Genomic DNA, 47,101 nt, shown 5'->3' with positions numbered 1-47,101 from the left:
TGCCGAGCCCGTGGTGTCCGCGCGGTGCTAGAGGATCCGGTTGTAGGTGTTCCAGCCGCTGCTGCCGATGCGCGTGCGGGCGGCGAAGGGCGCGGTGGCCTTCCCCGTCCCCTTGTAGAACCACAGCCCGCCGGTGGAGTCGGATCCCACCAGGTCGGCCTTGCCGTCGCTGTTGAGGTCACCGACCACGGAGATCTGCTTGTAGGTGTTCCAGCCGGTGCCGATGCGCGTACGGGCGGCGAAGGGCGCGGTCGCGCTCCCCGTCCCCTTGTAGAGCCACAGCACGCCGGACTTGTCGCGCGCGACAAGATCGGCCTTGCCGTCACCGGTGAGGTCGGCGGACCCGGCCAACTGGCTGTAGGTGTTCCAGCCTGTGCCGATGCGCGTACGCGCGGCGAAGGGCGCGGTCGCGCTCCCCGTCCCCTTGTAGAGCCACAGCACGCCGGACTTGTCGCGCGCGACGAGATCGGCCTTGCCGTCACGGTTGAGGTCGCCGCCACCGGTGAAGGTGGTGTAGATGTTCCAGCCCGTACCGGCCTTGGTGCGGGCGGCGAAAGGACCGTTGCCGTCGAACTGGCGCTTGTAGTACCAGAGGTTGCCGGCGGAGTCGCGGGCCACCAGGTCGCCGCGGCCCTGAAGGGTGGCGGCCGGGGGCTTCGCAGCCCCGAACTGGAGATCCTCGGTGACGGGGGAGAGTTTGGTCAGCGCGTTGTAGGTCTGCCAGCCCGTTGCGATCTGACTGCGCGAGTAGAAGGGCTTCGGGACGTTCCCGGTACCGAGGTACTCGAACAGCCGACCGGAACCATCGCGCGCGACAAGTCGGTGGCGGAGGTTGAGAGGGCCGCCCTTGAGGGTGAAGCCGGCGTGGGAGTAGACCTTCGGGTCGAGGGTCACGCCGTCGTACCCACCGGTGTAGATGTCGTACATCGTGTGCGATTCCAGACGCCAGGTTTCCAGGCCGGCCGGCGCCGTCAGCGTGTACTCGATGGTCTGTTCACCGGGGGTCAGATCACAGTTGAGGTTGGTCGTGCCGTCGACGATCTTGGACCAATGGACGGTGCAGGCGGCTCCGGCGCTGGTCTTGACGTTGTCGATCCGGATGTCGGCGCGCCGCCAGCGGGGTTGGCCTTGGGCGGTGCGGAAGTACGTCGTCAGCTCGCCCGGATCGACCACGTGCAGGCGCAGCGTGTGTCGGACCGATCCGCCTGACGGCAGATCGGGGGTGTCGAAGGCGACGGTGTTCTGCGCGGCGTGCGCGGGGGTCAGGAAGGTCGCCTTGGCCGTCCCGTACGTGTCGCCGGCCGGGAGGGAACCGGCGCTCTGCGCGGTCCGGATGCCGGCGGCCAGGTCACCACCGGTGGGGACGTACGCGTATCCGAAGTAGGCGGCCGTCATGTCGGCCGTGGTGCCGGCTGTCGTGAAGGCCGGCCCCGTCGCGCGGCCGTCGACGGGACAGGTGAGGACCGCTGTGTAGCCGGGGACGGGTTTGCACCCGTCGTAGATCGGTGTGAAGCCTGCCGGCAGCCCGGCTCCGTCACCCGCCTGCCCGGTCAACGGCTTGGTCGCGAAGGCGAAGACGACGTCGCCCTTGGCGTATGCCGTCGTGTCGTACACGTGGGCGATCCAGGTTCCGCCCACCGGCAGCACCTGGTCGGAGGTCGCGAACTTCGACGGTGGGGCGGCGCCGGCCGGCGAAGAGATGCCTATGAGCCCGGCGGTGAGAATCGTCGTCGCGCCGCCGATGGCTGCGGCGCGGAGAAAGCGTCTGCGCAAAAGGGTCTCCGTTGCGATGAGGCAGGTGCTGCGGCTCTGCCCGGCAGGTCCGCCCTGGATGGCGGGACCGGACCCGGCGAGGCGTACGTGTGGTGATGCACAGGTCGTGACGGGCCGGCTGTGACGCACCTGGTCAGGCCGTCAGAGTAGAAGATCGGGCAATCAGGTGGAACGGCTGGGTGGCACGGGATCCTCTTCCTCGTGAACAGCAGCCTCTGCCATTCGATCCGCGTGCCTGAGAGCCACGGAGAAGTCGCAGGGAGCCGTGGTCCTGATCCGCGCATGGGGCAGGGCCCCTTGGCGCTTCGGGAGGTCTTGAGTCCCACCGGGCGCCAGGAGGCCCTGCGTGTCGCAGTGTGGCTTGGCCCGGGAGACGGGCCGGAGTTCAGGCAGCGGGGTCGCGGCGGCGGCGGGCGACGGAGGCCGTGATCGCGGCGCCGGCGCCGACGAGGACGGCGGCCAGACCGACGAGGAGGCTTCCGTTGTCGGAACCGGTCGCCGCCAGCTCGTCGGTGCCGGGGGCGTTGGCGGCGTTGGCGGCCGGGGTGTTACCCGCCGGGGACGGTACGGGCGCCGCGGAGGCCGATGCGGTGGGTGACGGGGTCGGGGTGCTGACGGCCGCCTGCTTCGGGTCGTAGTGGAGGGTGCCCTCCATGTCCACGATGGGCGTCCTGTTGCCCTCGGCCAGGTTGGTCAGGATCTGCACGCCGAAGTCGCGGGCCTTGCCCGTGCCCGGGGTGGACGGGACGGTGAACCGCAGGTCGTAGCGGTACTTCTGGCCGTGGGAGAAGCCCTTGGGGATCTCGGGAAGGGTCCACTCCCGGCTTCCGGCGACCTGGGCCTTCACCCAGTGCCCGTTGCTGAGGACGTCCACGCCGAGGCCGGGTACCGGGTCGGCCACCGAGAGCAGCGTCCGCAACGGGACGTCGAACTTCCCCCCGGCGCCGTTGTCGACCTCGTACCAGGTCCGGCCGGGCTTTCCGGGCGCGACGGTGGCCTTGCCGCCGAACACGCCGGTGACCTTGCCGTCGGCCTGCGCGGGCGGCACGTCGAATTCCACGGACTCGGAGCCCCTGCCGGTGTCGAAGGCGAGCGTGATGCCGTCGTCGTTGAGCGGGTAGTCCTTGCCGAAGCCGAAGGTGATCTTCCAGCTGATGCTGCCCTTCGCCGGCACGGAGAAGTCGTCGCCGGCCTTGCCGCCGTGCGGGAAGAACCCGATCAACGCCGACTGGTCCTCCTGGCCCACCTTCACGTCCGTGGCGGGCGCGGTGACCGGAGCCGCCTCGAAGAGGATCTGACTCCCGAGGATGGGGCTCGGCCCGCTGGGGATGCCGAACACCAGGCCGGTGTAGTCCTGCGCGGCGTCGGACGGGTTGGTGACGGTCAGGGTGAGCGTCTGGACGTTCTGGCCACGGACGACGTCGTTGTGGCTGACGTCGCTGAGCGCCAGCTTCAGCGTGCTGTCGATGGGCGTCGCCTGTGCGGCGACCGGCGCGAGCAGGGTGAAGGCGACAGCGGCGGTGGCGGTGGCGGTGGCGGTGGCCAAAGTGACACGTCGCACGGACATGGTGATTCCCCCCCGGGAACGGTGAACTGATGAAAACGCGCTGCCTGCCCAAGAGCCCCGTTGCCGAGCTCGGCGAGCGGCGATGGACAAATGTTCGCAGTTGAACCATCACCGGAGTGTGGTCACAGTGTCACCACTGTGCAACTGTTCAACTGGAGTTCACTCAAGGGCTGTTGACGCCCCGCGGTGCCCGTCCGGCTCTCCGGGTCGCCTTGACCGCGGACGCAGTCGCACGGCGTCCTCAGCGGGCGTCCGGGGCGTCGGGGTTCGGTACGGCCGTAGGCTCGAAGAGCTCGATGGAGGCGCCTTCGATCGCGAGCGCCGTGAAGCCGACGTCGGTACCCGAGGTGTGGTCCTCCCCCTGCTCCCATCGAACTCCCTGGCCGGCAGCGATGCGTACGCGGTTCCCATCGGGGCCGGCGATCCAGCCCTCGCCCGCGATGACGAGGAACATCTGGGGCACGGGCGCCGGGTGCGTGCCGATGACGCCGCCTGGCTCAACGCTCAGGCAGGTGAGGTGCAACGGTCCTTCGCCGGTGGCGAGGCGCGTCGCGTGGAGCCCCGTGCTGCCGTGCCCGGTGACAGCCCATTCGCCGCGCTCGAAACGGAAGACCTTCATGCCGCCCCTCGTCCTGGACCCTTCGACGGTTCGCGCCCGGCGGGCCCCTCCGGCACGTCGGCCCCGCGTCGTACGGCCCGAACCTGGGGGCACGGGTCACGGTGGCCGCGCAACCTTACTCCCGCCTCACGGGTCTCCACGCTGTACGTGACGGGGGCCGGAGCACCGCGCCGAGGGCGGCGCCGCCGGCTGTGGCCGTCGTCCAGATCACGAGCATGCCGAGGAGGAACTCCGGTCGGAGCACGTCACGGACCGCGGACTGCCAGTTCGGCGGGACGGCGTCGCCGGTGCTCAGGTACCCGGCCTGCTGGTTCGCCCAGAACACCGCTTCGGGAACGCCGACGGCGAGCACCGCCACCAGGGCGGCGAACCCGGCCAGGGCTCCGGCGCGCAGCCCTGAGCCGAACGAGCGGGTGCGCCAGGCGGTGGTGAGCGCGACGGCGAGCAGCAGGACGCTCGGGACGGCCGCCCAGAAGTCGAGGACACCCGCCCGGTCGTGTGCGAGCGACCAGCGCGACGCGGCGTACGAACCGCCCGCCACGACGAGGGCCACCCCGCCGGCCCGCGCCCATGCGCCGTGCGGCCGTCCGGAGCGCAGCGCCGTCCACACCCCGCCGAGGGCGAACCTGCGGCGCTCGGCGGGCGGTTCGACGGCGGCGAGTTCGGACCGCAGCGCCGCGCCCCACGCGGCCCGGTGCTCGGGGAGGTCGGCGGTGGCCAGGTCGAGCAGGAGCTGCCAGACGTCGCGTGCCGCGTGCCGGCGATCCGTGGTCCCGGCGCGGGCCCCGAGCGCCGCTCCGAGGACGGGCCACGGCAGGGCCCAGATCAGCGCGGCGAGGAAGACCTCGAACGGCGCCAGCAGGTCACCGTCGGCGAGGTTCGCGACGACGGGGAACCCGCCGGGCTCCGCCATGTACGCGGCGCGCAGCGGGAGATGGGCGGACGCGGTCCCGGCGGCGACCGCGACGAGGACGAGCAGCCCGGCGACGGTGCCGGCCCCGAACCCGCGGGCACGGGTCACGGCGGCCGCGGCGAGGCAGGCGAGCGCGGCGCACCCGACCGCCGCGAGGAGTCCGAGCACCATGGTCAGCAGGACCACGTCGAAGCCCCAGCCCGGGCCCTTGGTGACCGCGGTGAGGTACGCGCGCTCCAGGCCGGCGGTGAGCGCCGCGGCGGCGGCGGCGACGGCGATCAGCCCCGGCAGGACAGGGCGCCCGGTGCCACCCCGCCACGCGACCCGGATCCGGGCGGTGGGCTTGCCGCCCGCGCCCAGCCGGCCCGCGAGCACCACCAGCGCGAGCAGGGGTGCGGGAACGAGCACCACCACGAAGAGGAGGAATCCGAGCATCAGGGCCTCCGGAGGCAGAGCGGGCCGGGGACGGAGCGGGCCGGGGTCAGGCGGTCCCGGGCGCGAGGCGGCCCCCGCCCGGAGCGGGCGCGGCGGCGCCGGCACGCCCCGGCGCGGTGACGGTGCGCGCGAGCTCGGCGCCCGCGGCGGTGAGCCGGTACAGGTGCCGGGCCGGCCGCCCGCGGGGCGGGTCGGTCTCCCAGGACGTCTCCACGTGCCCGCGCTCGGCGAGGCGGATGAGGATCGGGTAGACCGTGCCCGCCTTCAGGCCGAGGGCGCGGCACAGGTCGTAGCCGTACGACCAGCCCGCACCTGCCTCGGCAAGGGCGACGAGCACGGCCGCGGTCTGCGGTGAGGGATGTCGCGCGCGCACCATGGCGCCAATATCTACCTAGATAGAGTTATGACGCAAGACCCGCGCCCCAACGCTCTTCGGCGACCTGTCCGGCAGTCCTCGGACACGGGGTGTCCCCTCAGGTCGCAATGCCGACCGCCGGCGACGCACCGGCCACGGTCATCGGCTACTCGGCCGCCGTACGGGGTGTGGTGGGACGCGCTGCAGGGTCTCACCGAGAACGCGTACAACCCTTGCGCCCCGCGAGAGGTCTCCTGTTCGCCGACCGGCGCGTGCACCGGGTACCTGGTCCCGGTGAACGCGGCGTTCCGGCATCGCAGAACCGGCAAGGGCCCGCGCGGCGGGTCCTGCCCCAGCACCTCCCGGAGCCCGACTTGCACCAGCGCACCCTGCTGGCGACCGCCGCCCTCGCCGGCAGCCTGCTCGCCACTCTGCCCGCCACCCCGGCCGGCGCCGCCCCCTCGGGGCTGTCCGGCGACTTCAACGGCGACGGATACCGGGACCTCGCCATCGGCGCGTGGGGCGCCGACGTCGGATCGGTGCACAGCGCCGGCGCCGTGGTCGTCCTGTACGGCTCGTCCTCCGGGGTCTCGGCGGCCAGGAAGACCGTCATCACGCAGAATTCGGCCGGTGTCCCGGGCGCGGCCGAGACCGGCGACCGTTTCGGCGCCAGTCTGGCCACCGCCGACCTGAACGGCGACCGGTACGCGGACCTGGTGGTCGGCTCGCCCTACGAGGGCATCGGCGACCACGTGGGGGTCGGCTCCGTCACCGTCCTCTGGGGCGGCGCCTCGGGCCTGTCCGGCGGCGCCGTCCTGCCGCAGCCGCCCGAGACCCTGCTGGACGATTGGGTCGGCTACTCCTTCGACGTCGCCACCGGCGACTTCGACGGGGACGGCAAGACGGACGTGACCGCCACCGGTCCGAGCCACACCCACCTCTACCGGGGACCGTTCACCCGCACGGGCTCCCCGTCGGGCCACGGCATCGTCTGGGAGGCGGGCGGAACGAGCGGTGTCGCGGCGGGCGACCTGGACGGCGACCGCCTTGCCGAGCGCGTCTACCCGGCCATCACCGACAGCGACCCCGGCGGACTGATCCGGTACATCCGGCACGACCCCGGCAACAAGGCCCACCCCGTGTCGGACTACGTCGCCGTCGAACTGCCGCGGGCCGACGGCCAGGTCGCCGCGATCGCCGACGTCAACGGGGACCACTTCGGGGACCTGATCCTGGGCGACCCGGAGGATCCCCGCGCCGGCAAGCGGGGCGGCCACAAGGGCGGTCAGATCACCGTCTGGTACGGCGGCCCGAAGGGCCCCGACCCCGCGCGGACACCGACCGTGATCCACCAGGACACCGCGGGCGTCCCCGGCACGGGTGAGGCCGGCGACCGGTTCGGTTCGGCGATCGACGCCGGCGACGTCAACGGCGACGGCTACGCCGACGTGGCCGTGGGCACCCCGAGCAAGGACCTCGGCAAGGCGAAGGAGGCCGGTGCCGTGACCATCCTGTTCGGCTCGGCCTCCGGGCTGAGCGGCAAGGGTGCCGCGGCCTATTCCCAGGACACCGCCGGGGTCCCCGGCACCTCCGAGTGGTCCGACTCCTTCGGCCTGACCGTCCGGCTGGTCGATCTCACCAAGGACGGCAAGGCAGAGCTGATCACGGGTGTCGGCTACGAGAACGGATACGGCGCCGTGACCATCCTGCGCGGCACCGCCTCCGGTCTGACGGCCACGAACGCGAAGTCCTTCACCGCCCGCGACGTCTCCCTCAAGGGGGACGCCAACTTCGGCTGGGCGTTCGGCCGCTGACACCGACGGCGCGACCCCGGGTGACGCTCGGCGCGTCCACCCGGGGTCGTGTCGTCGCGGCCCGACGGCGTCAGGTCAGACGACGCGCTTGCGGCCCCAGAGGAAGACGAAGGCCGTGATGGCGGCGGCCAGGGCGAACAGGATCGAGGCGCCGAGCCACTGCATGCCGCTCATCTGGGACATGGGGATGTAGTCCAGCGCCCAGCCCACGACGCCCTTCTGCTTCAGGCAGGCGTCGACCGCCTGTTCCGACCCCGCGTCCGTGCAGGTGCTCCAGCCGAGGGTCTGCCCGGACGAGGTGATGAACGACTGGTCGACCTCGTAGGCGGCGGTGGGGAGACGGGGGCTGCTGCCGGAGGTCACCCCCGAGTCGGTGGTGAGCCTGATGACGTTGCCGAGGTCGAGCCGGCTGTACGCCCAGACCACCTGGACGGCGGCCGCGAAGAAGAAGGTCACGACCATCGCGAGCAGGGTGCGGCGCAGGAGCATGCCGATCGCGATGCCGCCCACGACGGTGAAGAGCGTGAGCGCGACGGGCACGGGCCCGGTGTTGTCGAACGCCTGGCCGGAGGTCCAGTCCATGACCGTGTTCTCCTTGCTGACCGGTGCCCACCACCGGCCGAAGGTGAAGGAGAGGGCCACGGTGCTGACCACGACCACCAGCGCGCTGATGCCGAGCTTGGCGGCGAGCCAGCGGGCGGGGCCGGCGGCCTGGGAGGTGACGAGCTTGGCGGTGCCGCTCTCCAGGTCGCCGGCGAGCAGCGGGGCGCCGAGGAAGACACCGAGGAGTATGGGGACGAAGCCGAGGCCGAAGGCGGCCTTCAGGAGCGGGGCGCTGTGCGGGTTGATGTCCTCCGTCCACTTGTCGGAGCTCGCCTCGGGCCAGCCGTGGGCGGTGAGGTAGTCCAGCAGGCCGGCGCGCTGGTAGAGCATCCACCCCACGGACAGGGCCGTCGCGGCCAGGATGGTCCAGTAGGCGGCGCGGTGCTGGCGCCATATGAGCCAGGTCATGCCGCTGAGCCGGGGGCGGCGGACTCCGCTGTCGGCGACCGGGGCCGCGGACGGGGCGGACGGGTTCACGGTCAGGTTGCTCATGCCGCCGCCCCCCGCGGGCCGTTCGCGCCGTACGGCCGCCCCGGGACCTGGGCCACGGGACTGATCAGTGGTGGCGCTTCGGGGGAGCGCAGGTAGGCGAGCAGGAGTTCCTCCAGTTGCGGGGTGTGGGACTGCCACTGGCCGCTCACCGGGCCGTCGGGGCGGATCAGGGCGGTGGCCTGGCGCCCGCTGGTGCGGTACTCGACGACGGTGTGGCGGGCGAGGTCCGCGGGGACGCCCGGGCCCTCGTCGCCGGCCACGCCCTGCAGCAGCACGTGGGCGCTGCGGATCTCGTCCACGTCACCGGCGATGCGCAGACCGCCCGTGGAGATGACCAGGAGGAAGTCGCAGACGCTCTCCAGCTCGCTGAGCATGTGGGAGGACATCAGCACCGTGGTGCCGTGCTCGGCGGCCTCGGCCAGCAGGGTGCCCATGAGCTCGTGGCGCACCAGCGGGTCGAGGTCGGACATCGGCTCGTCGAGCAGCAGCAGGTCGGGCCGCTTGCCGAAGGCGAGGGCGAAGGCGACGCGGGTGCGCTGTCCGCCGGAGAGGGTGCCGACCTTCGCGTGCAGGGGCACGTTGCCCGCGCGGACGATCTGCTCGGCGGCCTTCTGGTCCCAGCCGGGGTTGAGCTCGCGGCCCATCCGCAGCGTCTCGGCCACGGTGAAGCGGCGGAACAGCGGCTTCTCCTGGGCGAGGAACGCCGTACGGCGTCCCGCCTCCGCGGACTGGGGCACCGCGCCGAACACCGTGAGGGTGCCCTCCGACGGCTCCAGCAGGTTGGCGGCGATCGACATCAGCGTCGTCTTGCCCGCGCCGTTGGGGCCCACCAGCCCGCAGATCCGGCCGGCCGGCAGGCGGAACGAGCAGTCCCGCAGGGCCCAGCCCCGGCGGTACTTCCGGCCGACCCCGTGGGCCTCCATCGCCGACTCCTCCGCCGGGCCCCCCATGTCCATGGCATCCATGGCCTCACGCACTGGTCATCCTCATTTCCCCGTCCTCCGGTGTTCCGTCGGCCGCCGTGGTCCCGGCGTACCGCTCCTCCAGGACCGCCGCGACCAGCGCGGTCACGTCCTCGCGCTCCAGGCCCGCCTCGTGGGCCCGGGTCATCCACGCCTCCAGCTCCCCGCGCAACGGGGAGTCGGCACCCGCCTGGGGGCGGGCCAGTGAGCGGCGGATGAAGGTGCCGAGGCCGGGCCTCGGCTCGACCAGCCCCTCGCGTTCCAGCTCGCGGTAGGCCTTGAGCGTGGTGTTCGGGTTGACGGCGCTGGTCTCCGCGACCTCCTTGGCGGTGGGCAGCCGGTCCCCCGGCATCAGGACACCCAGCCGCAGGGCCTGCTTGGTCTGCTGCACGATCTGCTGGTAGGCGGCGATCCCGCTCCGCCGGTCGATGCGGAAGTCCACGTGCTTCAACACCCTTTAGCTACTCGATTAGTGGAATGATGATGAGAGGGGGACGTGAGCGGTGTCAAACGAAGCGGCCTCCCCGGCACCCCTCGGGACAGAACCGTGACATTCGTGAGGGTGGGGAAGCGCGGGGCCGGCACAGCACGAAGGCCCCGGGCGGGCGGTCCGGGGCCTTCGTGCGGATGGGGGGAGGACGTCAAGGACCGGGCTGACGGGGCGCGTGCCCCGGTGTCATGACCGGGCCGCGGTCGCCGGGTCGGCCTTCCAGGCGCTGACGCCGAGCTTCCCCGTGGTGCCGAGGTCGAGTTCCGGGGTCACCGTCACCGCAGGGGCGCCGGGTGCCGCCCGCACCCTCGCGTAGGGCGCGTTGACGGACGTGCCGTCGGTGACGGTCTTGCGCCACATCAGGCCCGCGGTCGCGCTCTCGCCCGGCTCCAGGGTGACCGGGCGGGGCGGGTCGTCGAAGCCGGGCACGAGGGCGACGCCGCCGCTGCCCCGGAAGACCTCGACCTCCGTGACGGGCTCGCGCTGCTCGTCGAGGAGCTGGACCAGCGGATAGCCCTCGACGCGCCGGACGCGGGAGGAGCAGTTCTCCAGGCGGAGTCCCACCACACGCAGCCCCATGGCGGCGTCCCCGTCGTCGGCGGTGAGGCGGAGGCCGGAGGGCGGGCAGGCGCCTCCCGCGGCGGGCACCTCGTCCGCCGGGACGCTCCTGACCTTGACGATGCGCACCCGTTCCGCGGCGTACCGCGGCGCGAGGGATGCGCCCAGGTCGGCCTCACCCTTCACGGTGCGGCCGGGCGGGACCGCGGACACGGTGTGCGGCACGTTCGCCAGGGCCTCCCCGGCACCGGAGGTGAGTCCGAAGGTGACGGTGTAGGTGAGGGGTTCGTCGGCGTGGTTGGTGACGCGGAACGCGACGTGGAACGCGGCGGGGCCGGGGCAGTGGGCGGGCCGTGCGCTCACGGCGGTGATCTCGACGTCGCCGTCCCCCTCGGCACCGGCGGCACCGCCCGCGGGCGCCGGGGCGACCGGGACGGTCGAGGCGGCGCAGGAGGCACGGTCGTCCCGGTGCGCGGCGTCGCAGGCCGTGACCAGCAGCAGGGGACCGGCGAGCACGGCCGGGAGGAGGAGGGCGGGGGTGCGCATCCGGCGACCCCATCAGGACCCTGCCGCTCCCGGCCATGGCGCAGGCCACAATTCGCGTCACACGACCGTCACGAAGCGCGGTGCCCGGGCCGGGCTCAGCGGGAGGCGGCGCTGTCGATCCAGGCGACGACGGCGCTGACCGTGGCGTCGTCGAGCTGCCGGGCGAGGGTGTGCACCGCGTCGCTGTCCCCCGGGAGCGGGGGCACCCCGGCCGCGATGAGCGCGGCGTGGAGCTCGACCCAGCGCGCGTCGACGGCGGCCAGATGGGCCCCCACCGGGACGCCACCCAGTGACTGCTGCGGAGTATCGAGAAGGTTCATGGTGTTTCCTCTCGGATCTCGGACGGTGTCGACCGGACTCGCCGTGCAGGACAGCCCCGCTCCGCCCGCCGGTTGCGCCGTGCCCCCGACTTCACCCGTCCGGCCCTCACCGCGGCCGCCGGGACCTGTGCCATGGGGATGACATTTGACGGTCCGGCGACGCGGACGGCGGCGCACGGGGCATGGGCTACCTCAGTGCCCGCGCCCGCATCCCACGGAAGGCCTCGGATGATCGACAGGCGGACCTTCGGCACGATCGTCGGCACGGGAGCGGTCGCGGCCACACTGGCCGGGCTCGCCTCGGGGTGCGCGACGACCGGACCGGACGAGAACAAGCCGGCGCCGCCCAGGGCCCCCGGCAAGGAACGGCCCGGCGACGCCCCGGCGTTCGGCCCGCTGAAGCAGGTGGAGGCCGGGGTGCTGGACGTCGGCTACGCCGAGGCGGGACCGGCCGACGGTCCCGCCGTGATCCTGCTCCACGGCTGGCCGTACGACATCCACAGCTACGTCGCCGTCGCACCGCTGCTGGCGGCGAAGGGCTACCGGGTGGTCGTCCCCTACCTGCGCGGCCACGGGACGACCCGCTTCCTGTCCCGCTCGACCCCGCGCGACGCACAGCAGGCGGTGTTCGCCCTGGACATCGTGGCGCTCATGGACGCGCTGGGGATCAAGAAGGCGGTCCTCGCCGGCTTCGACTGGGGGTCGCGGACCGCGGACATCATCGCGGCGCTGTGGCCGGAGCGGGTCAAGGGGCTGGTCTCGGTGACCGGCTACCTGATCACCAACCGCGAGGCGAACAAGCAGCCGCTGCCGCCGAAGTCGGAATGGGCCTGGTGGTACCAGTACTACTTCGCCACGGAGCGGGGCCGTAAGGGGCTGGAGCGCTACCGGCACGACCTGGGCCGGCTCGTCTGGAAGTTCAACTCCCCGACCTGGGGCTTCGACGACGCCACGTTCGACCGCACCGCGGCGGCCTTCGACAACCCGGACTACGTCCCCATCGTCATCGGCAACTACCGCTGGCGGCTCGGCCTGACCGAGGGCGACCCGCGGTACGACGACATCGAGGCGCGGCTCGCCCGCGGGCCCGTCGTCACCGTGCCCACGATCACCCTCGACGGGGCGGTCGATCCGTTCACGCCGCCGGGTAACGGCTCGTCCTACCGGGCCAAGTTCACCGGGAAGTACGCGCACCGCACGCTGCAGGGCATCGGGCACAACGTGCCGCAGGAGGCACCCGCGGCCTTCGCCCAGGCCGTGGTGGACGTCGGGCGGCTCTGAGGGTCCAGGGGGCGGCGGGAAGCAGGCGGGGCGGCGCCCGTGGCCGGGCGCGGGGGGCCCGGCCACGCGGGGGACGTCAGTGGTCGTCGCCGCCGCGGCCGCGGCCCCGGCCGTGGCCCCCGCCGTGGTCGTCACCGGAGCGGTCGTCGTCCCGCACGCGGTCGCCGCCGTGGTCGTCTCCCGGGGGGTCGTCGCTGCCGGCGCGGTCGCCGCCGTGGTCGTCGTATCGGGGCCGCGTCGTCGCCGGTGCGGGCGAGGCGGTGCGGGATCCGTCATCGGAGCGTGTGCGGCCGCGGTGCCGGTCGTCCTCGGTGACCCGGCCCGTCCGCGCGTCCACGTGCAGCTCGTGCACGACCCCGGCCGTGTCCGTCACGTACACCTCCCAGTAGCCGCGGTGACGGTCGTCCGGCTCGATCTTCGTGACGGTGCCCGGCGTGTGCGCGACCGCGGCGGCCGCGGCCTGACTCGCCGTGATGCCCGGGGAGCCGTGGTCGTCGCCCGCGTCGCGCCCCGGGGTCGCCCCGGGCGTGGCGGTCGAGGAGACCGCGCCGCGCGCGTCGTCGCGCCCGCCGTCGTGGCCGCCCGTGGCGAACGCCGTGTAGCCCCCGGCGACGAGGACCGCGGCCGCGATGGCCGCGACGGTCGTGTTGCGCTTCATGAGGAGCCCTTCCGACCGGGCCGTACCCGGTCTGTGTCAGGTCTGTTCCGTGACCTCAATGTCGGCGGTACAGGCTGAAGGCAGCCTGAAACCACCTGAAGATCTCTTCAGGTTCGATTTGGGAGGCTGGACCCCATGCGTGTGCTCATCGTGGAGGACGAGAGACGGCTCGCGGTCTCGCTGGCCAGGGGGCTGACGGCCGAGGGCTTCTCCGTGGACGTGGTCCACGACGGGCTCGAGGGGCTGCACCGGGCGGGGGAGGGTGTCCACGACCTCGTCGTGCTCGACATCATGCTGCCCGGCATGAACGGCTACCGCGTCTGCGCCGCGCTGCGCGAGGCGGGCAACGAGGTCCCCATCCTGATGCTCACGGCCAAGGACGGCGAGTACGACGAGGCGGAGGGCCTCGACACCGGCGCCGACGACTACCTGACCAAGCCGTTCTCGTACGTCGTGCTGGTGGCCCGGGTCAAGGCGCTGCTGCGGCGCAGGGGTTCGGCGGGGGCCTCGCCCGTACTGCGGCTGGGCACCCTCGTGCTGGACACCGCCGCCCGCCGGGTCTTCCGCAACGACAGCGAAGTGACGCTGACCGCGAAGGAGTTCGCCGTGCTGGAGCAGCTCGCGGTGCGGGCCGGGCAGGTGGTCGGCAAGTCCCGCATCCTGGAGCACGTCTGGGACTTCGCGTACGACGGCGACCCCAACATCGTCGAGGTGTACATCAGCACCCTGCGCCGCAAGCTCGGCGCGGACCTCATCCAGACGGTGCGCGGCGCCGGTTACCGGCTGGCCTCGGCATGAGACGCCCCCGCCCCCTCGGCACCGTCCAGGCCAAGATGTCGCTCGGCGCCACGCTCGTGGTCGCGGTCGCCCTGGTGGCCGCCGGGGTGGCCGTGCTGCTCTCGCTGCGCGCCAACCTCACGGGCCAGGCGCAGAGCCAGGCCGACGACACGGCCCGCAGGATCGCCCTCGACGTCGCCAGCCGCGGGGAGGAGACGGACCGCTACGCCCGGCTCCGGCTCCCCGAGGACGCGCCGGTGCAGGTGACCGCCGAGGACGGGCGGCTGTTGGCGGTGAGCAGGGGCCTGGAGCGGATCAGCGGCACCGGGGTCGGCGCCGTCAGGGCCGTCCGCCGGCCCGCCGCCACACCCACACCTTCGCCCACCCCTTCCGCGGTGCCGAACCGCACCGCGGGGAGCGGCGACGACCACGGCGGCGGCGAGGACGACGGCGGCCACGGGCGCGGCCGGGGCCGGGGCGGCCGGGACGACGCGACGCGCGGCGGCGAGGACGGCGACCGGCACGGCGGCAGCGCCACACCCCCGCCCACCGCGGGCGACGACCCGGTGGTCGGCGACATCGGCCGGACGGTCGTGCACGGCGCGGGACGGGCCACGCTGGACGGCCGGACCGCGGACTACCGGTTCGCGACGATCAAGGCCACCGACCTCGCCGGGCAGACCGTCCTCATCCACGCGGGCACCTCGCTGGCGGCCCGCGAGAGCGCCGTGAACACCGCGGCGGCGGCCATGCTGGCGGGACTGCCCCTGCTGCTGCTGGTGGTCGGCGGCGCGACCTGGCGGGTCACCCGCCGCGCGCTCGCTCCGGTGGAGGGCATCCGGCGCGAGATGGCCGCGATCACGGCCTCCGAGGACCTCTCCCGGCGTGTGCCGGAGCCGGCCGCCCGCGACGAGGTGGCCCGGCTGGCGCGCACCACCAACGAGACCCTCACCGCGCTGGAGGCCGCGGTCGAGCGGCAGCGCCGCTTCGTCGCCGACGCCTCGCACGAACTGCGCAGCCCGATCGCCTCGTTGCGCACGCAGCTGGAGGTCGGCTCGGCCCATCCGCACCTGCTCGACGTGCCGGGCGCCGTCAAGGACACCGAGCGGCTGCAGCAACTGGCGGGGGACCTGCTGCTGCTCGCCCGGCTCGACGCGGGCGAACGGCCCGCGCGGCGGCGGGTCGACCTGGGCGAACTCGTCGGCGAGGAGGTCCGCAGGCGGCCCTCCGACCGGGTCCCGGTGACCGTCGACGTCGAAGCACGGCGGTACGTGGCGGGCTCACGCGGCCAGTTGGCCCGGGTCGTCGGCAACCTCGTGGACAACGCCCAGCGCCACGCGCGCGCCGAGGTGACGGTGACCGTACGCCTGCGGGACGGCCTGGCCGTCCTCGCGGTCGGCGACGACGGCGACGGCGTCCCGCCCGCCGAGCGGGAGCGGATCTTCGAGCGCTTCGTCCGGCTCGACGACGCCCGCAGCCGCGACGAGGGCGGTGCGGGTCTCGGCCTGGCCATCGCCCGCGACGTCGCCCACCGACACGACGGCGCGCTCGCCGTCGGCACCGCCCCGGCGGGCGGGGCCCTCTTCGAACTCCGCCTGCCGGCAGCGGCCGCCGCGGACTGACGGACCGGCTCCGGCCCGGCCCGTGCCCCTTCGTCACCACCACCGTCACCGCCGTAGTCCCCGGCTACGACACCGGCAACGACACCCGCACCGTGTCCACGGCTTCGGGAAGGGCGGGGCTTGCGCCGGGCAAGGGGTCAGGGGACGACGCCGAGCTGGCGCAGCATGCCGAGTTCGTCGCTGCTCCCCCAGCGCTCGACCATCTTCCCGTCCTCGAACCGGCTGATCTGCATGCCCCGGTAGCTGACGGTCCGCCCCGTGGGGGCGTGGCCCATCAGCTCGCCGAGGTGCGTGCCGGTGATGGTGTACGCGAAGGCGATCTCGTTGTCGGTGGCCATGACGTGCTCGACCTCGACGTGCAGATCGGGGAAGGCCCGCCGCATCGCGCCGAACATCTCCTCGTACCCCTCCGGCCCGGGGCCCTGCCCCGGAGCGGGGTCGTGGTCCACCGAGCCGGACGCGACGTACTCGCCGATCTCGCCGAGGTGGCCGCTGTTCACCGCCGTACCGAAGCCCTCCAGGACGGAGAGGTTGTCGCTGCGGGACATGCCGCGCTCCTTGCGGTCGCGATCTCGGGCGCCGGGGCGCCCCTTCCATCCACCGTAGGCGCGGCGCGGCGAAGCGGCCTGCCGGGGCTCAGCCGACGCATTCCTCCTTGTCGGCGCGCGACTGCGGGATGTCGTCCGGGAGCCGGTCCGGGTCGGCGAGCGGGGTCCCCGGGCCCTGGTAGTCGCCGCCGAGGGTGAGGGTCATGTTCGCGCCGGGTTCGGCGTCCGCCGTGCCGGGGCGGAGGGCGGTGGCGGGGAGTCCCAGCATCGCGGCCAGGGCCCGGGCCTGGTCGGCCTGGTCGGGCGCGTACTCCAGGGTCGTGCGGTCCTGCTTCCCGCCGGGGGCGTTGCCGCCGTTGGTGGAGTGGGTGACGCCCTTGGTGTTCTGCAGCCACTCCAAGGTCGTCTGCGCCGCGCCCTGGGGGCCGCCGCCGTTGTGGATGAGGACCCGGACCTGCGCCGGATCCGCCTTGGCACCGCGGAGCTTGGAGTCGGCGGTCGCCGGCTTCTTCTTCGCCTTGGTCAGTGAGACGTCGCTCTTGATCGCCTTGAAGAGCGCGGGCGCCTTCGTCTCGTCGACGACGACCGTCGCGTGCTTCTCCCCCTCGGCCGGGTTGTCGACGACCGGGAGCGTCGTGAAGGTGATGTGCGCGGGGTCGACCCGGCTCAGGTCCTTGGCGAGGTCGGTGAGCTTGGCGACGCCACCTATACCGGTGTCCACGGTGAGCGACTTGGTGGCCGCGTTCGCCAGCTTGAAGAGCTTCGTGGGGTCGGTGAGGGTGTCACCGGACTTCATCTGGCGGATCATCGAGCCGAGGAACTGCTTCTGCAGGTCGATCCGGTCCAGGTCACTGCCGTTCTTCAGCGAGTGGCGGGTCCGGACGAAGGCCAGCGCCTGCTCGCCCTGGACCTTGTTCGGTCCGGCGGGCAGGTCCAGATGGGAGCCCTCGCCCTCGGGGGTCGTGTCCTTGATGGGGTGGGTGAGACAGACCGGCACCCCGCCGACCGCCGTGGAAAGGGTCTTCACGGCCTCGAAGTTGACCAGCACGAAGTGGTCGATCGGCAGGCCGGTGATCTTCGTGACGGTCCGCATGGTGCAGCCCGGGTCGCGGCCCTCCTGGCCGAGGCTCTCGTTGAAGCGCGGGCCGAACCGCCCCTGCGGGGTCGCGGGGATCGTCTTGGTGGAGCCGTCCTTCTGCTTGGTCGGGCAGTCCGGGATACCGGTGACCATGTCGCGCGGGATGCTCATCGCGGTCGCGTTCGACCGGTCCTTCGCCACGTGGAAGAGGATCGTGGTGTCCGCGTGGCCGACGCTGCCGGCGTCCCCGTACTTCCCGCCCAGGCCTTTGCGGCTGTCGCTGCCGATGACCAGGATGTTCACCGCGTCCTTGCTGGTCGCTTGCTTGCTGCCCGCCGTGCCGACGTCCACGGTGGCGATGTTCCCGTCGAGATGCCGGTACAGGAAGTAGGCCCCCGCGCTGCCCGCGAGCAGTACGAAACCGAGCGTGCCCGCGGTCCACATCAGGACCTTCCGCTTCGTGGACCGCTTGGCCTTGCGGGACGTCGGGGGGCCGCCGCGGCGGCGGCCGCCCGGCTCGGGTATGGGCCGCTGCTCCTCGCGGCGTGCCCGCCGCCCGCCCTGCCGGGGCACCGTGGGCGCCGGTGGGGCGTCGGAGTCCAGCCGCAGCCGGTAGGAACCGGTCTCCGGGTCGAGGACCCACTGGTCCGCGGGGTCGATGTCGCTGCCGTCGTGCCTGTCCACGGTCGTACGGGGCCTCCGTCCACACCCCGGCCGGCCCGGGGCATCCGTTCAGACATACGAATGCCGCACATGGTTGCCCCCGGGGCGGTCAACTCCCTCTGCGGGGCAGGGGGACCAAGGGACGTCCGTGGTGGTTGAACCGGTGCGGCCGCCGGGCCGTGCCGGTGACGGCGGTCCCGACACCCGCGCCCGGCCCGCCGTGCCGTCACCGGGGGGTCGCTCTTCACGCGCTCTCACCGGCCGGGCACGACGCAGGACGGACCGGCGGTGGAGGGCGACCCGCCGGCCGACGGATCACCCGCGGGCGCGGGCGGCGCCCCCGGCGGCGGCACCCCCGCGCGCACCGGATGGCGGGAGCGACGTCCCGCGGCCGCCCGGGCGCTGCGCGGGGGGGACGACGGGCCCCCATCCCCGAGATGATCGACTGGGACCGGGTGGGCGACGGCTCGGTCTGGCGGATGGACACCTTCCGCGACCGCTTCCTCAGCGCGTACGGCTCCCGGCCCTCCCCCTGACCGCCCTCCCGTACGCACCCGGCGCCGTCCACAGCCTGTGGACGGCGCCGGCGCGTGCTCAGCCCCGCCGGGACCGCTCGGCGAGCCAGTCCAGCGCGGCGGCGGCGGAGCCGAGGACCGAGATGTGCCCCTCGCCGGGCCGCAGCCACACCTCCGCGTCCGGGCACCGCCGGGACAGCCACACGCCGTGCGCGGCGGGCACGATGCGGTCCGCCCCGCCGTGCAGGACCAGGACGGGCGCGGCGACGCCGGCCGGGTCGAAGCCCCACGGCGCCACATAGGCGAGGTCGTCGTCGACCATGCCGCCCTGGTCGCTCTCGATCCCCTTGCCCGCGACGTCGCCCAGCCACCCCCACGCACCCGCCAGCGCGGCGTGGTCCCCGGGGGTGAAGAGCTCGGGGTCGAAGTCACCGGAGGCCAGCTGCGCCTCGAGCGCCGCCCGCCCCCGGACCGCCGCGCCGAGTTCCGCCGCGCCGGACGGCCCCATCCCGGCGAACCAGTCGAGCCCCTCCGCACCGAACGGCGCCAGGCCGGACCCGCTGACCACCGCCAGGACGCGGTCCGGCAGCAGGGCCGCGCAGGCCAGCGCGTGCGGGCCGCCGCCGGAGTGGCCCATCACCGCGAAGCGGCCGATGCCCAGGGCGTCGGCGACGGCCGCCGCGTCACCCGCGGCCGAGGCGACGTCCCGGCCCGGACGGGGCGTCGAACCGCCGTATCCCGGGCGGTCGTAGCCCACCCACCGGATGCCGTGCCCGGCGGCCGCCGCGAAGAGCGGCTCGGGGGGCGTGCCGATGTTGGGCGTGCCGTGATGCCACAGGACGGCCAGCCCCGCGCCGTCCTTTCCGCCTCCCGGCCCGCCCGGCCCGGTGTCGTACACGTGCAGCGTCCGCCCGTCGGCGAGTGCGATATCCGTCTCCGTCACCATCCGGCCGAGTCTAGGGGCGGGCACCGACACAGCCCCGGGACGGGCGGGCCAACGCCCTTCGCGGGAGCGGAAATCCACTGCCCCGGCGCACGGCCCGCTGCTACCGTCCCCCGGTGTTCTCCCTCCTCGAACCCGCCCTGTTCACCCGGCTGCGCGACGCGCGGCGGGTCCTCGTCGCCGGCGCCGGCGGCGGCTTCGACGTCTACGCCGGGCTGCCGATCGCGCTCGCGCTGCGCGCGGCGGGCAAGGAGGTCCACCTGGCCAACCTCTCCTTCGCGGACCTGTACGGCCTGGACCTCGACGTGTGGCTGGACCACGACGTCGCCGCCGTGCGCCCCTCGACGGCCGCGCGCGGCGACTACTTCCCCGAACGGACCCTCGCCCGCTGGCTGGAGTCGCAGGGCCTGCCCTCGACCGTGTACGCGCTGTGCCGCGCGGGCGTCGAACCGCTGCGGGCCGCGTACCGGGCGCTGATCGGCCACCTCGGCGGGGTCGACGCGGTCGTGCTGGTGGACGGCGGCACCGACATCCTCATGCGCGGCGACGAGAGCGGACTCGGCACGCCGGAGGAGGACATGGCCAGCCTCGCCGCGGTGGGCGGGCTCACCGGCGTCCCGCAGCGGCTGGTGGCCTGCCTCGGCTTCGGCGTCGACGCGTACCACGGGGTGAACCACTCCCTGGTGCTGGAGAACCTTGCGGCCCTGGAGCGGGACGGGGCGTACCTCGGCGCGTTCTCACTGCCCCGCGACAGCCGTGAGGGGCGGCTCTACCTCGCGGCCGTCGCGCACGCCCAGGAGGCGACCCCGGACCACCCGAGCATCGTCCACGGTTCGGTCGCGGCCGCGGTGCGCGGCGACTTCGGGAACGTACGGTTCACCGAGCGCACCCGGCACAGCGAACTGTTCGTCAACCCGCTGATGGCGGTGTACTTCTGCGTGGACGCGGTGGGCCTGGCCGCCCGCAACCTCTACCTCGACCGGCTGGAGGGGACGCAGCTCACCCGGCAGATCAGCTCGGTCATCGAGGAGTTCCGCGACGAACTGCCGCGCCAACGGCCGCCGCGGACCTTCCCGCACTGACCGTCCCCGCCTCGCCGGTGGCGGTCAGCCGCGCACGTCCGCCGCGAGGGCGTCCAGGGACACCTGCCACAGCAGTGCGGCGGCGTCCGGGTCCAGCGCGTGGTCGGCGACCCCGCCGGAGGTCCCGGGGATGTGGCGGTGGGCCTCGGCGCAGTCCTCGAAGTAGCGCCCCCCGACGCACTCCAGCCGGGGCGCGGTGGCGACGAACACGACGGTGGCGGCCCCCTGTTGCGGGGTCTTGAAGGTGTGGCCGCCGGACGCGGCGGCGGCGTCCAGGGCCTCGCGGGTGAGGTGCCGCGACAGGTTGGTGCCCAGGACCGCCCCCGGGTGGACGGCGTTGACGGTCACGCCGTCGGCGGCCCAGCGCCGGCTGGCCTCCACCGCGAAGAGGACGTTGGCCGTCTTGGACTGGGCGTAGGCGAGGCCGGCGTCGTACGGGCGGACACGGAAGTGGAGGTCGTCGAAGTGCACCGGGCTGCGCAGGTGGGCGACCGAGCTGAGGGAGACCACGCGGGCGCGGCCCGCGGCGGCCAGGGCCGGGCGCAGGCGGGTGGTGAGCGCGAAGTGCCCGAGGTGGTTGGTCGCGAACTGCAGCTCCCAGCCCTCGGGCGTGTGCGTCTGCGGGGTCATCATCACCCCGGCGTTGTTGACGAGGACGTCCAGGGGGCCGTGCCAGGCGGCGGCGAAGGCCGCCACCGAGCGCTGGTCCGCGAGGTCGAGGGGGGCGACCAGGACCCGCCCGCCGCCGGCCGCGACGTCCGCGGCCGCCCGTTCGCCGGCGGCGGTGTCCCGTACCGCGAGGGTGACCTCGGCGCCGGCGCCGGCCAGGGCACGGGCGGTCTCCAGGCCGATGCCGGAGGCCGCGCCGGTGACGACGGCGCGGCGGCCGGTGAGGTCGATGCCGCCGGCGACCTCGGCGGCGGTGGACTGTGCGGTGAAGCCGGAGCCGGTCATGGCGCTGCCTTCCTCTCGGCGGTGCGGTGGTGCCACCCCTTCCAGGCAACCACCGCGGGCCGCCCCCGGCGCCCCCGGACGCGGGTCAGTTCAGCGCGCTCTTCTCCTGCCACCGGTCCCAGTCCACGTTCCAGTCGCCGAAGCCGTTGTTCGGCGCGACCGTGCCCTTGGCCTCCGACCCCGTGATCTCGAAGGGGTCGCCGACCCGGACCTGGGAGTACAGCCAGTCCGCGTCGGCGTCGCTCATCCCGACGCAGCCGTGGCTGCGGTTGGCCCGGCCGAAGAACGCGGCGTTCCAGGGGGCGGCGTGCGCGTACATCCCGGACCAGGTGAGCCGGATCGAGTCGTGGACCGTCTCGTCGTAGGCGTCGCCGAGGCCGACCGTCTCGGAGTTCATCCGGACCGTGCCCTCCTTGGCCAGCACCACCGCCGTGCCGCGCCACGAACCGGTGTCCGGTCCGGGGGTGCCGCCCGAGACCGGGACCGTGCGCACCGTCCTGCCGTCGCGCTGCAGGGTGAGCCGCTTGCGGTCGAGGTCGACCTTGACCACCTGCCGGGCGCCGACGGTGAAGGAGGCCCGGTAGTCGCGGACGAACCAGCCGCCGCCCGGTCCGGAGTCGGTGCCGTCCAGGCGGGCGTCCAGGGTGACCTCGGTGCCCGGACGCCAGTACTGCCTGGGCCGCCAGTCCACACGGTCCCGGCCGGAGTAGTCCTTCAGCCAGCCCCAGGAGCCCTCGGTGCCGTCGGAGGTGGTCACCTTGAGCTGCTTCTCCACGGCGGCCTTGTCGGTCACCGGGTTGTCGAAGACGAGGGAGACCGGCTGGGCCACGCCGACCGAGGCGCCGTCGCCGGGCCGCCAGTCCACCTTGTTGACCTTTCCCGCGGCGGCCGTGCTGAAGCTGGACTCGCTGGTGCCGGTGGTCCCGCCCGGGGTGCGGGTGACGGCCGCGACGGTGTACGAGGCGCCGGGCACCACGTTGCGGTCCGAGGTCCAGGTGCGGCGGTCCGCGGACAGGGTGCCGGTCACACCCTTGCCGTGCGGCCCGGCGACGGTGACCGTCGTGAGGGTGCCGCCCTTCGCGGTGACCCGGACGGGCTCGCCGGCCCGGACCCGCCCCCCGTGCGGGGTGACGGTGACGGTCGCCGCCCGCTCCTTGGGCGGCCCCGCGTCGCCGCCCGCGTGCGTCACCGCCGGGGCGCTGCCCGAACAGGCGGTCAGCACGGCGGACAGTGCGGCGGCGGCCGCGACGGCCGCGGTGCGCAGACGGGTCTGGCGTATCGGGCCCACACGTTTCCGACGTATCGGGCCCACACGTTTCCGGGACAACGAGACCTCCGGGAGGGACGGGGAGAGCGGCCGGGAAAGGGCCGGACCACGGGGACTCTAGGCCGCGCGGGGCCGCCGGGAAGCGCCTGAGGGCCGTGTGACGGCAACTGGGAAGGAACGGTCATGGTCCGGTCACATTCGCCGCTCGGGACGGTCATGGACGGCTGTGAGCCTTCCTGTGTTCCCACCGACCACACCCCAGGGAGGCGCAGTGGCAGCGCTGCTCGTGACGGCGGGCTGCGGCCCCCGGCAGGCCTGGCTCCGGCCGGTCGACACCGGGACGTACCGCTCGTTCCTGGCGTCCCGGACCGGCTCGGCGCTCGGTCCCGGCTTCCTGCAGTGCCCCTCCTGGGCCCGGGTGAAGCCGGGCTGGCGGCCCCACCTGCTCGGCTGGGGACCGCACGACGGCACCGGGTCCGGGGCCGGCGAACTGCGCGGGGGCGCGCTGGTGCTGCTGCGGCAGTTCCCCGGGACGCGGAAGTCCTTCGCCTACCTGCCCGAGGGGCCGGTCGCCGACTGGGCCGACCCGGACGTCGACGCCTGGCTGACCCCGCTCCTGCAGCACCTGCGCGGACTCGGGGCCTTCGCCGTGCGCATCGGCCCCTCGCCCGCCCACCGCCGCTGGGACGCCGCCGCGCTGAAGGCCGCGACCGGCCTCGGCCGGCGCCTGTCCGACGTCCTGGCGTGCGAGGTCGACCCGCTCGGCACGGTCGTGGCCGAGCGGCTGCGGGCCCGCGGCTGGCGGCGCTGCGGCGGCGACGGCCCGGACGGCGGCGGGGACGCGGACGCCCAGCCCCGCCACGTCTTCCGGGTCCCGCTGGCCGGCCGCAGCGCCGACGACCTGTGGTCGGGACTCAACCAGGAGTGGCGCCGCAACATACGGCGGGCGGGGAAGTCGGGCGTCGAGGTGACCGTGGGCGGCGCGGCGGACCTCCCCGAGTTCTTCCGGCTGCTGCGGATCACCGAGGAGCGCGACGGCTTCCGGCTGGGCCGCTCGCTGGAGTACTACCAGCGCCAGTACGCGGCCCTCAACGCCGAGCAGCCGGGCCGGATGAAGCTCTACCTCGCCCGCCACCAGGGCGAGGTGCTCGCCGCCCACACCATGATCACCATGGGCCGGCGGGTCTGGTACCAGACGGGGGCCTCGGCGGACCACCGCCGCGAGGTCCGGCCCTCCAACGCCCTGCAGTGGCGGATGCTGCGGGACGCCCACGAACAGGGCGCACAGGAGTACGACATGCGCGGGGTACCCTCCACACTCGACCCGGAGGACCGGGCGTTCGGCCTCACCCGGTGGAAGCTCGGCACCGGCGGGCAGGTCGTCGAAACCCTGGGGGAATGGGAGACGGCCTTGGACGGCACCGCCAACCACACGCTCTACCGGGCGTTCCAGGCCTACATGGCGCGCCGGTGAGCGCCCCCGCGGCGGCGCGCCCGGCCGACGGGCCGGCCGCCCCGGCCGGCGCCCCCGCCGCCGGCTCGGTGCTGCGCAGCGGCGCCGTCATGGCGGCGGGTTCTGTGGTCTCCCGCGCGACCGGCTTCGTGCGGTCCGCGACCGTCGCCGCGGCGCTCGGCGTCGGCCTGGCCGCCGACGGCTACTCCGTCGGCAACTCGGTGCCCACGATCGTCTACATGCTGCTGCTGGGCGGCGCCCTCAACGCGGTGTTCGTGCCCGAACTGGTCAGGGCCGCCAAGGAGCACGAGGACGGCGGGGCCGCCTACACCGACCGGCTGCTGACCGTGTGCACCGCCGCGCTGCTGGTGATCACGACGGCGGCCGTGCTCGCCGCCCCCGCGATCGTGGCCGCGTACACCGGTTACACCGGGGCGCAGGCCGCGACCACGGTGGCCTTCGCGCGCTCCTGCCTGCCGCAGATCCTCTTCCTCGGCCTGTTCACGCTGCTCGGCCAGGTGCTCAACGCCCGCGGCCGGTTCGGCGCGATGATGTGGACGCCCGTCCTCAACAACCTCGTCGTCATCGCCGTCTTCGGTCTCTACCTGGTCACCGCCGGCACCGGCGGCGGGCTGACCGCCGGTGAGACCGCGCTGCTCGGCTGGGGCACCACGGCCGGCATCGCGGTGCAGGCGCTGGCGCTGGTGCCCTCGCTGCGGGCGGCACGCTTCCGCTGGCGGCCGCGGTTCGACTGGCGGGGCAGCGGGCTGGCCCGGCCGCTGCGCTCCGCCGGGTGGCTGGTGCTGCTGGTGCTCACCAACCAGGTCGCCTACTGGGTGGTGACCCGGCTCGCCACGTCCGCGGGACAGCGCGCCGCGGCCCTCGGCATCGACGGCGGCGCCGGCTTCACCGCGTACAACAACGCCTACCTGCTGTGGGCCGTGCCGCACGGCATCGTGACGGTCTCACTGGTCACCGCCCTGCTGCCGAGGATGAGCGCGGCGGCGGCCGACGGCGACCCGGCCCGGGTGCGCCGCGACGTCTCGTACGCGCTGCGCAGCAGCTCCGCGATGGTGGTGCCCGCCGCGTGCGCGCTGCTGGCGCTCGCCGGGCCGGCGATGGCCCTGGTCTTCGAGCACGGCAGGACCGACGCCGCCGACGTCGCGGTCATGGCGAACGCGCTGGTGGCCTTCGCCCCCGGACTCGTCGCCTTCTCCGGGCAGTACGTGCTGTCGCGCACCTTCTACGCGCTCGGCGACACCCGTACCCCCTTCCTGCTCAACCTGGTGATCTCCGGGCTCAACGCGGGGCTGTCCGTCACCGCCTACCTGCTGCTGCCCGCGCGCTGGGCGGTCACCGGCATGGCGGCGGCGTACTCGGTGGCGCTCTTCGCGGGATGGGCGGTCACCGCGTTCGTGCTGGACCGCAGGCTGGCGGCACCGGAGGTCGGTCGCGGGCCGTGGCGGTCGCCGACCGCGGGCTCGCTGGCCCGGCTGCTGCTCGTCGCGGTGCCCGCCGCCGCCCTGGGCCGGATCGCGGCCGGCCTCGCCGCGCCACCGGGGCCGCTCGCCGCCGTGGCGGCCGGGGCGGCCGCCGTCGTGCTGGTCTTCGCGGCCGCGGCCCGCCCGCTGCGGCTGACCGAGGTCGAGGCCGCCCGGCGGGCCCTGCTCGGCAAACTGCGGCGCGGTGCACGATGAGTTGCGATACTCCGGTCATGCCACGCGTTCTTCTGATCGAAGACGACCCCTCCGTGCGCGAAGGTGTCGAACTGGGCCTGCGCCGCCGCGGTCACGAGGTACGGACGGCCGCGACCGGCGAGGCCGGGCTCGCCGCCGTCGGCGAGTTCCAGCCCGATCTGCTGCTGCTGGACCTGATGCTGCCCGGCATGAACGGCGTCCAGGTCTGCCGCCAGGTGCGCGAGACGAGCCAGTTGCCGATCATCATGCTCACCGCCCGCGGCGACGACTTCGACGTCGTCGTCGGGCTGGAGGCCGGGGCCGACGACTACATCGTCAAGCCCGCCCGCACCGAGGTGATCGAGGCCCGCATCCGCGCCGTGCTGCGCCGCATCGAGGAGCCGGGGGGCCGCCCGGCCGTCGAGTTCCACGGCGACCTCGCCGTCGACCGGGCCGGACTCGGCGTCGCCAAGTCCGGGCAGCGGCTGGCGCTCGCACCCTCCGAGCTGAAGCTGCTGCTGTTCCTGACCGCCGCGCCCGAACAGGTCTTCAGCCGGCAGCAGTTGCTGGAGCACGTGTGGGAGCACAGCTACCACGCGGACGCCCGGCTGGTCGACGCCTGCGTCCGGCGGCTGCGCAACAAGATCGAGGACGTGCCCGGCGACCCCCGCTACATACAGACGCTGCGCGGCTTCGGCTACCGCTTCGGGCCGCTGTGAGCCGCCGGTGATCCGCTGGAGGGCCCGGATCGGGTTGCGCACCCGGCTGGTGCTGGCCTTCCTGCTCGTCGCGGCCGTCAGCGCGGGCACCACCGCCGCCCTCACGTACCGCGAGGCGCGCAACGCCATCCTCGAACAGGCCCAGGACACCGCCGTCTCCTCCTTCCGCGAGCAGGCGGGCACCGTCGGCACCACGCTCCCGATGGACCGCCTGGCCCTCCAGGAGGTGCTGCGCGACATCGCCCGCAAGGGCAAGCCGCACACCTGGGTGGTGTTCGCCGAATACGGCTCGATGCGGGTCTCCTCCGGCACCAGCCCCGTCTCCACCGTCATCACGCCCGAGCTGCGCCGCGCCGCGCTGGCCAATCCCCGCGGCGTGTTCCAGCGGGTCGACAAGGACGGCACCCCCTGGCTGACGATGGCCGTGCCGACCGTCTTCAAGACCGGGCTGTCCGCCCGCGCCAGCGGGCTCGTGCTCTACGCCGTCATGCCGCTGACCACGGAGGAGGACGACATCCGGGCGATGCTCACCGCCGCCCGCGACGGATCCCTGCCCGCGCTGGTCATCGCCCTCGTCCCCGCCCTGCTCGCCGCCCGCAGCGTGCTCCGCCCGGTCCGCGACCTGCGCACGGCGGCGCAGCGCATGGGCCGCGGCGAGCTCGACACCCGCATCCCCGTCAAGGGCAGCGACGAACTCGCCGACCTCGCGTACACCTTCAACGACTCGGCGCTGCAACTGGAGCGGACGGTGGACGAGTTGCGCCGCGCCGAGGCCCGGGCCCGCCGTTTCGCCTCCGACGTCTCGCACGAACTGCGCACCCCGCTGGCCGGGATGCTCGCCGTCACCGAAGTGCTCGACGAGGACGCCGACCGGCTCGCGCCGGACACCGCCGCCGCCGTCCGCCTCGTCAGCGCCGAGACCGGCAAGCTCGCCGTCCTGGTCGAGGACCTGATCGAGATCTCCCGCTTCGACGCGAAGGCCGCCGAGCTCAACGCCGACGAGGTCGACGTCGCCGAGACCATCCGCAAGACGCTGGCGACCCGGCACTGGACGGATCCCGCGCAGGTCGCCACCGAACTTCCCCCGGGCATCCGGGCCCGGCTCGACCCGCGGCGCTTCGACGTCGTGGTCGCCAACCTCGTCGGGAACGCGCTGCGCCACGGCAGCGCCCCCGTCCAGGTGCGGCTGCACGCCGAGGCGCCCGACGGCGGGCAGGCCCGGTTCGCCGTCGAGGTCTCCGACAGCGGCCCCGGCATCGCCCCGGACGTCCTGCCGCACATCTTCGACCGCTTCTACAAGGCCGACGCGGCCCGCACCCGCTCCGCGGGCAGCGGCCTGGGCCTGGCCATCACCCTGGAGAACGTCCGTCTGCACGGCGGCACGGTCCGCGCCGCCAACGGCCCGCACGGCGGCGCCGTCCTCACCGTGCGGATGCCGCTGGGCACTCCCCGTACGGCCGCGGAGGCGGCACCGTGAGACGCCGGTCCGTCCCGGTCCTGCTCCTCACCGCGGCGGCCCTGCTGGCCGGCTGCGGGGTCCCGGGATCCGGGGTCGTCGAGGCGGGCGGCCCGGCCACCGTCGACGCCTTCCCCGGGACACCGGACCGGCTGACGCTCTTCTTCCTCTCTCCCGAGGGACGCCTGACGCCCGTCCTGCGCGCGACCGAGGACGACGCGCAGGCCCCGCCGATAGCGGCCGCGAAGGTCCTCACGGTGCTGCTGGACGGCCCCGCCCCCGAGGAGCACGCGGCGGGACTCGGCACCGGGCTGCCCGCCTCCGCCGGGCCGGTGGACGTCACGTCGTCCCAGGGCACCGTCCGGGTCACGCTGCCGTTCCCCGTGCGGCGCCTGAAGGACAACGCCGTGCGCCAGGTGGTCTGCACCGCCGCCTACGCCGAGGGCCACGAGGGCGCCGCCGAGGTCGTCCTCGCCGGCACCGACGGCGCCCTCCCGCCCGTACGCTGCGGCGGGGTCGTGCCCGGCGCGGCCTCGGGCTGAACCCGGCCGGCGCCGACCTGCGGGCACGCTCCAGGAGCGGTAGAAGTGGAGGAGGGCCCAGGCAGCCGCCTCCCGGAGCGGGCCGGGAGAGGACGGGCGAGAACGGCGACGGATGGCGATGCGAGATTCCAGCCTCGACGACGACTTCGACGGCGGCCTCCCTCCCCGGCCCGAACCGGCCGTGCCCGCCACGGCCGTCGTGGACGCCCACGGCATCGTCACCGGCTGGAGCAGCGAGGCCGAGCGGCTGCTCGGGTACGGGCACGACGAGGTCGTGGGACAGCCCGCCGGCCGGCTGCTCGGCTCGGACGCCGCCCGGTCCACCGAGTGGTTCCTCGCGATGCCCTTCGGCTGGGGCGGCAGATCGGTGCTGCGCCGCCGGGACGGGCGCCACCTGGACGTTTCCGTGCGGGTCTACCCGTCGCTGGACGGCCGCGGCCGGCCGCAGCGGCTCGTGGTGGTCTCCCCGGTGGACCGGCGGCACTGGGGAGCGGTGGACAGCGTGGTCGAGGAGGCCTTCGACCAGTCCACCCTGCCCATGGCGATCTTCGACAACGAGCTGCGGACCCTGCGCACCAGCAAGGGCATGCAGCGCGAGACCGGACGCACCGAGGAGCAGATGCGGGGCAGACGCCCCTCGGAGTTCCTGCCCGGCAGCGCGGGCGAGGCCGTCGAGGAGGGCGTGCGGCACGTCCTGGCCAGCGGTGAGTCCCACGACCTGCACCTGCGCGTCCGCTCACGGACGGCACCGGCACCGCGCACCTGGTCGATCACGCTCTCCCCGCTCGCCGATCCGCTGCGGCGCACCCCCCGCGTCCAGCTCACCGCCGTCGACACCACCGAGCAGTACCTGGCGCGGGAGCGGCTGGCCCTGCTCAACGAGGTCAGCACCCGGATCGGCAGCACGCTGGACGTGGGCCGCACCGCCCAGGAGATGGCCGACGTCGTGGTGGGCAACCTCGCCGACTTCGCGACCGTCGACCTGCTCGACCCGCTGTTCCGCGGGGTCGAGCCGAAGGCCGGCGACCCCGGCGTCGCCCTCCGCCGCGCCGCCCAGCAGTCCGTCCTGCCCGGCATGCCGGAGTCGGTGACCGCGACCGGGGAACTGGACCACTACCCGGCGGACTCCCCGCCCACCCGCTCCCTCGTCACCGGCCGCGCCTCGCTGCACGGCACCGTGGACCGGGCCATCGACGTCTGGGCCGCGGGCGACCCGGGGCGCGCCCGGATGCTGCGGCGGCACGGGATCCACTCGGTGATGGTCATCCCGCTGCGGGCCCGCGGCATCACGCTCGGTGTCGCCGTGCTCGCCCGGCACCGCAGACCCGACCCCTTCGACGAGGACGACCTGCAGGTCGCCGAGGAGATCGGCGCCCGGGCCGCGGTCGCCGTCGACAACGCCCGCCGCTACACCCGCGAACGCACCACCGCCCTGGCCCTCCAGCGCAGCCTGCTGCCGCAGCGGCTCGGCCGGCAGGAGGCGGTGGAGGTCGCCTCGCGCTACCTGCCCGCGGGCAGCGGCGCGGGCGTGGGCGGCGACTGGTTCGACGTGATCCCGCTGTCCGGGGCCCGGGTCGCGCTGGTCGCGGGCGACGTGGTCGGCCACGGGCTGCGCGCCTCCGCCACCATGGGACGGCTGCGGACGGCCGTGCGGACCCTCGCCGACGTCGACCTGCCGCCCGACGAGCTGCTCGTGCACCTCGACGACCTGGTCGCCCACCTCGCCGGGGAGGAGGTCACCGAGGGGGACGGCGAGAACCTCGTCACCGACCTCGTCGCCACCTGCCTGTACCTGGTCTACGACCCGGTCTCACGGATGTGCACCGCCGCCAGCGCGGGCCACCCCCCGCCGGTGCTGACCACGCCGGACGGCGGCGCGCACTTCCTCGACCTGCCGCCCGGACCCCCGCTCGGGCTGGGCGGGCTGCCCTTCGAGACCGTCGAGTGCGCACTCGACCCGGACAGCCTCCTCGTGCTCTACACCAACGGCCTCATCGCCACCGCCGACCGCGACGTCGACACGGGCATGGCCGGGCTCCGCCACGCGCTCACCCGGCCCGCCCGCTCCCTGGAGTCCGTCTGCGAGAGCCTGGTGGCCCTCGTCCCCGAACCCCCGGACGACGACGTCGCCCTGGTCGTCGCCCGCACCAAGGTGCTGGACGCCTCCCAGGTCGTCAGCTGGGACGTGCCCGCCGAGCCCGCGGCGGTGGCCGGCGTCCGCGCCGAGGTCACCCGCCGGCTGGCCGAGTGGGGGATGGAGGACATCACGTACACCGTGGAGCTGGTGGTCAGCGAACTCGTCACCAACGCCATCCGGTACGGAACCCCGCCCATCGGGCTGCGCGTCATCCACAACTCCACGGTCATCGTCGAGGTCTCCGACGGCAGCGGCACCGCGCCCCACCTGCGCCGGGCCCGGGTCTTCGACGAGGGCGGCCGCGGACTGCTGCTGGTGGCGCAGGTCACCGAACGCTGGGGGACGCGTCACACCCAGGAGGGCAAGACGATCTGGGCGGAGGTCGCCCTGGCCGACGCCTGAGGACGGCCGGACGCCCGGGGACGGCGGACGAGGAAGGGAATGGTGCGACATGTGCCGGTGGCTCGCCTACTCGGGCACGCCCATGCTGCTCGACAACATCCTCTACAAACCGCGGCACTCCCTGATCGACCAGAGCCTGCACTCCCGGATGGGGGTCGAGACGACCAACGGGGACGGCTTCGGCATCGGCTGGTACGCCACGGACCTGGAGACCCCGGCGGTCATCCGGGACATCGGGCCCGCGTGGAACAACCGCAACCTGCGGGAGATCTCGCGCCACGTCACCTCGCCGCTGTTCTTCGCCCACGTACGGGCCTCCACCGGCACCGCGATCCAGCAGACCAACTGCCACCCCTTCCGGCACGGCCGCTGGCTGTGGATGCACAACGGCGCGATCACCGACTTCCACCGGCTGCGCCGCGACCTCTCGCTCGCCGTCGACCCGGCGCTGTTCTCCTCCATCGAGGGCTCGACGGACTCCGAGGTGATGTTCTTCCTGGCCCTCACCTTCGGTCTCGACCAGGACGTGCCCGGCGCCGTGTCGCGGATGGCCGGGCTGGTGGAGCGGACCGGTCACGAGCACGGGGTCGAGTTCCCCGTCCAGATGACGGTGGCGGTCAGCGACGGGGAGAGCCTGTGGGCCTTCCGCTACTCCAGCGAGCACGCGTCGCGGTCGCTGTTCTACAGCAGCAAGGTGGACACGCTGCGGGAGCTCCACCCGGACCTGTGGTTCCTGCAGGGCGTGTCGGCGGAGACCCGGCTCGTGGTGTCCGAGCCCCTGGGCGACGTGCCGGACGCGTGGCACGAGGTCCCCGAGAGCACCTTCGGGGTGGTGCGGCCCTGCCAGGACGAGCTGATGCCCTTCGCGCCCGCGGCACCCGACGGCGTCGCCGCGTGACGCACGTCACGGGAACCCGCGGGGGACGGACGGACAGCCGACAGAAGTGACCACTCATGTACGGACCCGGGTACGGGACGGGGACCCCGCCGCCTTCGCGGAACTGTTCGACGCGTACGCCCGTACCGTCTACAACCACGCCTTCCGGCTGACCGCCGACTGGTCGGTCGCCGAGGACGTGATGTCGGCCACCTTCCTGGAGGCCTGGCGGCTGCGTGAGCGCGTCGACCCCGAAGGGGGCTCGCTGCGGCCGTGGCTGCTGGGCGTCGCCACGAACATCGCGCGCAACCACTGCCGCGGCAACCGCCGTTACCGGGCCGCGGTCGCCGCCGGCGCCCAGGCCGGGGCCGCCGCGCTCGAAGTGCCCGACCACGCCGACCTCGTGGCCGGCCGGGTCGACGACCGGCGCCGCATCTCCGCCGTCCTCACCGCCCTCGCCCGGCTGCGCCGTCCCGAGCGCGAGGTGCTGACGCTGTGCCTGTGGGAGGGCCTGGAGTACACCGAGGCCGCCGAGGCCCTCGGCATCCCGGTCGGCACCGTGCGGTCCCGGCTGTCCCGGGCCCGCACGAGACTGCGCAAGCTCGCCGACGCGGAGATGGAACCCGCCGCCCGCCGCCGACAGACAGATGGGGACCGCACGAACGCGGTCCGGCCCGCACAGGAAGGAATCCGATGAACGCCCATCCCTCGGAATGGGAGGAGACCGCCCGTCTCCTGCCGCGCGTGGAGCGGGATCTGCCGGCGGACCGTCACCAGCTGCACAAGGAGCGTCTGATGACCCGGATCCACGAGGACCTCGGCACGAGCACCGACCCGTACACCGCCGACGGCACCACCACCGCCGCCCGTCCGGCCGCGCGCCGCAACCCCTTCCTGCGCCGCATGGTCCTCGTCCCGCTGACCGCGGGCGTGCTGGCCGGGGCCCTGGCGACCGGCGTGTTCGTGTTCGGCGGTGCGGAGGGCACCGGCAGCGACGGCGGCTCCGGCAGCTCTGCCGCGGGCCCCGCCCTGACCACCCACCTCGGCGCCACGGACCCCAAGGGCGCCGCACACCTGCTGGACACCGTCTCGCTGGCCGCCGCCGAGTCGCCCGCCGCGCCGGTCGGCGACGGCCAGTACGTCTACATCGAGTCGAAGTCGGCCGGCACCGTCGTCCGGCACGTGGGCGACACGACCAGCCTGGCCGGCACCCCGCTGCACCGGCGCCAGGCCTGGGAGTCCCGCGACGGCAGGGACGGCTGGCTGATCGAGCCCGGCACCACCGGCCCGGAGGGCATCACCCTGGCGGGCACCGACGAGCAGGGCAACGTGCCCGAGCCGTACCTGAACGCGCCGAGCTACGACTACCTCACCACCCTGCCCACCGACCCCGACGTGCTCCTGGCCAAGATCTACAAGGAGACGAAGGGCATGGGCAACGGCCCCGACCAGGAGGCCTTCACCACCATCGGCGACCTGCTGGGCGAGAGCTACCCGCCGGCCGGGCTGACCACCGCGCTCTACAAGGCCGCCGCCAAGATCCCCGGCGTGGTCGCCGTGGACGACGCCGTGGACGCCACCGGGCGGCACGGGGTCGCGGTGGCCCGGCTGGAGGAGGCAACCGGACAGCGCACGGAGTGGATCTTCGACCCGAAGACCCACGTCTTCCTCGGCGAGCGCACCGTCCAGGCCGAGCGGGACCCCGACGGGGTCATGCCGCGCGGCACGGTCGTCTTCACCACCGCGGTGCTGACCCGCTCCGTCGTCGACGGCATCAAGCAGCTGCCCGGCGCCACGGGCTGAGCCCGGGTCAGTGCGGCGGGGGCGGGGGGAGCGTCGCCACGTCCGGCGCGGCCGCGGGCCACACCAGGAGGACCGGGCAGGGCGCGTGGTCCACGACGAAGCGCGCCGCCGGGCCCAGGCTCCGCGGCCCGAGCCGCGCGAGGTCGCCGTCACGGGCCATCACCAGCAGATCGGTCCCGGCCACGGCGGCGACCACCTCCCGCTCCACCCGCCCCGACCGCTCCTCCCGGCGGCACGGGCGGTCCAGGCGCCGGGCGGCGGCGTCCAGCAGCCGTCCCGCGGAGTCCGCGCCGAGGCCCTCCAGCCGGGTGCCCGGATCGTTCTCCGGGTGCCCGCGGCCCAGCAGCCCTGCGTAGGCGGCGTGCGCCAGACCGGGGACGTCGGGGCCGCTGACGTGCAGCAGGACGACGTCGGCGGCCTCCGGCGCGTGGACGCGGACGGCGTCGACGCAGGCGGGCCAGGTTCCTTCGGCGATCCAGGCGGTCACGATCACGGACATCAGCCTCCGAGGACGTGCAGCGAACCCCACAGTGCCATCACCGCAAGGCCCAGCGCCGCAGGCACGGTGAGCAGGCCGAGGACGGTGAACTCCTTCAGGTCCACGTCGTGTTCGTGCTGGTGCACGATACGCCGCCACAGCAGGGTCGCCAGCGATCCCGCATAGGTCAGGTTGGGGCCGATGTTCACCCCGAGCAGGACGGCGAGGACCGGGCCGGGCCCGGCGGGCGCGGTCAGCGGCAGCAGGACCAGCACGGCGGGCAGGTTGTTGATCAGGTTGGCCAGGACGGCGGCCAGCGCGGCGACGCCGAGCAGGGCGGCCGGCCCGGTGCCAGCGGGCACGATCCGGCCCAGCGCGTCGGCGAGTCCGTTGTCGACCACCGCCCGCACCACCACGCCCAGCGCCAGCACGAACGCCAGGAACGGCACCCCGGCCGCCCCCGCCACGGCGCGCACCGTCATCCGCCGCCGTGCCACCGCCCGTACGGCCAGCACCAGCGCCCCGGCCGCGGCCGCCCACGCGGGATCGATGCCGAGCGCCGGGGTGATCACGAACCCCGCCAGCGTGCAGACCACCGTGACCAGCGCGAACACCGGCAGCGCAGGTATCTCGGCGCCGTCCGGGACCGCGACGGCGGCCTCCAGGTCGGCGCCGAACCAGCGGCGGAAGACGACGTACTCCACGGCGATCGCCACCAGCCACGGCAGCACCATCAGCCCGGCGAAGCGGGTGAAGCTCAGCCCGCTGGCTGCGAACGCCAGCAGGTTCGTCAGGTTCGAGACCGGCAGCAGCAGCGAGGCGGTGTTGGACAGGTGCGTGCACGCGTACACGTGCGGCTTCGGCCGCACCCCCAGCCGGGCGGCCGTCGCGAACACCACCGGGGTCAGCAGCACCACGGTGGCGTCCAGGCTCAGCGCCGCCGTCACCGCCGACGCCAGCGCGAACACCGCCCCGAGCAACCGCCGCGGCCGCCCCGCGGCCACCCGGGCCATCCACGCCCCGCCGGCCCGGAACAGCCCCTCCTCGTCGCAGAGCCTCGCCAGCACCAGCACCGCCGCCAGGAACCCGATCACCGGCCCCAGCCGCGCCGCCTCCTCCCCCGCGTGCTCCAGCGGGATCGCCCCGCTCCCCACGGCCACCGCCGCGGCCGGGACGGCGATCACCGCCTCCGGAAGGCCGAACGGCCGGATCACCGCCCCGGCGAGCACGAGGAGCAGCAGCGCGACGGACAGCGCCTCCGCGATCGTGGTGTTCAGGGTTCCGTTCCTCCCGGGTGGGACCGTGATGGCCCCTCATGGAACCACGCCCCACCCGGGACACCGCTCACCCTTCCTGCTGCGTGCCGCCCACGATCTCGGCCAGTGCCGCGGCGACGTGGCGCTCGGTGGTGGCCTTGTCGAGGCCGAGGGAGGTCAGCGGGCCGTCGCCCGCCTCCAGTTCGAGGAGGGCGAGCAGGAGGTGCTCGGTGCCGATGTAGTTGTGGCCCAGGCGGAGGGCCTCGCGGAAGGTGAGTTCGAGGACCTTGCGGGAGGCGAGGTCGTACGGGACGAGCTCGGGGACCTCGTCCACGGCCGCGGGGAGGGCCGCGGTGAGGGCGGTGCGGGCGGCGTCGGGGGTGACGCCCTGGGCCGCCATGGCGAGTGCGGCGAGGGCCTGGGGCTCGCTGAGCAGCCCGAGGGCGAGGTGCCCGGGGCGGACCTCGGGGTTGTGGGCGGTCTTGGCCTCGGCGTGGGCGGCCATGACGACCTTGCGGGCGCGCGGGGTGAAGCGCGAGAAGCCCTGCGAGGGGTCCAGGTCGGGGAAGCCGAGGTCCTTGGGGACGAAGCGCTTCTGGGCGGCCTGCTTGGTCACGCCCATGCTCTTGCCGATGTCGGTCCAGGAGGCTCCGGATCGCCGGGCCTGGTCGACGAAGTGGCCGATGAGGTGGTCGGCGACCTCGCCCAGGTGCTCGGCGGCGATGACGGCGTCCGAGAGCTGGTCGAGGGCGTCGGGGTGGGTCTTCTTGATGGCTGCGATCAGATCGTCGAGCCGGATCTGCTGCGTCATGCGTCAACGATAGGTTGACGATGCCCCATCGTCAACCGAAAGTTGACGATGGGGCATCGTCCTCGTCAGCGCACGGTGAGGACCAGCTTCCCGGTCGTACGACCCGTCTCCAGGGAGGCGTGGGCCTTCGCGGCCTCGGACAGGGGGAAGGTGCCGGCGACCGCGACGCGCAGGGCGCCCTCCTCGACCAGGCGGGCGATCGCGGTCATGCCGGCGTGGTCCGCCTCGACGATCATGCCGGTGGCACGCACGCCCAGGCGGTCGGCCTCCGCGAGGAGTTCGGGCAGGCCGATCGGGAGGATGGTGACGAGCAGCCCGCCCTCGCGCAGGGTGCGCAGGGAGCGGAGGGACTCGGCACCGCCGAGGGGGTCGAGGACGACGTCCACGTCGCGGACGGCCTCGGCGTAGTCGGTCGCGCGGTAGTCGATCAGTTCGTCGGCGCCGAGACCGCGCAGGAAGTCGTGCTTGGCGGCGCTCGCGGTGCCGATGACGTACGCGCCGCGGGACTTGGCGATCTGGACGGCGACGTGGCCGACGCCTCCCGCGGCCGCGTGGACGAGCACGCGCTGCCCGGGGCGGACTGCGGCGACGTCGACGAGGGCCTGCCAGGCGGTGAGCGCGACCAGCGGGACCGCGGCGGCCTCCACATGGCTCATGCCGGACGGCTTCCGGGCGAAGGCGCGGGCGGGCCCGGTGACGTACTCGGCGTGGGAGCCCACGCCGTGCGGGTAGGGGAGCATGCCGAAGACCTCGTCGCCGGGCTGGAAGAGGGCCACTCCCAGCCCGGTCTCCTCGACGACGCCGGAGACGTCCCAGCCGAGGACGGACGGCGGGCCGCCGAGGAAGAGCCCGGTCTGCCGGTGCTTGGTGTCGGTCGGGTTGAGCCCGGCGGCGTGGACGCGGACGAGCAGCTGCCCGACGCCGGGGGTGGGGCGCTCCAGCTCCGCCTCCCGCAGTACCTCGGGTCCGCCGAGGACGTCCTGGGTGATCGCGCGCATGGTGCGGGTTGTTTCGGTCATGGCCCCCAGCCTGCCGACCGCCGGAGCGCGGGAAAATGGCATGATTGCCATCCTCCGATAAGATCGTGCCATGCATCGTGTGGTCGTCCTCGCCCTTGACGGCGTCTACCCCTTCGAGCTGGGCATCCCCAACCGCGTCTTCGGCTCCGCCGGGGACCGCTACGAGGTGCTGACCTGCACTGTCGACGGGCGCCCCGTGCGCACGGACTCCGACTTCTCGGTCGCCGTCGAGAACGGCCCCGAGGTGCTGGCCACCGCCGACACCGTCGTGATCCCGCCCTACGACCAATCGCGGATCACCGCGGAGCTCCCCGCCCCGGTCGCGGCCGCGCTCGGCGCGATCCGGCCGGGCACCCGCATCGTCTCCATCTGCACGGCGGCCTTCGCGCTCGCCGCCGCGGGTCTCCTCGACGGCCGCCCCGCCACCACCCACTGGGCACTGGCCGAACGGTTCCGGCGGATGTTCCCCGGTGTGGCGCTCGACGCGGACGTGCTCTTCGTCGACGACGGCGACGTCCTCACCTCCGCCGGGGCCGCGTCCGGCGTGGACGTCTGCCTGCACCTGGTGCGCGAGGACCACGGCAGCGCGGTGGCCAACTTCGTGGCCCGCTGCTGCGTGGTGCCGCCCTGGCGGGACGGCGGCCAGGCCCAGTACATCGACCAGCCCGTGCCGGAGACCGCGGACGCCGGCACCGCGGCGACGCGGCAGTGGGCGCTGGAGCACCTCGACCTGCCGCTCACCCTGAACGACCTCGCGGACCACGCGCGGATGAGCCTGCGGACCTTCGCCCGGCGCTTCCGGGACGAGGTCGGCACGAGCCCGGGCAAGTGGCTCATCCAGCAGCGGGTCGCCCGGGCCCGGCACCTGCTGGAGTCCAGCGACCTCCCGGTCGACCGCATCGCCGGCGAGGTGGGCTTCGCCACCGCGACGTCCCTGCGGCAGCACCTCCACGCCGCCATCGGCGTCTCCCCCCTGGCCTACCGGCGCACCTTCCGGGCCACCGCCACCCTTTGACGCACCCGACCCCGGGGAGGCCCCGATGGCTGTGGAGCTGATCTACGAGACGCATGCCACGACCACCGACAACGAGGCGGGCATCGCCACCGGCCGGCTGCCCGGCCTGCTGTCGGAGCGCGGCCGCCGGCAGGCGAGGGAGCTGGGCGAACGGCGCCGCGGCCAGGACATCGCGGCGGTGTACACCTCCGACCTGCACCGTGCCGTGGAGACCGCGGCCCTCGCCTTCCCCGACGGACGGCCGCCGGTCCACCGGGACCCCCGGCTGCGCGAGTGCGACTACGGCACGCTGAACGGACACCCGGCCGGCCTCGTCGCGGCCCAGCGCCTGCGGCGCGTCGACGAGCCGTTCCCCGGCGGCGGCCAGAGCTACCGGCAGGTGCTCGCCGCCACCGACGCGCTCCTGCACGACCTGGCCCGGCGGTGGGACGGCCGGCGCGTCCTGCTGATCTCCCACTCCGCCAACCGCTGGGCCCTGGCCTGCCTGCTGGGCGGGGTCCCCCTGACGGAGAGCGTCCGGGCGCCCTTCGTCTGGCAGCCGGGCTGGACGTACACCCTTCCCGGCGACTGGCCGGGGCCGGGACGCGGTGGGAGCTACTAGGGCGCGGTGAAGAGGGTGGGGAAGCGGGGGGCGAGCCAGGGGCGGCGGCCCCAGGCGGCGATCTTGCCGCGGGCCATGGCGGCGGTGGCGCCCCGGCGGCCGAGCGCGATCAGGAAGAAGGTGACCGGCTCGGTGGTGATGGTGCAGTCGGGGCGGCGCGGCGGCTCGTCCGCGAGCTCGGCCGCACCGTCGGTGAACGTCACGGCGAAGCGCGTGATCCCGGGGACGCGCAGCGCGTAGCAGGCGGAGAATCCCGCCGCCGCCCGCGCGTCGACGACCCGGGGCATGGCCGCCTTGAGGAAGGGCATGCAGCGGGCGACGCGCTCACGGTCGATCATGTGGGGACGGCGCAGGCCGACCGCGATGTCGTAGCCGTGGCCGAGCAGGTGGGTGAGCAGGTACGAGCCGAGCGTGGCCAGGTCCATGGGGCCGAGCGGGGTGACCACCTGCATGCCGGGCGCGCGGGTCGCGGCCGCGTCGGTGAACGCGCGGGCGTGCCGCACGATCCCGTCGGCCAGGATCGCGCCGTCGCGTTCGGGGAAGGCGGCCAGGGACGCGGCGTTCGCGGCGGCGAGGCTGCCGGGGGTGCCGTCGCCGTACGGCTGCTCGCGGCCCTCGGCCAGGGCGGCCATGAGTTCGCCTGCGAGCACCAGGTGCGCCGCGGCCTCCCCGACCGTCCACTCGGCACCGGGGATCGGCACCGAGGTGTCCGGGCACGCGCGGAGCAGGGCGGCTATGTCCTCGGCGGCGGCGTGCAGGGCCTCGGCCTCGGCCGGGCGGTCAGGGGCGACGGTCATGGTCGGACAGCGTGGACCAGCACGGTTCGTCTGTCCAGGCCCGGGGAGGAAAAGCCGCGACGGAACCGTGCCCGGAAAAGCGCGCGGAATCCGGGAACGCGAAAAGGGGGAAGCCCCCGGGCAGCCGTTGCTGCCGGGGGCGTCCCCAGGGAAAGCGTCGCGCGCGGGCGATCAGTACGCCGAGTTGACGTTGTCGATCGTGCCGTAGACGTGGGCCGCGTAGTTGCAGGCGGCGGTGATGTTGGCGACCGGGTCGTAGATGTTCCACGAGGTACCGGGAACGTGGTAGGCCTTGAAGGTCGGGTCGATCACCTGCATCAGACCCTTGGAGGGAATTCCCTTGGCCGCGTTCGAGTCCCAGCCGTTGATGGCGCTCGGGTTGCCGGAGGACTCACGCATCAGGTTCTTGTAGATCCCGTTGTAAGTGCCCGGGATGCCGTTGGCGCGCATCACCTTCAGGGACTCGTTGATCCACGTGTTGACGGAGCCCGACTGCGCCATGGGGGCGGCGGAGGCGGTGGGGGCCATGGCCACACCACCGGCGACGACGGCGACGCCGGCAGCGGCGCAGCCGAGGGAGATCTTCTTGGCCTTGGCGACGCGGTTGAGCTTCGACATAGCGGAGATCTGCATTCGAGTAATTCCTCTTCCGTGGGGTACGCCATGAATTGTTGGCCGACTTAAATCCCGGGGTCAATGCACCCCTATTACTAACGGGATTAGTTGTGGGACCAGGGACGAAAGTCCCGCCGCTCAGACGTGGGAAGGGGATTCCGGGACGGCTTCTACTAAGGGGCCCCGAAAGTGGCGCACGTCATATCGGCCACGTCACACGCAGACCAGGACAAATCGCCTATTCGGTGACGCAGGCCATGTGGCCTGCGTCACTCAATAGGGCGTTGATTCACACGGAGGAACCGCGGTTTCACCCACGGCGAGGATTTCCGGGCGGGCACGGGGTCCGGCCGACGGGCACGGATCCCGGCGGGCTACGCCACGGGGGCCGAGGCGATCACGACCGTCGCGTACAGCTCCTCCGACACGGCCACCCGCGCCTCCAGCCCGGCCTGGGCGACCGCGGCGACGGCGGCCGGGGCCTGCTCCTCACCGGTCTCGAAGAGGAGCCGGCCGCCCGGCGCGAGCCACGCGGGCGCCGCGGCGGCGACCCGGCGGAGGACGTCGAGGCCGTCGGCCCCGCCGTCGAGGGCGACGCGGGGCTCGTGGTCACGGGCCTCCGGGGGGAGGAGGGCGACGGCGCCGCTGGGGACGTAGGGAACGTTCGCGACCAGGACGTCGACGCGGCCGCGCAGCTCCGCGGGAAGGGGGGTGTAGAGGTCGCCCTCGTGGACGTGGACGCGGCCGTCCGCCGCGGCGAGGTTGCGGCGGGCGCAGGCCACCGCCGGCGGGTCGATGTCGACCGCGTGCAGCAAGGGCCGGTCGAGCGTGGCGGCCAGGACGGCGCCCACCGCGCCGGAGCCGCAGCACAGGTCGACGACGACGGCGCCGGGCCGGCCCAGGGCGCGCCCGAGCGCGACGGCCTCGCGGGCGAGGAACTCCGTACGGCGGCGCGGGACGAAGACCCCCGGGCCGACGGCGATCCGCAGACCGCAGAACTCGGCCCAGCCCAGAACGTGTTCGAGCGGGAGGCCGGCCACCCGGCGCTCCACCAGGGCGGCGAGCTCGTCGGGTGTCCGGGCGGCGGAGACGAGCAGCCGGGCCTCGTCCTCGGCGAACACGCAGCCGGCCGCCCGGAGCACGGACACGACCGGCGCGAGGGACGCGGGGGACGGAAGGGCGGAAGAGGAGGAGCCGGAAGAGGAGGCGCCGGCGGGAGCAGGGTGGGAAGGGGACGAGCCGGAAGGAGCGGGTGAAGCGGAGGACATGGGGGCCTTTCGGGGCGCCGCGGGGCGCTCTCGACGGCCTAGGTCGTCCGGACCGCGGGGCCGCCGGGGGAGAGCACCCAACCTGACATGGCGGTAATGGGTCTCACCTCCTCGGTACGTCCGCTGCTGGGGACGGCAACGTTACCCGAGCCCCCGGCACCGCGCCCACCCCCAGGGCCGCGACGGCGGCACGCGGGTCGTCGGCGTGGAAGCGCAGGACGCGGGCCTGCGCGGGTGCCCCGAGGGGGCGCAGGAACGTGACGGGCTCGGTGAGTTCGACGGTCACCGTGGTCTGGCCGCCGACGACCAGGTCGACGGTGCCGTCCCCGGCGAGCGTGACGAGCCGTCCGTCGGGGAAGCGCCGGTCGACACGGGCCGCGGCGATCCGCCCGGCGGGCACGCGGACGTCGACGAGGGCGCCGTACCGCAGCCGCAGCGAGCCGTCCGCCCCCACGACGTGCGGGCGCACCACGCAGGCGGCGTGCAGGGCCAGTACGAAGAAGCAGCCCCAGATGTCGAGGACGAGCGTGACGGCGTGCACCGCGGGCCAGGGGATGACCAGCGCGAGCACCACCGTCTCGACGACGGAGACGAAGAGGAAGCCGTACATCGTCGCCGTCTGCGCCCCGGTGTACGGGACGGCCACGGCGCCCTCGCCCACCCCGTGCGGACGGCGCGCGATCCAGCGCACCAGGCTCACGGACAGGGCGAGTTCATGGCGCATCAGGCGCCGCGCGGGCGCCGGGACGGCGTCCCGCACGGCGGTCCACGCGGCGGCACGGCACGACAGGCCCCGCCGCCGGGCGTCCCGCTGCGCCCGCACCACCTTCGGCAGCCGCCACAGCAGCACGGCGGTCATGCACAGCTCCGCGCCCCGGAGCACCGGCTCCGGCACCGGCACGCCCGCCACCAGGCACGCGGCGAGCACCGCCTCGGCCACCACCAGGGTGCCCAGCGCCCACGCCCCCCGGCGGCTCACCGGGCACGCTCGCGCAGCAGCCGGATCGCCTGCCGTACGGCCTCGGCCTGGGCGGGCGCGTGGTCGTCGAAGAACGCGGCGGCGAATCCGCCCTCCGCACCGGACTGCGCCGCGCCGTCCTCACCGGCGGCGTCGATCGAGGCGGCGACCTCGTCCGGGACGGAGTCGGCGATCGCCCGGGCCACCTCCGCGACCCGGGGGTCGTCCACGGCCGCCCCGGCCAGTTCGTCCATCCGCGCGTACACCTCGTAGGCGCGGCGCATCGCGCCGGGATCGGAGCCCATGGAGCGCAGCAGGCCGGTGAGCCAGCCCCGGGCCTCGGGGGTGGCCGCCGTGTCCAGCAGCGCGAGCAACTCGCGCTCCTTCACGGCCATCGCGGGCTCGGGCCCCGGCAGCTCCGCCGAGGCCCGGGCCATCTCGGCGAAGAGCGCCGCCAGTTCCGGGGAGACGGGCGCCTGCGCGGGCAGTCCGCCGCCGGCTTCGGCCTGCGCGAGGAGTTCGGCGAGGCGGGTCCGGCGCGACCTGATGGCCTCCTCCTGCCGGGCGAGGTCCGCGTCGAGCTCCGCCAGCACCTCGTGCAGCTCCTTGCCCGCGTCGTCCGCGAGCACGTCCCTGACCTCGTCGAGACCGAGGCCGAGCTCCGTCAGGCGCCGGATGCGGGTGAGCTCGACGGCGTCGCGCAGGCCGTAGTCGCGGTAGCCGTTGATCCGGCGCGCGGGCTCGGGCAGCAGCCCGATGCGGTGGTAGTGCCGCACGGTGCGGGTGGTGACCCCGGCGAGGGCGGCGAGTTCTCCGATGCGCATGAGCCCAGTAGAGACCTTGACGCTGCGACAAGGTCAAGGACCGGAGGGCGCGGGCCGGGCATACAGGGAAAACCCTAGGGAAATCCGGCCCCCGGACCTTTGGCCGAGGGGTCCGGTCTCGGCGCGGGCAAACCCGCCTCAAGCGGCGGTAAAGATCTTTCCCGGCGGCTGTCCGCGACCCGGCGGACGCGCCTAACGTCAGCGCGTCCACCCGTCACCACCGACCGCAGCCGCAGCCCGGGGGCGGTCTACGCGTGTCCATATGTCATGCGCATGACCGATCTCCACGACCGACCCACGGCCCACACCGATCCGTCGGTCCGCACCGTCCCGGCCTGCCGCCGCCCTACGCACCGCGCCACCCGCACCACGCCGCGACACCCCCACTCCCGGCACTCGACGGAGGCACCCCGTGCACCCCTCTGCACACCGACCCGCACAGCCGCTGAGGCGACTGAGAAGGACACTGACCGCGGCCCTGCCCGCACTCGCCCTGGCCGTCACCGGCCTGCTCGCCGCGGGACCGGCCGCCCAGGCCGCCGCCCCCCACACCCCCACCGCCCGGGACACGCAGAACGCCCGGGCCCTGCAGTCCCCTTCGGCTCAGACCGTGCACCCCACCGGCACGGCGGGCGCCGCCGTACCGACCAGGCACCTGTGCGGCGCACCGGCCGCGGGCGACTTCGGCTGCCTCGCTCAGCGCCGCACCGACATCGCGATGAAGCGCGACAACACGCTCTCGCCCCAGGCCACCCCGTCCGGTCTGGGCCCGGCCAACCTGCACAGCGCCTACAACCTGCCCGCCACCGGCGGCTCCGGCCTGACCGTGGCCGTCGTCGACGCGTACGACGACCCCAACGCCGCCACCGACCTGGCCACCTACCGCTCCCAGTACGGTCTTTCGGCCTGCACCGTCGCGAGCGGCTGCTTCCGCAAGGTGAGCCAGACCGGCAGCACCACCAGCCTCCCCACGCCGGACAGCGGCTGGGCCGGGGAGATCGCCCTCGACCTCGACATGGTCAGCGCCGCCTGCCCGAGCTGCAACATCCTGCTGGTCGAGGCGGACTCCGCGAGCATGGAGGACCTCGGCGCGGCCGTGAACGAGGCCGTGGCGCTCGGCGCGAAGTTCGTCTCCAACAGCTACGGCGGCGACGAGGAGTCCGCCGACCCGTCGTACGACAGCGCCTACTTCAACCACCCCGGCGTCGCCATCACCGTCTCCGCGGGCGACTCCGGCTACGGCGCCGAGTACCCGGCCGCCTCCCGCTACGTGACCGCCGTCGGCGGCACCTCCCTGACCACCGCGTCCACCACCCGCGGCTGGTCCGAGAAGGTCTGGGGCACCAGCGCGGGCGGCGACGGCACCGGCTCCGGCTGCTCCGCGTACGACGTCAAACCCAGCTGGCAGACCGACACCGGCTGCGCCAAGCGCACCGTCGCCGACGTCTCCGCCGTCGCCGACCCGGCCACCGGTGTGGCCGTCTACGACACCTACGGCGGCTCCGGCTGGGCGGTCTACGGCGGCACCAGCGCCTCCGCGCCGCTCATCGCGGGTGTGTACGCCCTGGCCGGCGCCCCGGCCTCCGGCACCAACCCGGCGTCGTACCCCTACGCCCACACCGCCAACCTCTACGACGTGACCAGCGGCGCCAACGGCGGCTGCTCCGGCTCGTACCTGTGCACCGGCAAGGCCGGCTACGACGGCCCGACCGGCCTCGGCACCCCGAACGGCGTGACCGCCTTCAAGAACGGCACCAGTAGCGGCAACACGGTCACCGTCACCGGCCCGGGCAGCCAGACCGCCACCGTCGGCACCGCGAAGAGCCTGCAGATCTCTGCCACCGACAGCGCCGGGGCCGCGCTCACCTACAGCGCGAGCGGCCTGCCCACCGGGCTCGGCATCAACGCCTCGACCGGCCTGATCTCCGGCACCCCCACGGCCGCGGGCACCTACCAGACCACCGTCACCGCCACCGACGGCACCGGCGCCTCCGGCTCCGCGTCCTTCGGCTGGACCGTCTCCCCGGCCGGCGGCGGCACCTGCACCGCGGCCCAGCTGCTCGGCAACCCGGGCTTCGAGTCCGGCAGCACTTCGTGGACGTCGTCCAGCGGCGTCATCACCAGCGACAGCGGCGAGGCCGCCCACGGAGGCACGTACAAGGCCTGGCTGGACGGCTACGGCTCCACCCACACCGACACGCTCTCCCAGACGGTGAGCGTCCCGAGCGGCTGCCACGCCACGCTGACCTTCTGGCTGCACGTCGACACCGCCGAGACGACCACCACCACCGCGTACGACAAGCTGACCCTGACCGCCGGGTCCACCACGCTGGCGACCTGGTCCAACCTCAACAAGGGCACCGGGTACACCCAGAAGTCCTTCGACCTGTCCTCCTTCGCCGGCTCCAGCGTCACCCTGAAGTTCACCGGCAGCGAGGACTCCTCCCTGCAGACCGGCTTCGTGGTCGACGACACCGCCCTGACCACGGCCTGACCCCGCCTCCCCGCGGGAAGGGTCCCGGCCGCCACCAGGCGGCCGGGACCCTTTTGCGCCTGGAACACGTCAAAGAGGAAAGGAGGCCATCCATGCGTCATACGACAGCCGCGGTCCTCGCGGCGACCGCACTCCTGCTGACCGGCTGCGGCACGCAGACCGGCGGCCCCGCGGACGGCGGCCGGAGCAGCGCCCCGGGCGCCACCGGCAGCGCCGGTTCCGGGGCGGGCCCGGGAGGGGCCTGCGCGGCAGAGGCCGCGCTCACCGCCGCAGACACCGGCCGCACCGTCTGCGTCACCGCGGGCGGCACCGTCCGCGTCACCCTCGACGGCACGCCGGACCGCCCGTGGTCCCCCGTCACCAGCGAGGGCGGCGCCCTCACCCCCACCAACGCGGGCATCGGCGCCCCCCGCGGCGACACCATCGCCGCCTACCGCGCCACCGCGCCCGGCACGGCGCGGCTCAACGCCACCCAGCCGCTGTGCGCCACACCCACCGCCCCGGACCAGGTGGCCTGCCTGGGACTTCGGGAGTGGACCGTCACCGTGCGGGTCGCCGACCACTGAACACGCTTTTACGGCAAGGAGGTTGTACGGAGCCGGGCATCGAATCGGCCACGGTATCCCCACCACCGGGCGAAGCGGCGGTAACGGATCGGCACGGGCCGACAATGCAGTGGCCCGCTGTCAGAGGCATGACGTAGCGTTCCCTCTTGCCGCCGACGAAGGCGCGCCGGGCCCCACCACGGGAGTCCGCGCCCCGCGGCGCACCCATGTCTCGCCGGAAGACCTCCGGCCACCCACGCCTGCCTGGGGGGAACCAGCTTGCGCACCCGCCACCTCGCGGGCGGGACGGCTCTGTCCGTCCTGCTCGCCACCGCGTCCCTGCTCGGGGTCACGGCGACGCCGGCCGCGGCCGACAGCGCCACCGCCGTCGCGACGGCCGAGGACACCGCCAACGTCACCGAGGCCGCGACCACCCTCACCGTCAACGCCCCCACCTCGGCGCTGCCCGGCGCCGAGATCACGGTCACCGGCACCCTCGGCTCCACCGAACCCTTCACGG

General features: G+C 74.1%; 44 protein-coding genes. 19 read left to right on the top strand and 25 right to left on the bottom strand.

All coding sequences use genetic code 11. The features are described 5' to 3' along the window. Positions 1–27 precede the first annotated feature (27 nt). The 5 genes from ACFV3E_RS04345 to ACFV3E_RS04325 form a co-directional block, all read right to left on the bottom strand. Positions 28–1,773, bottom strand: a complete 1,746-nt coding sequence (locus ACFV3E_RS04345; RefSeq protein ID WP_500533314.1) for an FG-GAP repeat domain-containing protein — start codon at positions 1,771–1,773, stop codon at positions 28–30. Between the two features lie 385 nt (positions 1,774–2,158). After that, positions 2,159–3,340 (bottom strand): hypothetical protein, encoded by a 1,182-nt coding sequence (locus ACFV3E_RS04340; protein ID WP_500533313.1) that lies wholly within the window; start codon positions 3,338–3,340, stop codon positions 2,159–2,161. A gap of 241 nt (positions 3,341–3,581) precedes the next feature. Next, positions 3,582–3,959, bottom strand: a complete 378-nt coding sequence (locus ACFV3E_RS04335) for a cupin domain-containing protein (protein ID WP_500533312.1) — start codon at positions 3,957–3,959, stop codon at positions 3,582–3,584. 115 nt (positions 3,960–4,074) lie between these two features. Next, complete coding sequence (locus ACFV3E_RS04330) at positions 4,075–5,307, bottom strand: hypothetical protein (RefSeq protein WP_500533311.1); 1,233 nt, start codon at positions 5,305–5,307, stop codon at positions 4,075–4,077. Positions 5,308–5,353: 46 nt separating this feature from the next. Then, a complete protein-coding gene (locus ACFV3E_RS04325) occupies positions 5,354–5,683 on the bottom strand; it encodes a PadR family transcriptional regulator (RefSeq protein ID WP_500533310.1) in 330 nt (109 codons plus the stop codon). A gap of 353 nt (positions 5,684–6,036) precedes the next feature. Between ACFV3E_RS04325 and ACFV3E_RS04320 the strand changes: the two genes are divergently transcribed. Further along, positions 6,037–7,476: an FG-GAP-like repeat-containing protein gene (locus ACFV3E_RS04320; protein ID WP_500533308.1), complete on the top strand. Its 1,440-nt coding sequence runs from the start codon at positions 6,037–6,039 to the stop codon at positions 7,474–7,476. A 75-nt stretch (positions 7,477–7,551) separates the two neighbouring features. Here ACFV3E_RS04320 and ACFV3E_RS04315 read toward each other — a convergent pair whose 3' ends face one another. The 5 genes from ACFV3E_RS04315 to ACFV3E_RS04295 form a co-directional block, all read right to left on the bottom strand. Continuing rightward, positions 7,552–8,571, bottom strand: coding sequence for an ABC-2 membrane transporter-related protein (locus ACFV3E_RS04315; RefSeq protein WP_500533307.1), 1,020 nt, complete (start codon positions 8,569–8,571; stop codon positions 7,552–7,554). Beyond that, positions 8,568–9,527, bottom strand: coding sequence for an ABC transporter ATP-binding protein (locus ACFV3E_RS04310; protein WP_500533306.1), 960 nt, complete (start codon positions 9,525–9,527; stop codon positions 8,568–8,570). The genes ACFV3E_RS04315 and ACFV3E_RS04310 overlap by 4 nt, the downstream gene beginning before the upstream one ends. A gap of 13 nt (positions 9,528–9,540) precedes the next feature. Next, a complete protein-coding gene (locus ACFV3E_RS04305; RefSeq protein WP_500368227.1) occupies positions 9,541–9,975 on the bottom strand; it encodes a GntR family transcriptional regulator in 435 nt (144 codons plus the stop codon). Positions 9,976–10,209: 234 nt separating this feature from the next. Beyond that, positions 10,210–11,127, bottom strand: a complete 918-nt coding sequence (locus ACFV3E_RS04300; protein ID WP_500533304.1) for a DUF4232 domain-containing protein — start codon at positions 11,125–11,127, stop codon at positions 10,210–10,212. A gap of 95 nt (positions 11,128–11,222) precedes the next feature. Continuing rightward, positions 11,223–11,447, bottom strand: a complete 225-nt coding sequence (locus ACFV3E_RS04295; RefSeq protein ID WP_499512723.1) for a hypothetical protein — start codon at positions 11,445–11,447, stop codon at positions 11,223–11,225. Between the two features lie 228 nt (positions 11,448–11,675). Here ACFV3E_RS04295 and ACFV3E_RS04290 point away from each other — a divergent pair, with 228 nt between their 5' ends. Next, entirely contained in the window at positions 11,676–12,728 is a 1,053-nt protein-coding gene (locus ACFV3E_RS04290; protein WP_500368223.1) for an alpha/beta fold hydrolase, read from the top strand. A gap of 76 nt (positions 12,729–12,804) precedes the next feature. Here the strand turns inward: ACFV3E_RS04290 and ACFV3E_RS04285 are convergent, their stop codons facing one another. Continuing rightward, positions 12,805–13,386 carry a PepSY domain-containing protein gene (locus ACFV3E_RS04285; protein ID WP_500533302.1) on the bottom strand — a complete coding sequence of 194 codons (582 nt, stop codon included), beginning with the start codon at positions 13,384–13,386 and terminating at the stop codon, positions 12,805–12,807. 135 nt (positions 13,387–13,521) lie between these two features. Between ACFV3E_RS04285 and ACFV3E_RS04280 the strand changes: the two genes are divergently transcribed. Continuing rightward, positions 13,522–14,184, top strand: coding sequence for a response regulator transcription factor (locus ACFV3E_RS04280; RefSeq protein ID WP_500533300.1), 663 nt, complete (start codon positions 13,522–13,524; stop codon positions 14,182–14,184). Continuing rightward, positions 14,181–15,785, top strand: coding sequence for a sensor histidine kinase (locus ACFV3E_RS04275; RefSeq protein ID WP_500533298.1), 1,605 nt, complete (start codon positions 14,181–14,183; stop codon positions 15,783–15,785). The genes ACFV3E_RS04280 and ACFV3E_RS04275 overlap by 4 nt, the downstream gene beginning before the upstream one ends. Before the next feature lie 137 nt (positions 15,786–15,922). Here the strand turns inward: ACFV3E_RS04275 and ACFV3E_RS04270 are convergent, their stop codons facing one another. The 3 genes from ACFV3E_RS04270 to ACFV3E_RS04260 all read right to left on the bottom strand — a co-directional run bounded on the left by ACFV3E_RS04270 (position 15,923) and on the right by ACFV3E_RS04260 (position 19,535). After that, positions 15,923–16,333 carry an ester cyclase gene (locus ACFV3E_RS04270; protein WP_500533296.1) on the bottom strand — a complete coding sequence of 137 codons (411 nt, stop codon included), beginning with the start codon at positions 16,331–16,333 and terminating at the stop codon, positions 15,923–15,925. A gap of 88 nt (positions 16,334–16,421) precedes the next feature. Further along, entirely contained in the window at positions 16,422–18,095 is a 1,674-nt protein-coding gene (locus ACFV3E_RS04265; RefSeq protein WP_500533294.1) for an LCP family protein, read from the bottom strand. Positions 18,096–18,668: 573 nt separating this feature from the next. Further along, a complete protein-coding gene (locus ACFV3E_RS04260; RefSeq protein ID WP_500533292.1) occupies positions 18,669–19,535 on the bottom strand; it encodes an alpha/beta fold hydrolase in 867 nt (288 codons plus the stop codon). Positions 19,536–19,648: 113 nt separating this feature from the next. On the opposite strand from ACFV3E_RS04260, the gene ACFV3E_RS04255 reads away from it, so the two are divergent. Continuing rightward, the gene (locus ACFV3E_RS04255) at positions 19,649–20,614 is read left to right on the top strand and encodes a DUF1152 domain-containing protein (RefSeq protein WP_500533291.1); all 966 of its coding nucleotides are present in this window, start codon (positions 19,649–19,651) and stop codon (positions 20,612–20,614) included. Between the two features lie 24 nt (positions 20,615–20,638). Here ACFV3E_RS04255 and ACFV3E_RS04250 read toward each other — a convergent pair whose 3' ends face one another. Together ACFV3E_RS04250 and ACFV3E_RS04245 are read right to left on the bottom strand one after the other, a co-directional pair. Then, positions 20,639–21,568 carry an SDR family NAD(P)-dependent oxidoreductase gene (locus ACFV3E_RS04250; protein ID WP_500533289.1) on the bottom strand — a complete coding sequence of 310 codons (930 nt, stop codon included), beginning with the start codon at positions 21,566–21,568 and terminating at the stop codon, positions 20,639–20,641. Positions 21,569–21,653: 85 nt separating this feature from the next. Then, on the bottom strand, positions 21,654–22,856 hold the full coding sequence (locus ACFV3E_RS04245; protein WP_500533287.1) for a L,D-transpeptidase: 1,203 nt from the start codon (positions 22,854–22,856) through the stop codon (positions 21,654–21,656). 250 nt (positions 22,857–23,106) lie between these two features. Here ACFV3E_RS04245 and ACFV3E_RS04240 point away from each other — a divergent pair, with 250 nt between their 5' ends. From ACFV3E_RS04240 to ACFV3E_RS04200, 9 genes are all read left to right on the top strand, one after another. Further along, positions 23,107–24,309, top strand: a complete 1,203-nt coding sequence (locus tag ACFV3E_RS04240) for a lipid II:glycine glycyltransferase FemX (RefSeq protein WP_500533285.1) — start codon at positions 23,107–23,109, stop codon at positions 24,307–24,309. After that, a complete protein-coding gene (gene murJ, locus ACFV3E_RS04235; protein WP_500533283.1) occupies positions 24,306–25,985 on the top strand; it encodes a murein biosynthesis integral membrane protein MurJ in 1,680 nt (559 codons plus the stop codon). The genes ACFV3E_RS04240 and murJ overlap by 4 nt, the downstream gene beginning before the upstream one ends. Positions 25,986–26,002: 17 nt before the next feature. Continuing rightward, positions 26,003–26,683 (top strand): MtrA family response regulator transcription factor, encoded by a 681-nt coding sequence (locus ACFV3E_RS04230; RefSeq protein ID WP_499512737.1) that lies wholly within the window; start codon positions 26,003–26,005, stop codon positions 26,681–26,683. Between the two features lie 7 nt (positions 26,684–26,690). Next, positions 26,691–28,160, top strand: a complete 1,470-nt coding sequence (locus tag ACFV3E_RS04225; protein WP_500533281.1) for an ATP-binding protein — start codon at positions 26,691–26,693, stop codon at positions 28,158–28,160. Continuing rightward, positions 28,157–28,681 carry a hypothetical protein gene (locus ACFV3E_RS04220; RefSeq protein ID WP_500533279.1) on the top strand — a complete coding sequence of 175 codons (525 nt, stop codon included), beginning with the start codon at positions 28,157–28,159 and terminating at the stop codon, positions 28,679–28,681. Before ACFV3E_RS04225 ends, ACFV3E_RS04220 begins: the two co-directional genes overlap by 4 nt. A gap of 112 nt (positions 28,682–28,793) precedes the next feature. Beyond that, positions 28,794–31,220 carry a SpoIIE family protein phosphatase gene (locus ACFV3E_RS04215; RefSeq protein ID WP_500533277.1) on the top strand — a complete coding sequence of 809 codons (2,427 nt, stop codon included), beginning with the start codon at positions 28,794–28,796 and terminating at the stop codon, positions 31,218–31,220. Between the two features lie 49 nt (positions 31,221–31,269). Further along, complete coding sequence (locus tag ACFV3E_RS04210) at positions 31,270–32,118, top strand: class II glutamine amidotransferase (protein WP_500533275.1); 849 nt, start codon at positions 31,270–31,272, stop codon at positions 32,116–32,118. A gap of 46 nt (positions 32,119–32,164) precedes the next feature. After that, complete coding sequence (locus tag ACFV3E_RS04205) at positions 32,165–32,794, top strand: RNA polymerase sigma factor (protein ID WP_500533274.1); 630 nt, start codon at positions 32,165–32,167, stop codon at positions 32,792–32,794. After that, positions 32,791–33,900 carry a CU044_5270 family protein gene (locus tag ACFV3E_RS04200; protein ID WP_500533272.1) on the top strand — a complete coding sequence of 370 codons (1,110 nt, stop codon included), beginning with the start codon at positions 32,791–32,793 and terminating at the stop codon, positions 33,898–33,900. The genes ACFV3E_RS04205 and ACFV3E_RS04200 overlap by 4 nt, the downstream gene beginning before the upstream one ends. 7 nt (positions 33,901–33,907) lie before the next feature. On the opposite strand, the gene ACFV3E_RS04195 is transcribed toward ACFV3E_RS04200, so the two are convergent. The 4 genes from ACFV3E_RS04195 to ACFV3E_RS04180 all read right to left on the bottom strand — a co-directional run bounded on the left by ACFV3E_RS04195 (position 33,908) and on the right by ACFV3E_RS04180 (position 37,464). Beyond that, positions 33,908–34,393 (bottom strand): universal stress protein, encoded by a 486-nt coding sequence (locus ACFV3E_RS04195; protein WP_500533396.1) that lies wholly within the window; start codon positions 34,391–34,393, stop codon positions 33,908–33,910. Positions 34,394–34,398: 5 nt separating this feature from the next. Beyond that, on the bottom strand, positions 34,399–35,655 hold the full coding sequence (locus tag ACFV3E_RS04190) for an SLC13 family permease (RefSeq protein WP_500533395.1): 1,257 nt from the start codon (positions 35,653–35,655) through the stop codon (positions 34,399–34,401). A 67-nt stretch (positions 35,656–35,722) separates the two neighbouring features. After that, positions 35,723–36,445, bottom strand: a complete 723-nt coding sequence (locus ACFV3E_RS04185) for a Clp protease N-terminal domain-containing protein (protein WP_500533270.1) — start codon at positions 36,443–36,445, stop codon at positions 35,723–35,725. Between the two features lie 65 nt (positions 36,446–36,510). Then, positions 36,511–37,464 carry an NADP-dependent oxidoreductase gene (locus ACFV3E_RS04180; protein WP_500533269.1) on the bottom strand — a complete coding sequence of 318 codons (954 nt, stop codon included), beginning with the start codon at positions 37,462–37,464 and terminating at the stop codon, positions 36,511–36,513. A gap of 70 nt (positions 37,465–37,534) precedes the next feature. Between ACFV3E_RS04180 and ACFV3E_RS04175 the strand changes: the two genes are divergently transcribed. Both ACFV3E_RS04175 and ACFV3E_RS04170 read left to right on the top strand, forming a co-directional pair. Then, positions 37,535–38,479 carry a GlxA family transcriptional regulator gene (locus ACFV3E_RS04175; RefSeq protein WP_500533267.1) on the top strand — a complete coding sequence of 315 codons (945 nt, stop codon included), beginning with the start codon at positions 37,535–37,537 and terminating at the stop codon, positions 38,477–38,479. Positions 38,480–38,504: 25 nt separating this feature from the next. Further along, positions 38,505–39,080, top strand: coding sequence for a histidine phosphatase family protein (locus tag ACFV3E_RS04170; RefSeq protein WP_500533265.1), 576 nt, complete (start codon positions 38,505–38,507; stop codon positions 39,078–39,080). Here ACFV3E_RS04170 and ACFV3E_RS04165 read toward each other — a convergent pair. The 5 genes from ACFV3E_RS04165 to ACFV3E_RS04145 form a co-directional block, all read right to left on the bottom strand. After that, positions 39,077–39,877, bottom strand: coding sequence for a maleylpyruvate isomerase family mycothiol-dependent enzyme (locus ACFV3E_RS04165; protein ID WP_500533263.1), 801 nt, complete (start codon positions 39,875–39,877; stop codon positions 39,077–39,079). The genes ACFV3E_RS04170 and ACFV3E_RS04165 overlap by 4 nt on opposite strands. Positions 39,878–40,048: 171 nt before the next feature. Beyond that, the gene (locus ACFV3E_RS04160; RefSeq protein WP_499512750.1) at positions 40,049–40,510 is read right to left on the bottom strand and encodes a transglycosylase SLT domain-containing protein; all 462 of its coding nucleotides are present in this window, start codon (positions 40,508–40,510) and stop codon (positions 40,049–40,051) included. Positions 40,511–40,866: 356 nt separating this feature from the next. Further along, the gene (locus ACFV3E_RS04155; RefSeq protein ID WP_500533261.1) at positions 40,867–41,760 is read right to left on the bottom strand and encodes a putative protein N(5)-glutamine methyltransferase; all 894 of its coding nucleotides are present in this window, start codon (positions 41,758–41,760) and stop codon (positions 40,867–40,869) included. 103 nt (positions 41,761–41,863) lie between these two features. Then, on the bottom strand, positions 41,864–42,739 hold the full coding sequence (locus ACFV3E_RS04150; RefSeq protein ID WP_500533259.1) for a hypothetical protein: 876 nt from the start codon (positions 42,737–42,739) through the stop codon (positions 41,864–41,866). Beyond that, entirely contained in the window at positions 42,736–43,542 is an 807-nt protein-coding gene (locus ACFV3E_RS04145) for a MerR family transcriptional regulator (RefSeq protein ID WP_500533257.1), read from the bottom strand. Before ACFV3E_RS04145 ends, ACFV3E_RS04150 begins: the two co-directional genes overlap by 4 nt. A 412-nt stretch (positions 43,543–43,954) precedes the next feature. Here ACFV3E_RS04145 and ACFV3E_RS04140 point away from each other — a divergent pair, with 412 nt between their 5' ends. From ACFV3E_RS04140 to ACFV3E_RS04130, 3 genes are all read left to right on the top strand, one after another. Then, positions 43,955–46,036, top strand: coding sequence for a putative Ig domain-containing protein (locus tag ACFV3E_RS04140; protein ID WP_500533255.1), 2,082 nt, complete (start codon positions 43,955–43,957; stop codon positions 46,034–46,036). Between the two features lie 92 nt (positions 46,037–46,128). Beyond that, entirely contained in the window at positions 46,129–46,602 is a 474-nt protein-coding gene (locus ACFV3E_RS04135) for a hypothetical protein (protein WP_500533253.1), read from the top strand. A gap of 258 nt (positions 46,603–46,860) precedes the next feature. Beyond that, on the top strand, positions 46,861–47,101 hold a 241-nt coding region (locus ACFV3E_RS04130; protein ID WP_500533251.1), incomplete at its 3' end, for a hypothetical protein.

It is taken from the genome of Streptomyces sp. NPDC059718, from assembly GCF_042733315.1.
Classification (GTDB): domain Bacteria; phylum Actinomycetota; class Actinomycetes; order Streptomycetales; family Streptomycetaceae; genus Actinacidiphila.
Note: the sequence above shows the minus strand (reverse complement) of the source record. Positions and strands in the feature narration are given on the sequence as shown.

Bases quoted from the DNA above. Each gene is read 5' to 3' on its own strand.
- ACFV3E_RS04315 (WP_500533307.1), bottom strand. From the start codon at position 8,571: ATGAGCAACCTGACCGTGAACCCGTCCGCCCCGTCCGCGGCCCCGGTC.
- ACFV3E_RS04310 (WP_500533306.1), bottom strand. From the start codon at position 9,527: ATGGACATGGGGGGCCCGGCGGAGGAGTCGGCGATGGAGGCCCACGGG.
- ACFV3E_RS04200 (WP_500533272.1), top strand. From the start codon at position 32,791: ATGAACGCCCATCCCTCGGAATGGGAGGAGACCGCCCGTCTCCTGCCG.
- ACFV3E_RS04165 (WP_500533263.1), bottom strand. From the start codon at position 39,877: ATGACCGTCGCCCCTGACCGCCCGGCCGAGGCCGAGGCCCTGCACGCC.
- ACFV3E_RS04285 (WP_500533302.1), bottom strand. From the start codon at position 13,386: ATGAAGCGCAACACGACCGTCGCGGCCATCGCGGCCGCGGTCCTCGTC.
- ACFV3E_RS04145 (WP_500533257.1), bottom strand. From the start codon at position 43,542: ATGCGCATCGGAGAACTCGCCGCCCTCGCCGGGGTCACCACCCGCACC.
- ACFV3E_RS04230 (WP_499512737.1), top strand. From the start codon at position 26,003: ATGCCACGCGTTCTTCTGATCGAAGACGACCCCTCCGTGCGCGAAGGT.
- ACFV3E_RS04280 (WP_500533300.1), top strand. From the start codon at position 13,522: ATGCGTGTGCTCATCGTGGAGGACGAGAGACGGCTCGCGGTCTCGCTG.
- ACFV3E_RS04210 (WP_500533275.1), top strand. From the start codon at position 31,270: ATGTGCCGGTGGCTCGCCTACTCGGGCACGCCCATGCTGCTCGACAAC.
- ACFV3E_RS04170 (WP_500533265.1), top strand. From the start codon at position 38,505: ATGGCTGTGGAGCTGATCTACGAGACGCATGCCACGACCACCGACAAC.
- ACFV3E_RS04175 (WP_500533267.1), top strand. From the start codon at position 37,535: ATGCATCGTGTGGTCGTCCTCGCCCTTGACGGCGTCTACCCCTTCGAG.
- ACFV3E_RS04300 (WP_500533304.1), bottom strand. From the start codon at position 11,127: ATGCGCACCCCCGCCCTCCTCCTCCCGGCCGTGCTCGCCGGTCCCCTG.
- ACFV3E_RS04135 (WP_500533253.1), top strand. From the start codon at position 46,129: ATGCGTCATACGACAGCCGCGGTCCTCGCGGCGACCGCACTCCTGCTG.
- ACFV3E_RS04185 (WP_500533270.1), bottom strand. From the start codon at position 36,445: ATGACGCAGCAGATCCGGCTCGACGATCTGATCGCAGCCATCAAGAAG.
- ACFV3E_RS04260 (WP_500533292.1), bottom strand. From the start codon at position 19,535: ATGGTGACGGAGACGGATATCGCACTCGCCGACGGGCGGACGCTGCAC.
- ACFV3E_RS04290 (WP_500368223.1), top strand. From the start codon at position 11,676: ATGATCGACAGGCGGACCTTCGGCACGATCGTCGGCACGGGAGCGGTC.
- ACFV3E_RS04275 (WP_500533298.1), top strand. From the start codon at position 14,181: ATGAGACGCCCCCGCCCCCTCGGCACCGTCCAGGCCAAGATGTCGCTC.
- ACFV3E_RS04250 (WP_500533289.1), bottom strand. From the start codon at position 21,568: ATGACCGGCTCCGGCTTCACCGCACAGTCCACCGCCGCCGAGGTCGCC.
- ACFV3E_RS04160 (WP_499512750.1), bottom strand. From the start codon at position 40,510: ATGCAGATCTCCGCTATGTCGAAGCTCAACCGCGTCGCCAAGGCCAAG.
- ACFV3E_RS04295 (WP_499512723.1), bottom strand. From the start codon at position 11,447: ATGAACCTTCTCGATACTCCGCAGCAGTCACTGGGTGGCGTCCCGGTG.
- ACFV3E_RS04335 (WP_500533312.1), bottom strand. From the start codon at position 3,959: ATGAAGGTCTTCCGTTTCGAGCGCGGCGAATGGGCTGTCACCGGGCAC.
- ACFV3E_RS04155 (WP_500533261.1), bottom strand. From the start codon at position 41,760: ATGTCCTCCGCTTCACCCGCTCCTTCCGGCTCGTCCCCTTCCCACCCT.
- ACFV3E_RS04325 (WP_500533310.1), bottom strand. From the start codon at position 5,683: ATGGTGCGCGCGCGACATCCCTCACCGCAGACCGCGGCCGTGCTCGTC.
- ACFV3E_RS04270 (WP_500533296.1), bottom strand. From the start codon at position 16,333: ATGTCCCGCAGCGACAACCTCTCCGTCCTGGAGGGCTTCGGTACGGCG.
- ACFV3E_RS04215 (WP_500533277.1), top strand. From the start codon at position 28,794: ATGGCGATGCGAGATTCCAGCCTCGACGACGACTTCGACGGCGGCCTC.
- ACFV3E_RS04340 (WP_500533313.1), bottom strand. From the start codon at position 3,340: ATGTCCGTGCGACGTGTCACTTTGGCCACCGCCACCGCCACCGCCACC.
- ACFV3E_RS04180 (WP_500533269.1), bottom strand. From the start codon at position 37,464: ATGACCGAAACAACCCGCACCATGCGCGCGATCACCCAGGACGTCCTC.
- ACFV3E_RS04330 (WP_500533311.1), bottom strand. From the start codon at position 5,307: ATGCTCGGATTCCTCCTCTTCGTGGTGGTGCTCGTTCCCGCACCCCTG.